The organism is Paraburkholderia sp. SARCC-3016, from assembly GCF_031119615.1.
Lineage (GTDB): Bacteria > Pseudomonadota > Gammaproteobacteria > Burkholderiales > Burkholderiaceae > Paraburkholderia.
Window position 1 is genome coordinate 172,745 of sequence record NZ_JAVHZD010000009.1, and the last position, 43,612, is coordinate 216,356.

Consider the following 43,612-nt stretch of genomic DNA (forward strand, 5'->3'; position numbering starts at 1 on the left):
TCTCGGGTTCGCCGACGTTTTGCCTTTCTGGTTCGGCGAATCCGACCGCGTGACGCCGGCGTTCATTCGCGATGCGGCTAGCGAGGCGCTCGCCGCCGGCGCGACGTTCTACACGCACAATCTCGGCATCGCGCCGCTGCGCGCGGCGCTTGCCGCCTATGTGAGCGGATTGCACGGGGCAACCGGGATCGACAACGTCGCGGTGACGAGCGCCGGCGTGAACGCGCTGATGCTGGCGGCGCAGCTTGTCGTCGGCGCGGGCGATCGCGTCGTCGAGGTAACGCCGTTGTGGCCGAATCTCGTCGAGATTCCGAAAATTCTCGGCGCGCATGTCGAAACGGTGGCGCTCGACTACGGTCCGCGCGGCTGGGCGCTCGACCTCGAGCGGCTGCTCGCCGCGTTGACGCCCGACACGAAGCTGCTCATGGTGAATTCGCCGAATAACCCGACCGGCTGGGTGATGACGCGCGACGAGCAGCGCGCGGTGCTCGACCACTGCCGCCGCCACGGCATCTGGATCATCGCCGATGAAGTCTACGAGCGCCTTTACTACGTGGACAACGCGGACGAGGTGGGCGGCGCGGCGGACGCGGGCCATGCCGGCGCGACCGGCGACGCACGCCGCATCGCGCCGTCGTTCCTCGATCTTGCGGCGCGCGACGAACGCGTGATCTGCGTCAACTCGTTCTCGAAGGCGTGGCTCATGACGGGCTGGCGCCTCGGCTGGATCGTCGCGCCCGCGTCGCTAATGGACGACCTCGGCAAGCTCGTCGAATACAACACGTCGTGCGCGCCCGCCTTCGTCCAGCAGGCCGGGCTCGTGGCCGTTCAGCAGGGCGAGGCGTTTACGCAGCGGCTGGTCGGTGAAATGAAGACGTCGCGCGACCATCTGGTGCAGGCGCTGTCGACGCTGCCAGGCGTCGACGTGAAGGCGCCGGCAGGTGCGATGTATCTGTTCTTCAAGCTGCCGGGGGCCGCGCAAGGCACCTCCGGCAGTCTTGAGTTGTGCAAGGCGCTCGTGCGCGATGCGCGTCTTGGCCTCGCGCCGGGCAGCGCGTTCGGGCCGGAAGGCGAGGGCTTCGTGCGCTGGTGTTATGCGTGCGATACGGCGCGGCTCGATGAAGGCGTCGCGCGCCTGCGACGGTTTCTCGACGCACGGCGCCCGGGGTAAGGGCGCGCGTCTTGCCCCGGGCGGGCGAGCGCGCCGTCTGCCGGTGTTCTGCGGTCGTGCCCCCGTCGCTTTACGCACCGAATCTTTTTGCGTAATATGGCAGCCAGTCACGCGATTCCTTTCCGGAATATCGCTGCTCCGTCGTCCGGCTGGGAATGGCCTGAATGCCTGTTTTGCCTCCCCCCGGTGCGTGCTCCCATCAATATGACCGATCAAAATCGGGCGAGCGCGTCTTCTGTTCCATATCGTCTGCTTGTCGTCTGTTTGATCCGGTTCTTTTGACCACAGGGTCTGACCTAGCTGCATGAATACCCAAGAGGCGAAGATCGTCCTCGAGACTGCATTGATCTGCGCGCAGGAGCCATTAAAGCTCGGTGAGTTGCGTAAGCTTTTTGCCGACAACGTGTCGGCAGATACGATTCGCACGCTGCTGGAAGACCTGAAGCAGGACTGGTCGGGGCGCGGCGTCGAACTGGTCGTGCTCGCAACGGGCTGGCGTTTTCAGAGCAAACCGGCAATGCGCACGTATCTCGATCGTCTGCATCCGGAAAAACCGCCGAAGTATTCGCGAGCGGTGCTCGAGACGTTGGCGATCATCGCTTACCGGCAGCCGGTCACGCGCGGCGATATCGAAGAAATTCGCGGCGTCACGGTGAATACGCAGGTCGTCAAGCAGCTCGAAGATCGCGGCTGGATCGAGGTGATCGGTCATCGCGACGTGCCGGGGCGTCCGGCGCTGTACGCGACCACGCGCCAGTTTCTCGACGACCTCGGGTTGAAAGCGCTCGACGAACTGCCGCCGCTCGACGACCCGTCGGCGCAAGCGAACGTCGATCTGCTCGCGCAGCATTCGATCGAGTTCACGGAGGGCGACGCGGCGGAGACGGCGGAGCAGTCTGCATCGGGCGACGCCGCGCCGGCCGGTGCGAACGCGGGCGAACCGGATGTAACGCCAGGCGAAGCGGAATCGCATGAAGCGGTGCAAGCCCGTTCCGAGGGCAGCGATGCCGGCTTGGACGCGAATGCAGGCGCAGCGCTCGGGGTCGAGGCCCGGCAGCATGACGATAGCGACGCAGGTTCGAGTGCGGCCACTGCTGCGCCGGCTGAAAGCGCCGCAAATGAAGTCGAAGCGCATGCAGCGGGCGATCGTATCGCGGACGAGCATGCGTCGCTGACCGAAGTGATGGATCAGATACCGCAAGCGCCGCAAAGCGCGGACGCGGCGGAGGCAGAGGACGCGGTGGAAGATGCGACACTCGCGTCCGCTGCGAGCAACGATGCCGACACCCCGACCAGCGACACGGCGAGCGACGGCATTGCTCACGATATGACGTCTGCGCCAACTGAAGCGCAAACGAACGGGCAGGAAGCGCAAGAAGATCAGAAACAGCACGAAGCCGGCCACGCGTCACCCGATGCGGACGGCGACGCGGCGCAGAAGGTAGGCGCCGCCGAGCGGAACGACGAACCGGACTCCGGCGCAGCCGAACACGAGGACGGCGCCGATCCGCACGTGCTTCACAACGAACTTCACGGTGAAGCTCGCAGCGAAGCCGAACACGCGGAGCACGTGAAACACACAACCGGGCCGCAATCGACTCAAGCGGCTCACGGCGGCGGTTTGCAAGACCGCCGGGACGCCGGCGTGCTGACGGACGACGAGCCCGAGTCACGCAGCGCCTGACGTAACAAACCTATGCCGCGCCCGCAATGGGCGCGCGACCTGACATTTTGAGGTTGTTTTGACAGACATCCACGATACCGATTCGCCCGAATCCGAGCGCGCGGTGCGCCCTGCGCCCGTCGATGACATGCGTACGGCGGCGGCCCCGGCGAATGCCGCGGAACGTGCCGGCGGCGCGCCCGCTGGTGGCCAAGGCGCGGCTGGCGCGCCCGGCGAGGCATCCGACGCGCAAGGCGATGAGCGGCCGCGCCGCGGCCTGCGCCGCGGACCGCGTAGCCTGATCGCACGCCGTCGCGCGGGCGCGAAGGGCAAGGCAGCCGGCGACGCCGCGACTGCGCAGCAACCGGTGCCGGCCGTACCCGAAGCGCCACCCGATGGCGAGGTCGTCGCCCAGGTGCGTATGCCGCGCAAGGACGCTGCCGCAAAAGGACAAGGCAACCGCCGAGCCGGCGGCAAACGTGATGGACAGCGCGAAGGGCAGCGCAATCAGGCACCGCGCGACGCTGCGCCGCGCGATGGCGCGCGCCAGCAGAACCGGCGCGGCGGCCAGAACGGTCCGCAAGGCGCGCCGGATGCAGGTACGGATGACGACCTGTTCTCCTATGTGACGTCGCCCGCATTCGATGCGGATAATTCGTCGAATGCGCCGAACGGTGGTACCGGTGGCGGTGTGCGCGCACCGATGCTGCGGCGCGGCCGGCCCGCGCAGCCAAAGCGCGTGCTCGCCCCCGACGACGATGCACCGAAGCTGCACAAGGTATTGGCCGAAGCGGGCATGGGCTCGCGCCGCGAAATGGAAGAGCTGATCGTCGCGGGCCGCGTGTCCGTCAACGGCGAACCGGCGCATATCGGCCAGCGCATCATGCCGACCGACCTCGTTCGCATCAACGGCAAGCCGGTCAAGCGCAAGCTGCAGAACAAACCGCCGCGTGTGCTGCTGTATCACAAGCCGACCGGCGAGATCGTCAGTCACGCGGACCCCGAAGGCCGCCCGTCGGTATTCGACAAGCTGCCGCCCATGAAGAGCGCGAAATGGCTCGCGGTCGGCCGCCTCGACTTCAATACCGAGGGCCTGCTGATGCTCACGACCTCGGGCGATCTGGCGAACCGCTTCATGCACCCGCGCTATAGCGTCGAGCGCGAATATGCGGTGCGGGTCGTCGGCGAACTCGCCGAGGGTATGCGCCAGAAACTGCTCGCCGGCGTCGAACTCGACGACGGTCCCGCCAACTTCCTGCGTATTCGCGATGGCGGCGGCGAGGGCACGAATCACTGGTACCACGTCGCGCTCGCCGAAGGGCGTAACCGCGAAGTGCGGCGGATGTTCGAAGCGGTCGGTCTGATGGTGAGCCGTCTGATCCGTACGCGGCACGGTCCGATTTCGCTGCCGCGCGGTCTGAAGCGCGGCCGCTGGGAAGAGCTCGAAGACAATCAGGTGCGCAGCCTGATGGCAGCCGTGGGTCTCAAGGCGCCGAGCGAAGAGAAAGGCGGCAAGGGCAGCCGCCATGCCGAGCAGGAGCGGCGTCAGCCCGATCCGATGCAAACCTCGATGGGCTTCATTCATCGCGAGCCCGTGCTGATGTCGCACGGACGTTTCGATCAGCAGCGCGGCGGCGGTGCCGGCGGCGGCCGGCGAGGCCAGTCGGGCGGCGGCGCGTTCAACGCACTGAACGCTGGATTGGGCGGCAACTTCGGCAATCGCAATGGCAATCGCACCGATGGTCGCACCGATAACAAGCGTGGCGGCCGCGGCGGACACGATGTCGACGGCAACCGTGCTCCGACGGGCGGCGGCAATCGCGCGCCTGGCGCGCAGGGTGGCGGAGGTCGGGCGGGTGGCGGCGGCAACCGCGCCATGGCCGGCAACCTGAACCGTCGCGGCAACGCCAGTGCAAATCGCGGCGGCAACGGCGGCGGCGGTCCGAACCCGAACGCAAATGGAAACCGCGCGCCGCGAGGTCGCACGCGCGGCCGCTAATCCGCGGCCGGGCCGGTCCAAGTACCCGCCACCGGTTCACAGCCGGTAAGCGACCGGCGCACTGCCGGCGCGGAGCGGCGCGATGCGCTGGCCCGACGTTTTGCAAGCGCCGGATCAACACGGATGGCCGGTTAGCTGCAAACCTTTGCCGGCCGCCATTCGCGCGGCTTTTTCAAGCGGCGCCGATCGGGTCGATTGCCGTCAGAACGAGCGCGGATGCGCTTTTGCGGTCGGCCGTGGTTTGCGTTTGTCCTGAAAAATGGCTACAATCACGAAGTCGCTGGGCATGCGGTCGGGAGTCTGGTTTCTGCGTACGGCTCAGGTGCGACCACCGGCAATAAGATGATGGGCGTTTCGCCCATTTTTTTTTGCCGCGCAAGTTCGCAAATCAATGCGTCCAACGGTGGTTTCGCACGCGGGCCGGCGGTATACGAAAGAAAGCGAAAGGCAACAGCGCGCTATTACGTGCAAAACGACATGCAATAACGCGCGAATAAGCGCGCCGGCCTGGCGCGGCCCGCTGCGGCGGTGTTCCTGTGGTGGTGTTCGACGGCAGCTTCGTGGCAACCCCCCGTGGCAACCCGGCAGGCGCGCCGCGCGAACATCTAGAGGGCACTTGTGCAACTGACGGAACTGATTGAAACGACGGTCGTAGGCCTTGGCTACGAACTCGTCGATCTCGAGCGCACCGGGCGCGGCATGCTGACCGTGTTTATCGACCAGCCTGCCGGCATCGCGATCGAAGATTGCGAAAAGGTCACGCGTCAGCTGCAGCACGTCCTGACGGTCGAGAACATCGACTACGAGCGGCTCGAAGTATCGTCGCCGGGTCTCGACCGGCCGCTCAAGAAACTGGCGGATTTCGAACGCTTCGCGGGCAGCGAGGCAGTGATCACGTTGAAAAAGCCATTGGACGGACGTAAATCGTACCGGGGCATCGTGCATGCTCCGCGGGGCGAGACGATCGGTCTTGAATTTGAAGGGAAGGAAGGCGCCGCGATGCTGGATTTCACGCTCGCGGATATCGATAAGGCACGCCTCGTTCCGAAAGTTGACTTTAGGAGCCGCAAACAATGAGTCGCGAAGTGTTGATGCTGGTGGATGCGCTGGCACGCGAGAAGAACGTCGACAAGGACGTCGTATTTGCCGCACTCGAAGCGGCACTCGCTTCGGCATCCAAGAAACTCTTCGACGAGGACGCGGACATTCGCGTCCATATCGACCGTGAAAGCGGCGAGCACGAAACGTTCCGGCGCTGGCGTGTGGTGCCGGACGAGGCGGGCCTGCAGGAGCCGGACCAGGAAATCCTGCTGTTCGAGGCGCGCGAGCAGAAACCCGATGCGGAGATCGACGACTTTCTGGAAGAGCCGGTGCCGTCGATCGAATTTGGGCGCATCGGCGCCCAGGCTGCGAAACAGGTCATTCTGCAGAAGGTTCGCGATGCCGAGCGCGAGCAGATCCTGAACGACTTCCTCGAGCGCGGCGAGAGCATCATGACCGGCACGGTCAAGCGTCTCGATAAAGGTAATTTCATCGTCGAATCGGGCCGCGTCGAAGCGCTGCTGCGCCGCGACCAGCTGATTCCGAAGGAAAACCTGCGCGTCGGCGACCGCGTGCGCGCGTATATCGCGAAGGTCGATCGCACGGCGCGCGGCCCGCAAATCGAGCTGTCGCGCACCGCGCCCGAATTCCTGATGAAGCTGTTCGAAATGGAAGTGCCCGAGATCGAACAGGGGCTGCTCGAGATCAAGGCCGCCGCACGCGACCCCGGCGTGCGGGCGAAGATCGGCGTGATCGCCTATGACAAGCGCATCGATCCGATCGGCACGTGCGTCGGCATTCGCGGCTCGCGTGTGCAGGCCGTGCGCAATGAGCTCGGTGGCGAAAACGTCGACATCGTGCTATGGTCGGAGGATCCCGCCCAGTTTGTGATCGGCGCGCTCGCGCCGGCAGCCGTCCAGTCGATTGTCGTCGACGAAGAAAAGCATTCGATGGACGTCGTCGTCGACGAAAACGAGCTGGCGGTCGCTATCGGCCGCAGCGGCCAGAACGTGCGTCTTGCCAGCGAATTGACCGGCTGGCAGATCAACATCATGACGCCGGACGAGTCTGCTCAAAAGCAGAATCAGGAACGCAGTGTCCTGCGCGACCTGTTCATGGCGCGTCTCGATGTCGACGAGGAAGTTGCCGACATCCTGATCGACGAAGGCTTCACGAGCCTCGAAGAGATTGCCTATGTGCCGCTCAACGAGATGCTCGAGATCGAAGCGTTCGACGAAGACACGGTGCACGAATTGCGTAACCGCGCCCGCGACGCGTTGCTGACCATGGCGATTGCGAACGAGGAGAAGGTCGAGGGCGTTGCGCTCGATCTGAAGAGCCTCGAGGGCATGGACGCCGATCTGCTCGCAAAGCTCGCCGAACATCAGGTGCAGACGCGCGACGATCTGGCAGAACTGGCAGTAGACGAGCTGGTCGAGATGACCGGCATGGAAGAGGACGCCGCCAAGGCGTTGATCATGAAGGCCCGTGAACACTGGTTTCAGTGACAGAGTGACATGACCATGAACCACTGACCTGAACGCGGCCGGCTTCGATGCGAGGCGTAGTTGAATCGCAATTCTTGAAATTGCGATTCAAGCCTGATCTGAAGTCTTATGGCCGCACGACCCGATGCTAACCGCAAGGAATCGGTCCTTGCACTAAGAGGAATGAATGGCGAGTAACAACGTAGCCCAATTTGCCGCGGAACTGAAAATGCCTGCAGGCGTGCTTCTCGAGCAGCTGCAGGCAGCGGGCGTCCAGAAAGCGAGTGAGGACGATGCTTTGTCGGAAACCGACAAGGCGCGTCTGCTCGACCACTTGCGCAAGTCGCACGGCTCTCAGGACGCCGACAAGCGCAAGATCACGCTCACGCGACGGCACACGTCGGAAATCAAGCAGTCCGACGCGACGGGTAAGGCTCGTACCATTCAGGTCGAAGTGCGCAAGAAGCGCACGTTCGTGCGCCGCGACGAGACGGCCGAGCAGAACGAACAGTCCGCGGCTCATGCAGCGGCTGCCGCCGAGGCCGAAGACCTCGAACTGCAGCGTCGCGAGGAAGAAGCGCGTCAGCAGGCTGAATTGCTCGAGAAGCAGGCTCAGGAACTGAAAGAGCGCCAGGAGCGGCTCGAGCGCGAAGAGGCCGAGCGCCAGGCGCGCGAGCACGCGGCCGAGGCCGAGCGCCAGCGCGCGGAAGAGGAAACCGCGAAGAAGCGTGCGGCCGCGATGGCCGAGGCGGCGGCGCGCGAACAGGCGGAAGCCGAGCGTGCCGCCGAACAGGAAGACGAGCGCGCCGCAGCGGAACGCGCGGCGCAGCGCGAAGCGGCGAAGAAGGCCGAGGACGCGGCACGCGCCGCATCCGAAAAGGCGCGTGCCGAGCAGGAAGAAATTTCGAAGCGCCGTGCGGCCGCCGAAGCCGAAGCGCGTGCGATTCGCGAAATGATGAACACGCCGCGCAAGGCGGCCCAGGCGAAGGCGCCGGAACCGGCGCCGCAGAAGCCCGCCGAGCAGCCGAAGGCGGCCGAGGCGAAGGGCACGCTGCATAAGCCGGCGCGTCCGGCCGGCGAAACAGCCGCGCGTCCGGCGGCGAAGAAGCCTGCGGCAGCAGCACCGGCATCGACCACGACGCCCTCGACGGCGCCTGCCGGCGACAAGAAACGCGGCCCGGGCGGCAAGCCCGGCGGCTGGCAGGACGACGCAGCCAAGCGCCGCGGCATCAAGACGCGTGGCGACACGAGCGGCGGCGTCGATCGCGGCTGGCGCGGCGGTCCGAAGGGACGCGGCAAGCATCAGGATGCAGGCACGACTTTCCAGGCGCCGACCGAACCGATCGTGCGCGAAGTGCACGTGCCGGAAACCATCACGGTCGCCGACCTCGCTCACAAGATGTCGGTGAAGGCGTCGGAAGTCATCAAGGTGATGATGAAGCTCGGCCAGATGGTCACGATCAACCAGATGCTCGATCAGGAAACCGCGATGATCGTCGTCGAGGAACTCGGCCACCATGCGGTGGCGGCGAAGCTCGACGATCCTGAGGCGATGCTGATCGAAGGCGAAGTCAGCGATGCGGAAGCATTGCCGCGTCCGCCGGTCGTCACGGTGATGGGTCACGTCGACCACGGCAAGACTTCGCTGCTCGACTACATTCGCCGCGCGAAAGTGGCGGCTGGCGAAGCGGGCGGCATTACGCAGCATATCGGCGCATACCACGTCGAAACGCCGCGCGGCGTCATCACGTTCCTCGATACGCCGGGTCACGAAGCGTTCACGGCGATGCGTGCGCGCGGTGCGAAGGCAACTGACATCGTCATTCTGGTCGTTGCGGCCGATGACGGCGTGATGCCGCAGACGAAGGAAGCGATCTCGCATGCAAAGGCGGGCGGTGTGCCGCTCGTCGTCGCGATCAACAAGATCGACAAGCCGGAAGCGAATCCCGATCGCGTGAAGCAGGAACTCGTCGCGGAGGGCGTCGTGCCGGAAGAGTACGGCGGCGATTCGCCGTTCGTGCCGGTGTCGGCGAAGACGGGCCAGGGCATTGACGATCTGCTCGAGAACGTGTTGCTGCAGGCAGAAGTGCTGGAACTGAAGGCGCCGGTCGAATCGCCTGCGAAGGGCCTCGTGATCGAAGCGAAGCTCGACAAGGGCAAGGGTCCGGTCGCGACGATCCTCGTGCAGTCCGGTACGCTGAACCGCGGCGACGTCGTGCTGGCGGGCAGCGCCTACGGCCGTGTGCGCGCGATGCTCGACGAAACGGGCAAGGCAACGAAGTCCGCGGGTCCATCGATCCCGGTGGAAATCCAGGGTCTGTCGGAAGTGCCGGCAGCCGGCGAAGAAGTGATCGTGATGCCGGACGACCGCAAGGCGCGCGAAATCGCGCTGTTCCGCCAGGGCAAGTTCCGCGACGTGAAGCTCGCGAAGCAGCAGGCCGCGAAGCTCGAGAACATGCTCGAGCAGATGGGCGAAGGCGAAGTGCAAAACCTGCCGCTTATTGTCAAGGCCGACGTGCAGGGTTCGCAGGAAGCACTCGTGCAGGCGCTGCTCAAGCTGTCGACCGACGAGGTGCGCGTGCAGATCGTGCACAGCGCGGTCGGGGGCATCAGCGAATCGGACGTCAACCTCGCGACGGCGTCGAAGGCGGTCATCGTCGGCTTCAATACGCGGGCCGATGCGCAGGCGCGCAAGCTGGCCGAGACGAACGGCGTCGACATCCGCTACTACAACATCATCTACGACGCAGTGGATGAGATCAAAGCGGCGATGTCGGGCATGCTCGCGCCGGAGAAGCGCGAAGTCATTACCGGCATGGTCGAGGTGCGTCAGGTGTTCAAGGTGCCGAAGGTCGGCACGGTGGCAGGTTGTATGGTCACGGACGGCATCGTCAAACGGACGTCGTCGGTGCGCGTGCTGCGCAACAACGTCGTCATTCACACCGGCGAGCTCGATTCGCTCAAACGCTTCAAGGACGACGTCCGCGAAGTGCGCCAGGGCTTCGAGTGCGGTATGTCGGTGAAGAACTTCAACGACATCGTCGAAGGCGACCAGTTCGAAGTCTTCGAAGTGACCGAAGTCGCGCGTACGCTGTAACCGGAGCGCCGCGCTACCGGGGCGGAGCGGGCGCAAAGCCGCTCCGCCCTTTGTTTTTATGCCTGACTGAACATGCCGAAAAAACGCACTTCCCCCAATCGCAATGTGCAGATCGCGGACCAGATTCAACGCGACCTGTCCGAATTGCTACGCGAGGTCAAAGACCCACGCATCGGAATCGTCACGATCCAGAGCGTCGAACTGACACCCGACTATGCGCACGCAAAGGTCTATTTCACGACGCTGACCGGCGACGCCGAAGAAACGCAGGTCGCGCTCAATCATGCGGCCGGCCATCTGCATAACCTGCTCTTCAAGCGTCTGCACATTCATACCGTGCCGACGCTGCACTTCCACTACGACAAGACGATCGAGCGCGCGGTACAGATGTCGCGGCTCATCGACGAAGCGAATGCGAATCGCGCGAAAGAAGACCCGGAAGCCTGACCTCTGCACGCGTTGGCCGATATGACGAATGCTTCTCCGACCGCACCGCAGCAGCGCGTGCGCGTGCCGCGCCGCGCGCTCGACGGCGTGCTGCTGCTCGACAAGCCGGTGGGACTGTCGAGTAACGACGCGCTGATTCGCGCGAAGCGACTTTATCAGGCGAAAAAGGCGGGCCATACGGGCACGCTCGATCCGCTTGCGTCGGGCTTGCTGCCGCTGTGCTTCGGCGAGGCCACGAAGTTCTCGCAGGATCTGCTCGAGGCCGACAAGACTTACGAAGCGACGATGCGCCTCGGCATCACAACGACTACCGGCGATGTCGAAGGCGAAGTGCTGCAGACGCGCGACGTGCATTGCAGCGAAGAGGGTGTTGCCGCGGCATTCGAGCGGTTTCGCGGAGAAATCGTGCAGATTCCGCCGATGTATTCGGCGCTGAAGCGCGACGGCAAGCCGTTGTACGAATACGCGCGTGCCGGGCAGACGGTCGAACGGGAAGGGCGCCGCGTGACGATTCACGCGCTCGAGCCCATCGCATGCGCGCTGCCCGATGTCGCGTTTCGCGTGACCTGCAGCAAAGGCACGTATGTGCGCACGCTGGCGGAAGATATCGGCGCGGCGCTTGGCTGCGGCGCGCATCTGATCGCGTTGAGACGCACCGGCGTCGGCGCGCTGACGCTCGAGCATGCGGTGACGCTCGACGCGCTGTCGGATGCGGCGCAAGGCGATGCGGCGCGGGGCGAACTCGATCGCTGGCTGCAGCCCGTCGACACGTTGCTCTCGACATTCCCCGCGGTGCATCTCGACGACGAAGCGGCACGCCGCTTCCTGCACGGCCAGCGGCTGCGTCTTGCCGATCTGTCGATCAGCGACGGCATAAGCACCACGGTGAGCAGCACGGTAAGCGGCGACCTGAGCCGTGAACCGTCATGCGCGCCGCGCGTGCGCGTCTATGCGGCAACAGAAGGGCGCCTGCTCGGTGTCGCAAAGGCGGCCGACGGCGTGCTCGCACCGGAACGGCTCATCGTCGCAGCGGCGGCTACTTCTTGATGTCGTCGGGGTTATACGTGACGTAAAGCTTCGTATAGCCCTTCGTGTCGAACGTGCCGATCCAGCCCTTCGGCAGGCTCACGGCCTCGCCGGCGTGAACGGCGACGACCGAGCCGTCCGCCGACGTAAACGTCGCGCCGCCCGAAATGAAGTAGAGAAACTCGTTGTACGGATAGCCCGGCGCTTTCGAAATGACCTCGTGCAGTGGCCCGGATTTATAAAGCCCCGTTTGATACCCGTTGTCTTTCGACGTGAACGTGACCACATCCGTTGTCGCGTTGCCGTCCTTGTTTTCATGCACGGCGTCTTTTCGCTGGAAGATCGCGCCGTTGATTTCCGGCTTCGTTACCTTGACCGGCTTCAGAACTTCCGTTTTTTCCTGCCCCTGCGAGGCAGCGGGAGCAAGCGCTGCGAGTGCCAGCGTGGCGCTCGCAGCGGCGAAAGCTTTCGTCCAGTGTTTTTTCATGATGAGTGACCTGCAAATGGCTGATCGGGGAGGGTGTCGGCGCCCGTCGTTCACGACGATGCAACGATGACGCGAATCTACCGCCTCGGTCCCATCGAGTCACTTTATCGATGACGTAAATTCGCCATGCAATGCGGCGATTCGCGTCTGCGCGCGTCACTGCCTCGTCGCGTCAATTTCAGTGCGCAGCGGAAGCTGCCGCGCCTGCATCGCCGCCGCCCGAACGCTCGGGCTTCGTGATCCAGATCAGCGCGATGAGCGCGATAAAGATGCCGGCTGAAATATAGAACAGGTCGTTGACACCGAGTTGCGCAGCTTGTTGCGTCGCCATCGAATTGAAAAGGCCGTACGCCTGTTCTCGGCTCAAGCCGAGCTGGTTCATCTGCTGGATCGACGCATCGAAGGTCGGGTTATACGGGTTGGCCTGCGCGGCGAGCCGCGTATGGTGCAGAATCGATCGATGGTCCCACGCGGTCTGGAAGATCGACGTGCCGATGCCGCCGCACATGATCCGCACGAAGTTCGACAGGCCCGACGCCGCCGGAATCCGGCTGCCGGGCAGGCCCGACAGCGTGATCGACACGAGCGGGATAAAGAAGCCCGCCATCGCAACGCCCTGGATCAAGGTCGGCACCGTCAGCGCGAACGTATCGACGCCGGTCGTATAGCGCGAGCGCATCCAGAAACACAGCGCGAACACGAGGAACGACGCGGTTGCGATATAGCGCGGATCGGTGCGCGGCAATACCTTGCCCGTCAGCGGCGACAACAGGATGGCGAACAACCCGACCGGCGCCATGATGATGCCCGCGTCGGTGGCCGTATAGCCGAGATCGGTTTGCAGCCATAGCGGCAGCAGCACGAGATTGCCGAAGTAGAGCCCGTAACCGATCGACAGCGCGACGGTGCCGCCCGTGAAGTTGCGCAGCTTGAAGAGCGACAGGTCGACCACGGGATGGTCGGCAGTCAATTCCCAAACCACAAAGAACGCAAACGCGATGATCGCCGTCAACGCGAGCACGACGATCGTCGTCGACGAAAACCAGTCGAGGTCCTTACCTTTGTCGAGCATGACCTGCAGCGATCCGACCCATGTGATCAGCAACGCGAGGCCGACGGTATCGATCGGCGCTTTCCTGATCACCGAATCGCGGTTGCGAAAGATCGCCCACGTGGCCGCCGCGGCGAGCGCGCCGACCGGAATGTTCACGTAGAAGATCCACGGCCACGAGATGTTGTCGGAGATCCAGCCGCCGAGAATCGGTCCCGCGACCGGCGCGATCAGCGTGGTCATCGCCCACATCGACAAGGCCATCGGCGCCTTCGCGCGCGGGTAACTTGCCAGCAGCAGCGTTTGCGACAGCGGGATCATCGGACCCGCGACCGCGCCCTGGAACACGCGCGACGCGAGCAGGAACGGCAGCGTCGGCGCGAGGCCGCACATCCACGACGAGATCACGAACAGCACGATCGACGCCATGAACAGGCGCACCTGACCGATGCGGTCGGTGAGCCAGCCCGTCAGCGGCACCGAGATCGCATTGGCGACTGCGAACGACGTGATGACCCACGTGCCCTGGTCGGACGAGACGCCGAGGTCGCCCGAAATCGACGGGATCGACACGTTGGCGATCGACGTATCCAGCACGTTCATGAACACCGCGAGCGACACCGCGATCGTGCCGATCACGAGTTGCGCGCCTTCGAGCGGCGGGTGAATGATCGGCGCTTGAGCCTGAGCCATTGAGCAGGAAGCCTCTGTGTTGTGTGGACTTGGGTCTGGCGTTGAAACGAAACGAGCCGTCTTACATCAGACTGGCCGCCGCCGCGCGTTTGCTCGTGCCGTGCGGCGCAGATGCCGCGGCGTTCTGCGATGCACTGCCGCTGCGCCCCGCGTTTTCCGCGATGATGCGCGCGATCTCCGCGTCGGCTTCGTCGCCGTACTTGTCGAAGACCTTCGTCTGATAGACAGTGTTCGGCGCATTGCCGAGCTGTCCGCCGTTGTCGTTCCGGATATCGACATCGACCTGCATCGACAGGCCGATACGCAACGGATGCTTTTCGAGCTGCTGCGGATCGAGTTCGATCCGCACGGGCAGACGCTGGACGACCTTGATCCAGTTGCCGGTCGCGTTCTGCGCGGGCAGCAGCGAGAACGCCGCGCCGGTGCCGGCCGAAAAGCCAACCACCGTGCCGCGATAGACGACCGACGAACCGTAAATGTCCGCCGTCAGTTCGACCGGCTGGCCGATGCGCATATGCCGGAGCTGACCTTCCTTGAAGTTGGCGTCGACCCACACGCCGTTGAGCGGCACGACCGCCATCAACGGCGTGCCCGGCGCTACGCGCTGGCCGACCTGCACCGAGCGCTTCGCGACGTAGCCAGTGACGGGCGCGGGCAGCGTGTTGCGCGCGTTGTTCAGATACGCATCGCGCACCTTGGCGGCGGCGGCCATCACGTTCGGGTGGTTGGTGATCGTCGTGTTCGATGTCAGCGCGCGGTTGGCCGCGAGTTGCTGCCTCGCGGCGTCGAGCGCTGCCTGCGCGCCGCGGACCGCGTCGCGCGCGTGCGAGATTTCTTCGGCCGAGACTGCGCCGGTCTGCGCGACGGTCAGACGGCGGCGCAGATCGTCCTGCGCGCGCGACAGATCCGACTCGCGCAGCGCCACTTGCGCCTGATACTGGTTGTCGTCCACATAGAGGCCGCGCACCTGGCGTACGACCTGGGCGAGATTCGCTTCGGCTTGCTGCAGCGCGACGCGCGCATCGGCCGGATCGAGCACGACGACCGGGTCGCCGACCTTGACGGTCTGCGTGTCGTCGGCGTTGACCGCGATGACGGTGCCGGTCACCTGCGGCGTGATCTGCACGACGTTGCCGTTGACGTAGGCATCGTCGGTCGTTTCATGAAAGCGCGCGACGAGGAAGTAGTACGCGCCGTAGCCGATCGCGGCAAGCAGGATGATGACGACAAGCACCGTCATCATCCGTTTGCGTTTGCCGCTGTTGTTCGAAGGGCGCGCATTCGGCGCGGGTTGTTGTTGAGGCGTGCTCATGATGTACTCCGTATTCTTCCGTGTCTCTTATGTGTTGCTTGCGTGTCGTGTGGTGTTCGATGCGCGGCGGGTGGAGCTGGTGCGCCGCAATCGGGCTTCCATGTACGGGCAACCCGTTGCGGGCAGGCTCAGTTCGCCATCTGCGCCGAAGCGGCGGCGGTCGTCGCGCTGTCGGTGCGCGCTTGCGCCTCGGTTGCGTCGCTGGCGGCGGCCGGCGAGTCAGGCGGTGCCGCGAGACCGACGGCCGTCGCGTCGAAGCCGCCGCCGAGCGCCTTCACGAGGCCGATCTGCAAATCGCGGCGGCGCATCTTCAGGTTCGTCACCGCCTGCTCGGCGGCGAGCCGGTTGTCGTCGGCGTTGAGCACCTGCAGTTGCGGCGACAGGCCTGCGCGGTAGCGGATCACCGCGAGCTGATACGCCTTCGTCGATGCATCGAGTGCGCGTTGCGCGTCGCCTTCCTGCTTGTCGATCGAACGGATCGATTTGATCTGGGTGGCGACGTCGTTCAGTGCGTTGACGAGCGTCTGGTTGTAGTTCGCGACGTCGAGGTCGAAGTCCGCATAGCGGCCCTTGAGCTGGGCGCGCAGTGCGCCCGCATCGAAGATCGGCAGATGAATCGCCGGCCCGGCCATCACCTGGCGGCTTGCCCAAAGAAAGAGGTCGCTCCAGCCGAACGCGTCGAAGCCGAAGGTGGCGGCGAGGTTCACGTCCGGGAAGAACTCCGCCTTCGCTTCCTTGACGTCTTGCAGCGCCGCTTCGACCTGCCAGCGCGCCGCGACGAGATCGGGACGGCGCGAGACGAGATCGGCCGGCAGGTTGCCGGGCAGAGCGACCGCGTCGCCGGCGTTCAGCACGGGTTGAGCGATCTGCAGACCGCGGTCCGGACCCTTGCCGAGCAGCGCGCCCAGCTGATAGCGCACGACGGTGATCTGGCCGTCGAGGTCGGTCAGCGACGACTGGCTCGTCGCGATGTTGCCGTTCGCGGTCTGCCGTTCGACGTTCGTGTCGAGCCCCGCGCCGACGCGGTCGTTCGTAATCGAACCGACAGTCTGACGGTTCTGGATCTCGCGCTGCGCGATGTCGCGCAGCGCATACAGCTGCGCGAGCCGGTTATACGTACTCGCGACCGACGCCGCGAGCGTCACGCGCACCTGCTGCATCTCGGCTTGAGCGGCTTTTTCCTTCGATACCGCGGCTTGCAGCTTCGCGCGGTTTTTGCCCCAGAGGTCGAGTTCCCAGGTCGCGTTCGCGATCACGCTATTCTCGCTGTCCCACTTGCCGCCGATCGGCGGAACGAAGAGGCCGTTCGGCGAATAGCGTTCCCGCGTCCACGTATAGCTGCCGGTGACCTGCGGGAATAGCGCCGAGCGCGAGCTTTCGATATACGACTGTGCCTTCTCGAGGCGTGCCTGCGCCTGCGCGACCGACGGGTTGCCGGCGAGCGCCTCGTCGATCAGCTTCGGCAGCTGCGGGTCGCCGAATTGATTGGCCCAGTCGAGCGACGGCCACGCACCGCCTTCGTCCGGCATGCTTTGCGTAGCCTCGTATTGCGCGGGCGCGGCAATCTGCTTGTCGCTGCTGATGCCGATGTAGTTCGCGCACCCCGACAGGGCGAGGGCCATTGCCGTCAGCGCGACCGACGCGGCGGAAACGGCAGCAGCCCGGCACGGCCGGCCGGGCGCGAACGAAAGGTACGACTTCATTTATCCGTCCCTTGCTTGTAATAAATATTGGTAATGGACACTGCAACTACTTTGCCGCGGCTTGGCCTCTCAATTGCTTGCCGTGTCACGGGTTATGCCGTTTGAATCGACGTTATTGGCGAGCACGCGCCTGAGCATGCTCTTGAGGAAGCCCACCTCCTCGGGCGTAAAACCGGACAGCAGTTTATCCAGCACGCTCGTAAAGATGGCCGGCAGCCTGGCCGCAATCGCACAGCCTTCCGCCGTAAGCGCCAGGCGCACGACGCGCCGGTCCTCGCTGCTGCGCACGCGGGTCAGAAGGCCGCGTTTTTCGAGGCGGTCGACCAGACGGGTGACCGCGCTCGCATCGATGCCGTACTCGCGCGCAAGCTCCGCGGCAAGCAGGCACTTGCCGCTCGCGACCATGAACAGAATGCTGGCTTGCGTGCTGGTAATGCCGAGCTCGGCCATCGCCTTTTGCGTGACCATGTTCGACATCGTCGATTTCACGCGGGAAATCAGGTAGCCGACACTTTCCGCGAGCTGATAGTCGCGAATCTCGGGTGGCGGCGTGGAAGACGGGTCCGTCATGTTTCTTATGCGACAGCAATGGTTGACTAGGCATGATTATAAGAACGCTTAATTGACATGGCAAGCGTTCTTACAGATTAGGTAAGGGTGTGTTGTTACACAAGCGGGCGACGCGCGAAGCTTGCGCGCCCTCAGTCCGCGGCGCGGGCAAAACCGCCGCGGTCGCGGCTTCGCACGGTGCCTATTGGGGAATACGAGGGTGATTGTGCTAAATGCGTCATCGGTCCGTGCTAGAATGTGCGGTTCCCGGAAGTGCGCCCACTTTGCGTTCTGAATGTGCCGAAGCCGTCTTCAGCACTCGCCGCCGGGCACTTCAATCGTCCTCAGGTTCCTATGTCCCGCGCTCTTCGCAATATCGCCATCATCGCCCACGTCGACCACGGCAAAACCACGCTCGTTGACCAGTTGCTCCGCCAGTCCGGCACCTTCCGCGAAAACCAGCAGATCGCGGAACGCGTGATGGATTCGAACGACATCGAAAAAGAGCGCGGCATCACCATTCTCGCGAAGAACTGCGCGGTCGAATACGAAGGCACGCACATCAACATCGTCGACACGCCGGGTCACGCCGACTTCGGCGGCGAAGTGGAGCGCGTGCTGTCGATGGTCGATTCCGTGCTGCTCCTCGTCGACGCCGTCGAAGGTCCGATGCCGCAAACGCGCTTCGTCACGAAGAAGGCGCTCGCGCTCGGCCTGAAGCCGATCGTCGTCGTGAACAAGGTCGACCGGCCGGGCGCGCGTATCGACTGGGTCATCAACCAGACGTTCGATCTGTTCGACAAGCTCGGCGCGACCGAAGAACAGCTCGATTTCCCGGTGGTCTATGCGTCGGGCCTGAACGGCTATGCAGGGCTCGATCCGAGCGTGCGCGAAGGCGATATGCGGCCGCTGTTCGAAGCGATTCTCGAGCACGTGCCGGTGCGCCCGGCAGATCCCGACGGTCCGCTGCAACTGCAGATCACGTCGCTCGATTACTCGACGTATGTCGGCCGGATCGGCGTTGGCCGGATCAATCGCGGCCGCATCAAGCCAGGCCAGGCGGTTGCGCTGCGCTTCGGGCCCGAAGGCGAGGTGCTGAACCGCAAGATCAACCAGGTGCTGTCGTTCTCGGGCCTCGAGCGCGTGCAGGTCGACGAAGCGCAGGCCGGCGACATCGTGCTGATCAACGGCATCGAAGACATCGGTATCGGCGCGACGATCTGCGCGCAGGACAAGCCCGAAGCGTTGCCGATGATCACCGTCGACGAGCCGACGCTCACAATGAACTTCCTCGTGAACTCGTCGCCGCTCGCGGGCAAGGAAGGCAAATTCGTCACGAGCCGCCAGATTCGCGACCGTCTGACGAAGGAGCTGAACCACAACGTCGCATTGCGCGTGCGCGATACCGGCGACGAAACGGTCTTCGAAGTGTCGGGCCGCGGCGAACTGCACCTCACTATCCTGATCGAGAACATGCGCCGCGAAGGGTTCGAGCTCGCCGTGTCGCGGCCGCGCGTCGTGCTGCAGGAAGTCGACGGCGTGAAGCAGGAGCCGTACGAGCTGCTGACCGTCGACGTCGAAGACGGTCATCAGGGCGGCGTGATGGAAGAACTCGGCCGCCGCAAGGGCGAAATGCTCGACATGGCGTCGGATGCCCGCGGCCGCACGCGTCTCGAATACCGCATTCCGGCGCGTGGTTTGATTGGTTTCCAGAGCGAATTCCTCACGCTCACGCGCGGCACGGGTCTGATGAGCCACGTGTTCGACGAATACGGCCCGATCAAGGAAGGTTCGGTCGGCGAGCGCCGCAATGGCGTGCTGATTTCGCAGGACGACGGCGCGGCCGTCGCCTACGCGTTGTGGAAGCTGCAGGATCGCGGCCGCATGTTCGTGAAGCCGGGCGATCCGCTGTACGAAGGCATGATCATCGGCATCCACAGCCGCGATAACGACCTCGTCGTGAACCCGATCAAGGGCAAGCAATTGACGAACGTCCGTGCCTCGGGCACCGACGAAGCGGTGCGCCTCGTCCCGCCGATCCAGATGTCGCTCGAATACGCAGTCGAATTCATCGACGACGACGAACTGGTCGAAGTGACACCGGTTTCGATCCGCCTGCGCAAGCGCCATCTGAAGGAGCACGAGCGTCGCCGCGCGAGCCGCGAAGCTGCGGTCGACTGACCTTGCTGCGCCTTTTCCGCGTGAAGGCGCTACCGCGTCGTCGCCGGGCGCTTTTGCAGTTGCCGGATCACAGAACCGCCCTGATTTTCGGGCGGTTTTTTTATTTCGGCCGCCCTGATATATCAATGGAAGCGGATGCAACCGTTGCGATTTTGCACAAAGTGTTCTGTGCGATTTGAGGCGTGACCGGAAGCGCAATCGGAAGCGCGATTCGAATCGGCGAGGCGGCGATATTGCGGCAGGCAAGCGCGCCAGCAAGCCCGCAGATATATCGCAGCGATCGCGCGAGCACCCCGCGAGCCCTTTTCCAACGGGCGTTCGGGGCCTTTGCAACCCGGCATTCGGGATGGTTATGTGCTATTCTCCGCGGATGCAAGTTTTAGGTCCTTCCAAGCAAGACTTGATTCGCGCAATCCGCTAAACGGTCAGGCCGTGTCGCGGAAGGTTCAACAACCCGCTATTTCTCGAGAAACTCGACGAAAGGTGAGCGTAAACATGATGAAGCAATTCCAGCTGAACTCGTATCTGTTCGGCGGCAATGCTCCGTACGTAGAAGAACTGTACGAAGCGTATCTCGACAATCCGGCGTCAGTGCCCGAGAACTGGCGCAGCTATTTCGACGCGTTGCAGAACACTCCTGCATCGGATGGCACCAGTGCCAACGACGTGGCCCACGGCCCGATCGTCGAATCGTTTGCCCAGCGCGCGAAAGCGAATGCTTTCCTGCCGCGCGTCGCAGGCGGTGCAGAAGAATCCACTGCCCGCAAACAGGTTTTTGTCCAGTCCCTCATCGACGCATACCGCTTCCTTGGCTCGCAATGGGCCAATCTCGATCCGCTGAAGCGCCGCGAACGTCCCCCGATCCCTGAACTCGAACCCGCGTTCTACGACTTCACCGAAGCCGACATGGACCAGGTGTTCAACGCGAACGCGCTGTACTTCGGCTTCGAGCAGGCATCGCTGCGCGACATTGTGAAGAATCTGCGCGACACGTATTGCGGCACGATCGGCGCCGAGTACATGTACATCAGCGATCCCGAGCAGAAGCGCTGGTGGAAGGAACGGCTCGAATCGATCCGCTCGACGCCGAACTTCTCGAACGAGAAGAAGAAGCACATCCTGAACCGCCTGACCGCGGCCGAAGGTCTCGAGCGCTTCCTGCATACGAAGTACGTCGGCCAGAAGCGCTTCTCGCTCGAAGGCGGCGAAAGCTTCATCGCATCGATGGACGAGGTCGTGCGTCACGGCGGCGCAAAGGGCGTGCAGGAAATCGTCATCGGCATGGCGCACCGGGGCCGTCTGAATGTGCTCGTGAACACGCTCGGCAAGATGCCGGCCGACCTGTTCGCCGAATTCGAAGGCAAGCACGTCGACGATCTGCCGGCCGGCGACGTGAAGTACCACAAGGGCTTCTCGTCGGATGTCGCGACCGAAGGCGGCCCGGTTCACCTGTCGCTCGCGTTCAACCCGTCGCACCTCGAAATCGTCAACCCGGTTGTCGAGGGTTCGGCGAAGGCCCGTATGGACCGTCGCGGCGACGACGTCGGCCTGCAGGTGCTGCCGGTGCAGATCCACGGCGACGCGGCCTTCGCCGGCCAGGGCGTCGTGATGGAAACGCTGAACCTCGCGCAGACGCGCGGTTACGGCACGCACGGCACGCTGCATATCGTCATCAACAACCAGATCGGCTTTACGACGTCGGATCCGCGCGACTCGCGCTCCACGCTGTATTGCACGGACGTGGTCAAGATGATCGAGGCGCCGGTGCTGCACGTGAACGGCGACGATCCGGAAGCGGTCGTGCTCGCCACGCAGCTGGCCATCGACTACCGCATGCAGTTCCACAAGGATGTCGTGGTCGACATCATCTGCTTCCGCAAGCTTGGCCACAACGAGCAGGACACGCCGGCGGTCACGCAGCCGCTGATGTACAAGACGATCGCCAGGCACCCGGGCACGCGCGCGCTGTACGCGGAAAAGCTCGTGCAGCAGGGCGTCATCACCGCGGAACAGGGCGACGAGTTCGTCAAGGCCTACCGCAAGGCGATGGACGAAGGCCATCACACGATCGACCCGGTGCTCTCGAACTACAAGAGCAAGTACGCGGTCGACTGGGTGCCGTTCCTGAACCGCAAATGGACCGACGCCGCCGACACGGCCGTGCCGCTCGCGGAACTGAAGCGCCTCGCCGAACGCATCACGACGATTCCGGAAAGCTTCAAGCTGCACCCGCTCGTCGAGCGCGTGATCAACGACCGTCGTGCGATGGGCCGCGGCGAAGCGCCGCTCGACTGGGGCATGGGCGAGCACCTCGCGTTCGCGTCGCTCGTCGCATCGGGCTACGCCGTGCGTCTGACGGGCCAGGATTCGGGCCGCGGCACGTTCACGCACCGTCACGCGGTGCTGCACGACCAGAACCGCGAGCGCTGGAACGACGGCACGTACGTGCCGCTGCAGAACGTCGCGGACGGTCAGGCGAAGTTCACGGTAATCGACTCCGTGCTGTCCGAAGAAGCGGTGCTCGGTTTCGAGTACGGCTACTCGACCGCCGAACCGAACACGTTCGTCGCATGGGAAGGCCAGTTCGGGGACTTCGTGAACGGCGCGCAGGTCGTGATCGACCAGTTCATCTCGTCGGGCGAAGTGAAGTGGGGCCGCGTCTCGGGCCTGACCATGCTGCTGCCGCACGGCTATGAAGGCCAGGGTCCGGAGCATTCGTCGTCGCGCATCGAGCGTTTCCTGCAACTGTGCGCGGACCACAACATGCAAGTGGTCCAGCCGACCACGCCGGCGCAGATTTTCCATCTGATGCGCCGCCAGATGATCCGCCTGTTCCGCAAGCCGCTGATCGTCTTCACGCCGAAGTCGCTGCTGCGTCACAAGGAAGCCGTGTCGGACCTGTCGGAACTCGCGAAGGGTTCGTTCCAGACGGTCATCGGCGAGGTCGACGATTCGATCGATCCGAAGAAGGTCAAGCGCGTGCTCGCGTGTTCGGGCCGCGTGTACTTCGACCTCGTCGCGCATCGCCGCGAAGCGAAGTCGACCGACGTCGCGATCATCCGGGTCGAACAGCTTTATCCGTTTGCGCACAAGCAGTTCGAAGCGGAAATGAAGAAGTACGACAACGCGACCGAGGTGGTCTGGGTGCAGGACGAGCCGCAGAATCAGGGCCCGTGGTTCTACATCGAGCACCACCTGAAGGAAGGCATGAAGGAAGGCCAGAAGCTCGCGTACAGCGGCCGCCCGGCATCGGCATCGCCAGCCGTCGGCTACTACGCGAAGCACTACGAGCAGCAGAAGGCGCTCGTCGAAGGCGCTTTCGGCCGTCTGAAGGGCGCAGCAATCGTTAAATAACGGCAACGCGAACCGGGAAAGCGCAAGCGCGCTTTCCCGCGGCGCATTTCGCAGTGCGCACGCGGTTCGCTTCCCTTAGCGACAGAACGACGTCTCCAGAACAGAGCCTCAGAACACGCGCGAGTCATGCGACGAGTCATTCGCTCAGTCATTCGCTCAGTCACGCAGTGAATCACGCGGTTAGTCAAATACGCTCATACAGAGTCCCAGGAAAATCACATGTCTATTGTTGAAGTCAAGGTTCCCCAGCTTTCCGAGTCGGTGTCCGAAGCCACGATGCTGCAGTGGAAGAAGAAGCCGGGTGAAGCGGTGACGCAGGACGAAATCCTTATTGAAATCGAGACCGATAAAGTCGTGCTCGAAGTGCCGGCGCCGTCCGCCGGCGTGCTCGCGCAGGTCATCAAGCACGACGGCGACATCGTCGTCGCCGACGAAGTGATCGCCAAGATCGACACCGAAGGCAAGGCAGGCGCCGCAGCCGTCGAAGCCGAAGTGAAGCCCGCGCCGCAAGTCGAAGCCGCTCCGGCCCAGGCGGCACAGGCAGCGCCCGCCGCGGCGAACGCGAATGCAGCGTCGTCGCCGGCTGCCACGAAGCTGATGGCCGAGAAGAACCTGTCGGCCGGCGACGTCGCCGGCACGGGCCGCGATGGCCGTATCACGAAGCAGGACGTGGTCGGCGCAGCGGCGGCGGGTTCGGCATCCCCGGCCCCGAAGGCCGCGCCGGCACCGGCTGCCGCACCGAAGGCTGCGCGTCCGTCGCTGCCCGACGTCAAGGCGCCGGGTGCGGATCAATGGCTGCAGGATCGTCCGGAGCAGCGTGTGCCGATGTCGCGCCTGCGCGCGCGTATCGCCGAGCGTCTGCTCGAGTCGCAGCAAACGAACGCGATCCTCACGACGTTCAACGAAGTGAACATGGCTCCGGTCATGGATCTGCGCAACAAGTACAAGGACCGCTTCGAGAAGGAACACGGCGTGAAGCTCGGCTTCATGTCGTTCTTCGTGAAGGCGGCCGTCCATGCGCTGAAGAAATTCCCGCTCGTGAACGCGTCGATCGACGGTAACGACATCGTCTATCACGGCTACTTCGACATCGGTATCGCCGTCGGCTCGCCGCGCGGCCTCGTCGTGCCGATCCTGCGCAACGCAGACCAGATGAGCCTCGCCGACATCGAAAAGAAGATCGCCGAATTCGGCCAGAAGGCGAAGGACGGCAAGCTGTCGATCGAAGAAATGACGGGCGGCACGTTCTCGATCTCGAACGGCGGCGTGTTCGGTTCGATGCTGTCGACGCCGATCATCAACCCGCCGCAGTCGGCCATTCTGGGCGTGCATGCGACGAAGGAGCGGCCGGTTGTCGAGAACGGCCAGATCGTGATCCGTCCGATCAACTACCTCGCGCTGTCGTACGATCACCGGATCATCGACGGGCGTGAAGCGGTGCTGTCGCTCGTCGCAATGAAGGATGCGCTCGAAGATCCGGCGCGCCTGCTGCTCGACCTGTAAGCCGCCGTACAGCGCCTCGCGCTTGCCTCGGTCGTAGCGAGGCAACGCGCATGTCGTTCACAGTACGCAGTCAGTACCGGAGTGTCGCGCGCCACGAAGCGTGGCTGCGCGGCGCCTTCCCCTCCAAAGGATTGTCATGTCCAAAGAATTTGACGTCGTCGTGATCGGTGCCGGTCCCGGCGGCTATATCGCCGCGATCCGCGCCGCGCAACTCGGCAAGAGCGTCGCCTGTATCGAAAAGTGGAAGAACCCGGCCGGCGCGCTGAAGCTCGGCGGCACGTGTCTGAACGTCGGCTGCATCCCGTCGAAGGCGCTGCTCGCCTCGTCGGAAGAATTCGAGAACGCGTCGCACCATCTCGCGGACCACGGCATCAGCGTGGAAAACGTCAAGGTCGACATCGCGAAGATGCTGTCGCGCAAGGAAAGCATCGTCGAGAAGATGACGAAGGGCATCGAGTTCCTGTTCCGCAAGAACAAGATCACGTGGCTCAAGGGCCACGGCAAGTTCACGGGCAAGAGCGACGCCGGCGTGCAGATCGAAGTCAGCGGCGAAGGCGAAACCGAGACCGTCGTCGCGAAGAACGTGATCATCGCGACGGGTTCGAAGGCGCGCCATCTGCCGAACGTGCCGGTCGACAACAGGATCGTTGCCGATAACGAAGGCGCGCTGTCGTTCACCGAAGTGCCGAAGAAGCTCGCCGTGATCGGCGCGGGCGTGATCGGACTCGAACTCGGCTCGGTGTGGCGGCGTCTGGGCGCCGACGTGACGGTGCTCGAAGCGCTGCCCGAGTTCCTCGGTGCGGCCGACCAGGCGCTCGCGAAGGAAGCCGCGAAGCAGTTCAGGAAGCAGGGCCTCGACATTCACGTCGGCGTGAAGGTGGGCGAAGTGAAGACCACTGCGAACAGCGTGTCGATCGCTTACACGGACAAGGACGGCAACGCGCAGACGCTCGACGCCGACCGCCTGATCGTGTCGATCGGCCGCGTGCCGAATACCGACAATCTCGGTCTCGAGGCGATCGGCCTGAAGGCGAACGAGCGCGGTTTTATCGACGTCGACGATCACTGTGCGACGAGCGTGCCGAACGTCTACGCGATTGGCGATGTCGTGCGCGGTCCGATGCTCGCGCACAAGGCCGAAGACGAAGGCGTGCTGGTCGCCGAAATCATCGACGGGCAGAAGCCGCATATCGACTACAACTGCATTCCGTGGGTGATCTACACCGAGCCGGAAATCGCATGGGTCGGCAAGACCGAGCAGCAGTTGAAGGCCGAAGGCCGCGAGATCAAGACGGGCCAGTTCCCGTTCATGGCGAATGGTCGTGCGCTCGGCATCAATCGAGCCGATGGTTTCGTCAAGATGATCGCCGACGCGAAGACCGACGAGCTGCTCGGCGTGCATATCATTTCGGCGAATGCGTCCGATCTGATCGCGGAAGCCGTGGTGGCGATGGAGTTCAAGGCCGCGTCGGAAGATATCGGCCGCATTTGCCATCCGCATCCGTCGCTGTCCGAGGTGATGCGTGAAGCGGCGCTCGCCGTCGACAAGCGCGCGCTGAACATGTAAGTCCGAAGAGCCCGATTCCTCGCATTGGGTATCACGACGAAGGCGGGCAGGGTGCGAACCCTCCCGCCTTCGTCTTATCTGCTGTGCAAGTGCGCCGATCGCACAAGTCACATGAGCTACACAAGCCGCACAAGATGAACGTCACCGAATACTACGAAAACGAACTGCAGACTCGGGGTTATCAGTCCGACCCGGCGCAACGCGCGGCAGTCGATCGTCTGCAGCGATGCTATGAAGAGTGGGTGGCGTACAAGGCGCGCCGGCCGAATGCGTTCATGAAGCTGATCATGCATCCGGACTTGCCGCGCGGCGTCTACATGTGGGGTGGCGTGGGCCGCGGCAAGAGCTTCCTGATGGACAGCTTCTATATGATCGTGCCGCTCACGCGCAAGACACGCCTGCACTTCCACGAATTCATGCGCGAAGTGCATCGCGAACTCGACGAGCTGAAAGGACAGGCCGATCCGCTCGACGAGCTCGCACGCCGGATCGCGAAGCGCTACCGGCTCATCTGCTTCGACGAATTCCACGTGTCGGACATTGCCGATGCGATGATTCTGTACCGGCTGCTCGACCGGCTGTTTACGAACGGCGTGCAGTTCGTGATGACGTCCAACTACGACCCCGATACGCTGTATCCGGACGGTTTGCACCGCGACCGCATGCTGCCCGCGATCGAGCTCATCAAGAGCAAGCTCGATGTGATCAATGTCGATGCGGGTGTCGATTACCGTCAGCGCACGCTGTCGCAGGTCGAGGTCTATCACACGCCGCTTGGCGCCGCCGCCGACAGGGCATTGCGCGATGCCTACGCGCGGCTCGCCGCAGTGCCCGACGAAAGTCCGCTGCTGCATATCGAAAAGCGCGAGCTGAAGGCGCTGCGCCGCGCGGACGGCGTCGTCTGGTTCGACTTCGCGACGCTGTGCGGCGGTCCGCGCTCGCAGAACGACTATCTGGAGCTCGCGTCGCGCTTTCATGCGGTGATCCTTTCCGACGTGCCGCAAATGACGCCGCGCATGCAATCGGAAGCGCGCCGCTTCACGTGGCTCATCGACGTGTTCTACGACCACAAGGTGAAACTGCTGATGTCGGCAGCGGTCCCGCCCGAACAGCTCTACGTGGAAGGGCCGATGGCGAACGAGTTCGCGCGGACCGTGTCGCGCATCGTCGAAATGCAATCGAAGGAATATCTGGATACGCCACGGCGCACCGTCGACACATCGCTTACGTAGTGATGGAATTGAACCGAACGAGATAACGCGCGGCGCGTTGCGCCGAACGGCATAGGGACGCGTCGCATTTTCAAGATTCGGATTGTTCTGATATTCGGTGTGTGGGTCAGTCGATATCGTCGTCGGGTATCGACGAAGGAGGATACCTTGACCCCATACCGTGATTTAACCGATGAGGAGTGGCTGCGCGTCGCGCCGCTGCTTCCTGAACTACGGCCGCGTTCCGAACTGCGCGGCCGGCCTCTTGCCAACACCCGGGCCGTGCTCAACGGCGTGCTGTGGGTGATGTACAGCGGCGCTACGTGGTCCGCCATGCCGCGCAAATACCCGTCGTATCAAACCTGCCATCGCCGCTTCAAGGCGTGGCATCAGTCCGGCGTGCTCAAGCGCATGCTCGAGCAACTGTTCGGCGCGGCGGGCACGGACCTGTGCAACTCGATCGAAGCGCGCATGCGCGTCCATGTCGCGGGTCAGGCGGACGAACTATCCGTTGCCGCAGCGCCTGTCGAGTACGCACAAGCGCCGTCCAGCGCGCCGGTGTATGGGTATGGCGGCTCGCTCAAGCGTGCGGCGTAACGGATGCGCTACGCCAGGCAGTCAGTCGAACGAGGCGAATCGCGCAAAGCGCGTTTCCTTTGAAGAAGCAGCCGGCCGGCAGGTCCATACCGCCGGCCGTTTTTCATACGCGAAGGCATCACGTGCCGGTCGCTCATTCCTCACGAATCCACGTCTGCGACCGGCCGAGCAGCGAGATGCCGATATAGCCGCGCACGATAAGCTTCTGCCCGCCGTCTTCGGTGTGCATCTTGCATCGGTAGACCTTGCCGTTGTCGGGGTCGAGGATCTGCCCGCCGTCCCAGCCGTCGCCGTCCTTTTTCATATCGTTGATGATCGTCATCCCGATGATCGGCTGATCCTTGCGCGCGTCGGTACACGCGGTGCACCGGCGGCCGGGCGGCTCGTTCGGGTTGAGCCCCTTGATCACCTTGCCGGTTAGCGTGCCGTTCTCGTCCTGCGCGATCTGCACGATTGCCTTGGGCTGATGCGTATGATCGTCGACGGTCTGCCACATGCCGACGGGGCTGCTGCCTTGTGCAAATGCAGCAGCGGCGCTTGCGAACAGCACACCGGCCAGGGTCGCGTTGCACAGTGCGCGACCGAAGAATTGCGTCATTGTTGTGCTCCTTGTTCGTATCGTCGCGAAGGCGAGACGCGTCGGTCATTTCCCGGTCATCTCGGCCGGATGCATTGTGAATCACATTCGCGGGAGGCTTCTTTCGGCGTTTCGTTTGTGCGCTTGCTTCTGCGCGTGCAGCGTGCCGCGCGAACCGGCTTCGCTGCGGGCCGGTACGGTCGATGTCGCAGAATATGTTAGAGGACGCGCGCTGTCTGATAGGAAGTCTTCTAATCGCCGGCGCGTGACGCCGGCGCTATTCGGTTCGAGCGATACAAAAAGGCCGCATCAAACCGCAACTGACGGACGGATGACCGACGTGTGTCTCCGACGCGCGGACGCCCGATCGATGGGCATGCCGCAATGCGAGTGATGATGCCCTGGTAGTGCGAAGCATCGACCGTCGCCTTGACGACGTCGTGGTCATCGTTCGGCACTGCACCGACTGCGACGACGTTCGAGCATCGTCGCGCCTCTTTGGCATAGAGACGAGACGTGCGACTGCTGACGCGGTGACGCCAGCCCGTTTTCGCGATTGCCTGCGGGCCCCGAGCGGCTGGGACGATCGAAAGAGATGCCGGTGCCAGTATCGAACCGCTCATGCTCGCCAGAGAGTGCGAGCGTGGTCGTGACATCGCGAGGCGGCTACCTCGCGACAACCCTGCACGCCGTGGATTGCGTCGACGACATGCGCCGGGCGGCCGATCTGCCGTTATCGGCCGGCAGATGCGGCCGTGGTCCCCGGTTCCCGGCAACGTCAACGAACTTCACAACGCGATGGCTCGGATCGGCGTGACGTGCCGCTAGCCCGCGCGTGGAATGCGGTGCGCTGCAGCGTCTTCTGACGCTTGCGCGCAACGGTCGGCAGGCACCCGACGCGGTACCGCTGAGGTGCCGATCGACCGCGGCAAGCGCGATATCAACGAGCGAAACCGCGTGCGGGCAGCGTCGAACGCGAACCGCTGCCGGCGCCAGTTAGCGGCGCGACACCTCGGCGTTCGTTCCAAAGGGCGGGGAAGAAGATGAGGAAGTATCAAATTTTCGACGATGAACCCGAAACGCGAGAAACTGAGTAATAATGAGACGATTGGGTGAAAACAAAAAACTGTTCAAAGCAGGAATTACATGGACCAGAAGTCGAAAGCCCGGCAGATCGTGCTGTCGGTATTGATCGCGACCGGGGGAATGCAGGCCGCCTTTGCGCAGGAAGCGGTGTCGGACAGTGCCGCGAGCGGGGTGGCCGTGGAAACGACAGCGGCGGCGCAGCCCGATACGCTGGCGGCTTCGTCCGTCACATCGGGCCAAACGATTGCGCTGACGCCGGACGAGGCAAAGCAGTCTGCTACAGGCAATGTGGCAGAACTGCAACAGATGATCCACGGCCCCAACCTGACCGAAATGCGCACGACGTACAACGGCAGTTATGGCGCGAGCCTGATGTTCTACGGCAAGGAGGTGACGTACTACGTCGCGCTCTTCCAGAAGAAAAACTTCTGGCGTGTGATCAAGACCTCCGACGATCAGCGCGCCGAGATGATCTATCGCGACTTCGTGCGCCAGACCGCGCAACTGTCCGAAGTCGAAATCCGGCGCACGAAGCTCGAAGCGCAAAAGGCGTTCACCGATCACCTGATCGAATTGTCGCAGGACCGCGCGAACCGGTTGCAGGCCGATCTGTCGATCGCGCGCCAGCAGCAGACGATCGTGAACAGCCAGCAGGCGCAGAACCGCGCCGAAGCGAGCGCGTTGCAGCAACAGAAGACGCAGGCACAAGCCCAACTGCGCGATGCGCAGCGCCAGGTGCGCGAACTGCAGCGCCAGCTGGACAGCGGTCTGCCGATTCGTTGATCGAACGCGCCATAGTAGTGCGCGTGCTGAACGCGCTGCGCTACGGCGTGCTGCCTGGATCTGCGCTGCGATTGCGCCGGGCGGTCCAGCACCGCCTCGGGCGTGTAGCGCTTGGCTGAGGCTATAGGCCCGGTTGGTCCGCTTATCGGTGCTTCGGCCGCGTGCCGTGTTGCGCAGGCTGTTTCGCCGCCCCCGCCTCCGGCTTAGCCGGAGAATGGTTCGGTTCTTCGGGATCGACGGCAATCGGATCGCTGGCCGGAAAGGTTTCCGCAAGTGCCTCGTCGAGGCGCCGCTCGACGCTGAGCTCGGCCGGTTGAGATTTCGGCTTCGACGTGGACATATCGCTCTCCGCTCGGACGTTGTCGAACAACCAGAATAGCGCAAAGCCACAATCGACAACACTCGACCGAACGGCATAAGGTCAATCTCAATCTTGCGCGGTCACGGTCATGGCCAACGTCGCGGTTCGACCGCTGCTGCATTTCAATAAGCGTCGCATGAACGCCGCTGCAATCGCGTGCCCCGCGGGCCGCGCGGCGATCAATGGAATTTTCAGCGCGGGATTTCGTTTTAGCTCCACCGCGCGACAACGGCCGCCTTTTGCGAACCGTCTGGCCGAGACACATCGAGCCGTCCGCGGACACAACGACGAGGTGAGCCATGATGGAGACGGACGGGTCCGACCGAACACCGCGCTGGAATGCGTCACATGTGGTGGACGCGGAACTCGAGCATCTGGAGTGGGCGACGCGGCAACCCATGCTTGACATGTTCGACGCCCAGTACTGGCGCCGCCGCGTGCTGGCGGTTCAGGGAAGTTACCAGCTTACGCACCAGCAAGGGATGCGCATCGAGCGGATGCTCAAGCGCCTCGCCGGACCGGGCGGCTAGGCGCGCTTTGCGGTTATTCGTTGTTGTTGTTGCCCGAGCCGCCGTGATTGTTGCCGTGGTTGTTGTTGCCGTGGTTATTGCCGTGCCCGTGGTTGTCGCCCGAGCCCGCGCCGAACAGACGCCGGCGGCGCGTGACGACGACCGGTGCGTCGGAACCCGAGCGTTCAGATGACGCCGGCGCGCCGCCTCCATACGACTCGCGCGGTTCGCGCGAGTCGCGCGGCGAATCGCGATGCGACCCGTGCGAGCCATGCGGTCCGCGCGACGAATGCTCGCCATGCGACGGCCGGCCGGTACGAGGCCCCGGACGCGTGCCCGTGTCGAGCTGGATGGTCGAAATGGCACGCTTGTAGATGCCCTGCAGCCCGACAGGCGTGCGCAGCATCACGAGGTACTGATCGAACGACTCGATGCATCCCGTCAGACGGATACCGTTGACGAGATAAATTTCGACGCGCTTTCTTTCTTTGCGCGCGGCGTTCATGAAGTCGTTTTGCGGGTGCGATTCTGCGGAAGGCATGGACGATTGTGTGTGGAAGTGCGGTTGTTCGCCGGGATTCTACATGGGTCGGCGCATACGCGTACTAATCGACGAACTTGTCGACCACTATAACGGCTTGCGCGCGCATAAGCATCCGTTAAATACGATGTGTAACGTTGCGTTACGAATCTTTGCATTCGACGTCGTCACGCGCCGCCCGGCGAGCGCGCCAGATCCGAAAAGGACATCGCTGGAACCGATTTGGCATAACTTTAAAAAACGGCGGGTCGGGACGGAATAAATCGCGCGGAACTCTCGTTTTGTTCAGGTGCAGTCCATCTTTCACGTTCCACGAATATCCGTTCCCCGTTCACGAGGCCGTCCGGCCCGTACCCAAAGGAGAGGCTCATATGAAGTTGACTCGACTCGTCAGTACCCTTTGCATGCTCGTCGCGCTCGGCGCGGCGGCGCTTGTGACAACCGGCTGCAGCGATATGGGCAGCGGCGGCGCGAGCGGCGGCAGCGGCTCCAGTTCTTCCGGCGGATATTGATCCGCAGATGACGCGCGGTTTGCCAGCCGGGTGAGTTTCGAAGCAGAGGTCGTATCCTGGCTCCCGCAGCTACGTCGATACGCGCGCACGCTGACGGGAGATCACGCTTGGGCGGACGATCTGGTTCAGGATACGGCCGAGCGCGCGCTCGCCCGCTGGAAGGCGTTCCGGCCGAACAGCAACCTGCGCGCGTGGCTGCTCACGATTCTCCGGCATCTCTATATCGACCAGCTGCGCATGCGCCGCGAGGTGGCCGTCGACGAGGAAAGCGCGCCGTGGCGCAACCTCGAGGCGCCGCGCGGCGAAGTCGACGGACTGATATTGCGCGACGTGCAACGCGCGCTTTACAGTCTTTCGGTCGAGCAGCGCGAAGTGGTGCTGCTCGTCTGCGTCGAGGAGTTCAGCTATCAGGAAACGTCGATCGCGCTCGGCGTGCCGGTTGGAACGGTGATGTCCCGACTGTCGCGCGCACGCGAGCAGATGAGACTGATGCTGACCGAAGGTCCTGATCGGCCAGACTCGCAGGAAAAGCCGCACAAGTCCCCGTCGCTGAAAGTGGTGAGAAATTCTTCATGAACAACGACGCCCGCCATCCCGAATCCTCGCCCGACCTGCGCATGCTGTCGGCGTTCGTCGACAACGAACTCAGCGAGAACGACACGGCCGCGGTGCGAGAGCATCTCGAACGCGACGAGCAGGCGGCCGCGCAGGTCGCCGCATGGCGCGCGCAGAAGCAGGCGTTGCGCGCATTGTGCGGGGCGACGACGCGCGACGACACGCAATTCGTGGTCCTGCGGTCGCGTTCGTCGTGGTGGCAGCGCGCAGGCATCGCCGCGTGCTGGCTCGTCGCCGGCGCGGGACTCGCGCTCGGCGCGGCGCCGCTCGTGCCGCGACTCGTAGGCGGCGACACGATGTCGTTCGCACGGCGCGCCGATATCGCGTATGCGGTCTATACGCCGGAGCGCCGTCATCCGGTCGAAGTCGCCGCGGTCGAGGAAGAGCATCTGATTGCGTGGCTGTCGAAGCGTCTGAACCGGCAGCTCTCGGTACCGTCGCTTCAGGAATACGGCTACTCGCTGGTCGGCGGGCGCCTTCTGCCCGGCGAAGCGGGGCCCGCCGCGCAATTCATGTACGAGAACCAGACCGGTGCGCGCCTCACGCTTTACGTGACCGGCGTGCCGAAAGACGAAACGGCATTCCGTCTGTTTCGCGACGGCAATCGCCGCACCTTCTATTGGGTCAACGATGGAATGGGCTATGCGCTGTCCGGTCCGATCGCGGAGGGCAAACTGCGCACGATTGCGATCGACGTCTGCAGCGCGCTCGGCGGCCGGCCGGAAGCGTGGCAATAGCACGCGAGCCTGCACGGCCGTGCCTCGATGTCAGCCCGGGCGCGGATCGTTCGCTGAGCCCGTACCGCGAATCGCGGATTCCGCCATTGCGCTTTCCCGGTGACACACGACCGGAGCGTTTGGAAATACCAGGTAACGAACCGACTGCTCCGCGCCCGCAATGCGGCGGAATAGCTATATGCATCGTGTCGTTTATAGAAGTGCAGGCCTGCTGTCCCGGCGCATCGACGCGTCGGCGGGGCGGGCCACGCAGGCGAATCGACAGGGCCTACACGGCGACGGCACGCGTTCGTGCCGCGGTGCCGCACCGTCGAGACGGGATAAACGATGCGCGATATTTTCGGACTTGCAGCAGGGGTTTTTGTTTGTGTGGGCTGTGCGATGAGCGGGCAGGCAGCGATGGCCCAGGAGTCCGGGCCGCCGATGTTCGGCGCGCCTCCGGGCGCGCAACGCAACATGCCGCCCAACGATTCGCAGACGGACGGCGACCAGCGGGCGCAAGGCTACGGGCAAAGCGGCGATGATCCGCAGAACACGAGCAGCGCGCCCAACGCGCCCGCCGCGCCCAACGCGCAGCAATACGCCCAGCAATTCGCCGAGCCGGCCCAGCAGGCGGAACAAGCGGAACAAGCGGAACAGGAACAGGCAAGACAGGAGTGCCGCGACGTCAGCGGTAATGCGCAGATCGACGGCAAGCAGCAGCAGTTCAGCGGACTTGCGTGCCGGCAGCCTGACGGCACATGGCGAATCGAGGAATCGGATGACGACGCGGGCGACAACGGTGGTGCTGCATATCCGGCACCCGGCATGGCGCCCGACGGGGCAACTGAAGCGGCGTCGCCCGACGCGCCCCCGTACGATCCATACTATGCGTATGGCTATCCGTACCCGTACCCCTATCCGTACGATCCGTTCTGGGGGGCGCCGTTCCTGTTCGGCGTCGGCGCATCGTTCGTCTTCGTCGACCGGTTTCATCACTTCCATCACATCGATCATGTTCGTTTCGGATATCCGCACGGTTTCGCGCATGGCGGGTTTCACCGCGGATTCCACGGTGGCGGCTTCCATGGAGGCGGATTCCACGGTGGCGGCTTCCATGGAGGCGGGTTCCACGGCGGAGGAGGCGGTTTCCATGGCCGCTAGCGTGGCTGCGGCGCATGGATCGCCGGGAGTGCGCGTATGACGTCGCCCGCGATCCGCATCCTGCCGCCCGACGTCAGCGCCGCTCAGTTCGAGCGCGCGCTTGCCGCATGGCAATCGATCGTCGGCGACGGGCATGTGCTCGACGGCGCCGCGCTCACGCCCTATCTCGATCCGTTCGCGCCAGGACCGGCCGGCGCGGCGTTTGTGCCATCGGCGGCATTGCTGCCGTCATCGGTCGACGAGATCCGGGCGGTGTTGCGTGTCGCGAACGAGTACCGCATTCCGCTATGGACGGTATCGACGGGCCGCAACTATGCGTACGGCGGCGCGGCGCCGCGACTTGCCGGTTCGGTGGTGGTCGACTTGCAGCGCATGAACCGCGTGCTCGCGGTTGACGAAACACTCGCGTATGCGCTCGTCGAGCCTGGCGTCAGCTATTTCGATCTGTACAACTACCTGCGCGAACACGGCTACAAGCTGTGGGTCGATCCACCCGCTGCCGGCTGGGGCAGCGTGATCGGCAACACGCTCGAGCGCGGCTTCGGCTATACCGCCTACGGCGATCACGCGGCAAACCAGTGCGGCATGGAAGTGGTGCTCGCGAACGGCGACGTCGTGCGCACCGGCATGGGCGGTATCGAGATCGGTACGTCATGGCAGGTGTACCGGCCGGGCTACGGTCCGTCGTTCGATGCGATGTTCATGCAGTCGAATTACGGCGTCGTCACGAAGATGGGCGTCTGGCTGATGCCCGCGCCGCCCGCGTATCTGCTCGGCGAAATCCAGTTTCACGACGAGCGCGATCTCGAGGCGATCGTCGATATCCTGCGGCCGCTGCGTCTTGACGGCACGATCACGAACCACGCGGTGATCGAAGGCGGCCTGCGGCGCGCGGCCGGTCTCTCGCCGCGTGCGCAGTGGTACGACGGCGACGGTGCGATGCCCGACAGCGCCATCGACGCGATGCTGAAAAAGCTCGACGTCGGCCGCTGGAATCTGCATTACGCGCTATACGGCACGGACGAACTGATCGACGCGCGCAACCGGATCGTGCAGCGTGCGTTTGCGCGCGTGCCGCGCGCGTCGACGTTCGCGAAGCAATACGCGGGCGATGCGCAGCCTGCCGGCGGCGGCGATCGCAACATGGCCGGCATCCCCGCGATGACCGCGTTCAGGATGCTCGACTGGCGCGGCGGCACCGGCGCGCATATCGACTTCTCGCCGATCTGCCCGGCCGTGGGCCGCGATGCGTTCCGACAGTACATGATGGTGAAAGGGCGCGCTGCGTCGTTCGGTTTCGACTACTACGGCGGTTTCACGGCCGGCGGGCGGCACTTGCACCACATCTTCGCCGCCATTTTCAATCGCGACGACGCCATGCAAAGCGAACGGGCCGGAGATCTGCTGCGCGCGGTGATGAGCGACGTCCGCGCGGCCGGCTACGGCGAATACCGGTCGCATCTGATGCATATGGATTACGCGGCCGCGCAGTACAGCTTCAATGACGGCGCATTGCTGCGCCTGTCCGAGACCGTGAAGGACGCACTCGACCCCGCGGGCATTCTGTCGCCGGGCAAGCAGGGCATCTGGCCGCGCGCGTTGCGCGACAAGCGGGGCTATACATGAACGCCTCGGGCGGGCGCCGCTATCGTCATGCCGTGGGATAGGCGATGGACCGGCGTACCTTCATCGCGACCGGCACGTGGTACTCGAGCGCCGCATGGCTGCCGGCATGGCTCGCCGCGGAAACAGCCGAAGCACGGGCCGCTGCTTCTCACGATGCCGCACGGCGAGGCACGACGCTCGCGCGCACCGCACGGACTTTCGCGCTGTTCGATGCCTCGCTCGCACAGGCCGATGCATTCGCCGAGCATGCGGCGCGGCTCGCCATTCCCGTCTTCGAGACCGGCGACGACATCGGTGCGCTCTGGCATACGGCGCTTGCGGCAAGCATGGCGCGCGCACCGTCGCCAATGCTGATCGGCTTCACACGCGCGTCGGACTTTTTCGTGCTGACGCGTCTCGCGCTGCGCCCCGGCCGCCTCGTTGCACGCGCAACGGAATCGAGCCGGCCGCACGCCAATGCACCGGTTTCGTTCGTCATTTCCTTATGAGGGGGGCGGCCGTGCGTGCATCAAAACTTGTACGCGGGATTCTTCGGATCGAAGGTTTCGTCGTCGAAGGTTTTCGGCGTGATCGTCTGGAATACGATGCGTTCGAAGATGCGCCCGTCGTTGTCGTAGGATTCGACGGTGCGAAAGTACGGGTGCCGTAGATCGAGGCCGAGCGTCTCGCGCTTCGCGTAGAACTCGGGCATGCCGGCGCTCGTTTCGTAGGTGAATGCGACCACGCGCACGCCGTCGAGCGTCTTCACTTCGATGCGCTCCGGCCGCGTAATGCCGGCCTGTGCGTATTTCTCGCCTTCGGACAGGAACTGCTTCGCGATGTACTCGGTGCCGAGATCGCGAACCTGATGGTTCGATTGCGTGCGCGCGAGCGCGCCGTTTAGCGATGCCCATACCGGGATAATGTTCAGGAAGCCGCCGAGATGACCGTACATCTCGTCGCTGCGCCGCGTTTCGTCATAGATGATTTCCTGACCGGCGTGCGGGCCGCCGGACAGCCATTTCGCGTAGATGCGGATCGGGTCGCGCGTCACGCGCACCACCATACGATCGGGCCGGCTCGGCCATATGCCTCGAATGCGCTCCTGGCGGATCATCGTGAACTCGTATGACGGGTAGCCGTTCGGGCCGTCCTTGATGTAGCGCGGCACCGTCAACGGATCGAGCGACTGGAACAGCGCGGTGAGACTGGCATCGTCGAGTTTTTCGAGCAGGCCGCTTTGCGCCGCCTGGCGCAGCCATCGCACCTGTTCGGCGGGTTTGAGCCTGCCTGCCTCGCCAGGCGGAATGGTCGGCGGGCTGACTTCCGGTTTCGCGCCGCTCGCGGCAACCGCGGGGTCCGACGCGTTCGACGCGTTCGATGCGGCCGGTGCGCTGGATGAGCCCTTCGTGTCGGCCGCGCTGCCCGGCAATGCCGTCGATGCAGCGGACAAACCAGCGGATGAACCAGCGGACGACGGTGCGGGCGCGGGCGACGGGTTAGCCGCCGGCGTCTCGCCTGGCTGCTGCTCCTGCTGCGCGAGCGCGGCGGTTGTCATATGCAGGGTTGCCGCGCAGGCGAGCCAACGCAGCGCGCGCATTACCGGTGCGCGGCGAGTCGGATTCGTCGACGGCGGGTGCGGCATGAGTGGACTCCCACAGAAACCGGAAACGGCTGAACCGATGACGGCCGTTGGTGCCGCACATATCTTGCATCAGGCAGGTTTTTGCTTCGCGAGTTCCTGGGCGCGCAGTTCGCGTCGCAGAATCTTGCCGACATTCGTTTGCGGCAGCTCGTCACGAAACTCGACGAGCTTCGGCACCTTGTAGCCAGTCAGATTCTTTCTGCAATGCTCGATCACTTGCGCTTCGGTCAGCGCGGGATTGCGCGCCACGATAAAGACCTTGACCCTCTCGCCTTGCGCCGCGTCGGGCACGCCGATCGCGGCGACTTCGCGCACGTCCGGATGCATGGCGATCACGTCTTCGATTTCATTCGGATAAACATTGAAGCCCGACACGAGAATCATGTCCTTCTTACGGTCGATCAGGCGGATATAGCCGTGCCCGTTCATCACGCCGATGTCGCCCGTTGCGAGCCACCCGGCGTCGTCGAGCACCTTCGCCGTCTCCTCCGGACGATTCCAGTAGCCTTTCATGACTTGCGGACCTTTCACGCACAACTCACCGGGCTCATCTATACCAGCCCAACTGCCGTCCTCCTTGCGAAAACGCACGACCGTCGATGGCGCGGGCAATCCGATCGAGCCGTCGAAGTCGCGCAGATGCTTGAGGTCGACCGGATTCATCGTGACGATCGGCGAGCATTCGGTGAGGCCGTAGCCTTCGATAACCGGTTTTCCGGTCACCGCCTTGAAGCGCTCGGCTACGGCTTTCTGCATCGCCATGCCGCCTGCCATCGCGAGCTTGAGCTTCGAGAAGTCGCGCCTGCAGAATTCTTCGTTGTCGAGAAACGCGTTGTAGAGCGTATTGACGGCGGTGATGCCGGTGAACGTTTCATGACGGATGACCTTCATCACGCGCTTCGTGTCGCGCGGATTGGCGATCAGGATATTGCGCCCGCCGAGCAGCATGAAGATCATCGCGTTCAGCGTCAGCGAGTAAATGTGATAAAGCGGTAAGGGCGTCAGCACCGTTTCGACATCGCCGGCCAGCTCGCTTTCGGACCACGCTTTGGCCTGCAGCACGTTCGCGACGATGTTGCGATGCGTGAGCATCGCGCCTTTTGCGACGCCGGTGGTGCCGCCCGTGTATTGCAGAAACGCGACGTCGGTCTGGTTGACCGTAACGGGCGCCGGCGCGCGGCGCGTGCCGATCGCAAGCGCCTCGCGCATGCGTATCGCCTGCGGCAAGCGATATGCGGGCACCATCTTCTTCAGATGCCGGATCAACGCATTGATGCAGCGGCCTTTGAGGTTGAGCCCGTCGGCCAGCAGGTCGCCGAGCGCGGTGACGACGATGTTTTGCACACGCGTGCCGGGCAGCGCGTCCTCGAGCGTCTTCGCGAAGTTCTCGAACACGACGATGGTCTGCGCGCCGCTGTCCTTCAACTGATGCGCGAGCTCGCGCACCGTGTAGAGCGGATTCACGTTGACGACGACGGCGCCCGCTTTCAGGATGCCGAACAGCGCGACCGGATACTGGAACGTGTTCGGCAACATGATCGCGACGCGTTCGCCCGGCTTCACGCCGATGCCCTGCAGCCAGCTCGCGAACGCGTTGGCCTTGCGCGCGAGGTCGCCGTACGTGAGGTTCGAACCGACGCTCACGTACGCGACCCGGTCCCGATACTTCTGCGTGCATTCGTCGAAGAGATGCACGATCGAGGCGAACTGCGCGACGTCAATTTCGTGCGGCACAGCGGGCGCATACGACGCGTACCAGATGCCATCGGTATTGGGCGCCGGCTGCGGGGCCGCATGCGAAACGCGTACTTCGGCGGCGCATGCCGGTAGCGACTGCGGCGATGGGCTCATGGTCGTCTCCATTCCATTCTTGTCCTTTGGACTGTTCTTGTCTGTTCTACAGACAGTATGGCTGCCGTTTGAACGGTGCGTGGCTGTTTTCGATGTGCGCCATGTGTGGCTGACGAAGGATACGGACGATCACGGCGAACCCGCAAGCGATCGGCGTCGGGGAAGTCTTCTAACAGGCGGTCTTTGCACATCGACCAGATCGACGGCGCGGCGCACGCGCGTATAGCGCGGCGGCAATGAAAAAGCCGCGCCGATCGGATCGGCGCGGCTTTCGCGGCCTTCGCGGTTTGAAGCGTTTTGCGGTGCGGCGGCGGTTATGACGTGGCTGCCGCGACCGCCTCGGCAGATTTAGTCATATCGATGCCGCGCCGCTCGCGGCTAAAGAGGATCAGTACCGCGATGATGACCGCCACCGTGCCCGCGACGATGGCCATGGCGAGCCCGTAGTTGTTGTTGTGCGACACGGCGAACGACGCCTGCATCGTCGCGTTGACTGACGCAAGCAGGTTGCCGAGCTGGTAGACGAGGCCGGGGAAGGTCGCGCGAATCTCGTCAGGCGAGATTTCGTTCAGGTGCACTGGAATCACGCCCCACGCGCCTTGCACGGAGATCTGCATCAGGAATGCGCCGATCGCGAGCATGACCGGCGTCGACGAAAACGCCCACAGCGGCAGCACCGGCAGTGCAATCAGTGCCGCGATGCAGATCGCGCGGCGGCGGCCGATGCGCTCGGAGATCGAACCGAACAGCAGACCGCCGACGATCGCGCCGATGTTCAGCACGATGGCGATCAGCGAAACGGTGTGCGGATCGAAATGATGCTGCTCGCGCAGGAAGGTCGGGTACAGATCCTGAGTGCCGTGCGAGAAGAAGTTGAACGCGGTCATCAGGATGATCGCGTAGATCGACAGCACCCAGTTGCGCTTGAGCGTGACGAGCAGGCCCGGGCGCGCTTTCTTCTCCATTGCGACCCATGCCGGCGACTCGTTCACGCTCGAGCGCACGTAGAGCACGAGCAGCGCCGGGATGACGCCGACGAAGAACATGCCGCGCCAGCCGATGTACTGATAAAGCACGCCGAATACGATCGAGGCGAGCAGATAGCCGCTCGGATAGCCGGCCTGCAGGAGCCCCGACACGATGCCGCGCGACTTCGCGGGCACTGTTTCCATCGTCAGCGCGGAACCGACGCCCCATTCGCCGCCCATTGCGATACCGAACAGCGCGCGCAGTACGATCAGCGTCGTCAGGTTCGGCGAGAAGCCGGACAGCAGTTCGAGCAGCGAATAGATGGCGATATTGACCATCAGTGTCGGACGGCGGCCGTACTTGTCGGCGAGCCGGCCGAAGATCAATGCGCCGAGCGGGCGCATCGCGAGCGTCAGCGTAATCGCAAACGCGACTTCCGGGATTTTTGTATTAAATTCGGCGGCGATATCTTTCAGAATAAAAACCATCAGAAAGAAATCGAATGCGTCGAGCGTCCAGCCGAGATAGGCGGCGATCGTGACGTTTCTCTGTTCGCGGGTCCATGCCATCGAGTTTGTTCTCCTCTTGCGATCTTGCTTTCGAGTGTTGAGCATTGCTGCGTGACGCGCGCATTCCCCGTGGCGCGGCCGCGGGACGAGTGTACGCCGACCGTTAAGCGGCTGCATGTAAATGCGCGCGATTCAGTGGTATTCCCTGGGAATCAGCATGCCGTGAATTGTCGGATGGCTGTTTTATTAATGTAATAAATGAATTTTATTCGATGGATTTTAGTAAGTTTTAAGTAATTTATCTGGGGCCGATCGAGTTCGGGGTTTCAGCGTTTTCACGCGAATTCGACTGAAGAAGGTCGCGGGACGCAGCGGTACGGAGGCGGATGCGCGTTCGCTGCCCTCGGGAAGCAAACTATTCTTTCATTTTTTGCAATAAAACGATAAAATAATGACACTTTGGCCCAAAGAACGTCTCCGCTCCTACCTTCGTCCGAATTCATGCTTCGCCAATTCGGCGAGCGGCTGCGCCTCGCGCGTTTGCGTCGCAGGCTGACGGCAAAGCAGGTGGCCGAGCGTGCGGGTATGACGGCCGTCACGCTGCGTAACCTCGAACGCGGCTCTTCCGGCGTCACGATCGGCGCGTATCTGGCGGTTATGCAGGTGCTCGGTGTCGAGGCGGATCTCGACCTGTTGGCGAGAGACGATCTCGTCGGCCGCGAACTTCAGGATGCCGCGCTTTCGCCGTACAAGGCTGGGCCGGCGCGTTCCTCACGGTTGCCGCGTTCGCCTCGCGAGGCGTTGGGCGAAGCGACGCCCATCGACGACAACCCGCAGCCCGTATCCGCGCATAGCGGGACAGACTGGGCCACGCACAGCGGCTTTGTGAGCGCCGACGATCTCGCTTCGCTGCTTGCTCCGGACAATTCGGCGAAGCGGAGCAAGCAGCGGTGAGCGAGACGCCGATCGAGGTTTTTGCCGACTGGAGCGGCTTGGCGGAGCCTATGCTGATGGGCCGCTTGTGCACGCGCCGCACGGCGGCTCGCGAGGTGTTCGATTTCGAATTCGATCGGACCTTTCTCGCCCGTCCTGCATTTGCGAATCTGAGGCTCGACCCGAGGCTGCATCTGTTCGAGGGCCGTCAGTATCCGCCGCAGGGGCACGAGACGTTCGGTGCATTCGCCGACGCAAGCCCGAATCGCTGGGGGCGTCTGTTGATGCGCCGGCGTCTCGAGCGAGCGCAACGCGCGGGGCTCGCCGACCGGAGCGAGCGCCTTTACGAGTCCGACTATCTGCTCGGCGTCCACGATGCCTACCGCGTCGGCGCATTGCGCTTTCGCCGGGGCGATGACGCCGCGTTTCTGGACGACCGGCATGATGTGGCCGCGCCGCCGTTCGTGCAGTTGCGCGCGCTCGAAGCCGCAAGCCTCGCGCTCGAGCGCGACGAGGACAACACGGCTCGCGCGGCGGACGAATGGCTGCGCATGCTGATCGCGCCCGGCGGTTCGTTGGGCGGCGCGCGGCCGAAGGCAAGCGTGGTCGACCCGCAAGGGCATCTATGGATTGCCAAATTTCCGAGCGTGCGCGACGAGCATAACGTCGGCGCATGGGAGATGGTGGCCCATGCGCTCGCCAGGGCATGCGGCCTCGACGTGCCCGATGCGTTGGTGCGGCGCTTTGGCAGTTCGCATCATACGTTTCTCGTCAAGCGGTTCGATCGAACGGAGGCGGGGCGGCGATTGCATTTCGCGTCCGCTATGAATCTGACCGGGCATCGGGACGGCGACGACGCGTCGACAGGCGCGAGCTACCTCGAAATCGCCCGCGTGCTGATGACCGATGGCGCGCAAACCGATCGCGATTTGCGGCAGTTGTGGTCGCGCATCGTCTTCAATCTTCTGGTTTCGAATACCGACGATCACCTGCGCAATCATGGTTTTTTGCTTGTGCCTGGAAAGAAGTCGGAGGCCAAGCGGTCTTAGGAAGACAAAACATTCTACCAACTCCTTGGCTCACAGAACGACATGGCT

At 63.7% G+C, this 43,612-nt stretch carries 35 protein-coding genes (1 of these 35 only partly in view); 24 read left to right on the forward strand and 11 right to left on the reverse strand.

Annotated features, from left to right (window positions below):
• From QYH69_RS11605 to truB, 8 genes are all read left to right on the forward strand, one after another.
• Positions 1–1,171: the 3' portion of a pyridoxal phosphate-dependent aminotransferase gene (locus tag QYH69_RS11605; RefSeq protein WP_308832035.1), read on the forward strand. It extends 95 nt beyond the left edge of the window; only the last 1,171 of its 1,266 coding nucleotides appear in the window; its start codon lies off the left edge, out of view; its stop codon occupies positions 1,169–1,171.
• Between the two features lie 304 nt (positions 1,172–1,475).
• Positions 1,476–2,855, forward strand: a complete 1,380-nt coding sequence (gene scpB, locus QYH69_RS11610; protein ID WP_308831996.1) for an SMC-Scp complex subunit ScpB — start codon at positions 1,476–1,478, stop codon at positions 2,853–2,855.
• Between the two features lie 58 nt (positions 2,856–2,913).
• Positions 2,914–4,833: a 23S rRNA pseudouridine(2605) synthase RluB gene (gene rluB / locus QYH69_RS11615; RefSeq protein WP_308831997.1), complete on the forward strand. Its 1,920-nt coding sequence runs from the start codon at positions 2,914–2,916 to the stop codon at positions 4,831–4,833.
• Between the two features lie 618 nt (positions 4,834–5,451).
• The gene (gene rimP / locus QYH69_RS11620; protein WP_075157437.1) at positions 5,452–5,910 is read left to right on the forward strand and encodes a ribosome maturation factor RimP; all 459 of its coding nucleotides are present in this window, start codon (positions 5,452–5,454) and stop codon (positions 5,908–5,910) included.
• Entirely contained in the window at positions 5,907–7,382 is a 1,476-nt protein-coding gene (gene nusA, locus QYH69_RS11625; RefSeq protein WP_075157436.1) for a transcription termination factor NusA, read from the forward strand. The genes rimP and nusA overlap by 4 nt, the downstream gene beginning before the upstream one ends.
• A gap of 166 nt (positions 7,383–7,548) precedes the next feature.
• Entirely contained in the window at positions 7,549–10,458 is a 2,910-nt protein-coding gene (infB, locus tag QYH69_RS11630) for a translation initiation factor IF-2 (protein ID WP_308831998.1), read from the forward strand.
• A 72-nt stretch (positions 10,459–10,530) separates the two neighbouring features.
• Positions 10,531–10,905: a 30S ribosome-binding factor RbfA gene (gene rbfA, locus QYH69_RS11635; RefSeq protein ID WP_308831999.1), complete on the forward strand. Its 375-nt coding sequence runs from the start codon at positions 10,531–10,533 to the stop codon at positions 10,903–10,905.
• A 21-nt stretch (positions 10,906–10,926) separates the two neighbouring features.
• The gene (truB, locus tag QYH69_RS11640; RefSeq protein ID WP_308832000.1) at positions 10,927–11,952 is read left to right on the forward strand and encodes a tRNA pseudouridine(55) synthase TruB; all 1,026 of its coding nucleotides are present in this window, start codon (positions 10,927–10,929) and stop codon (positions 11,950–11,952) included.
• On the opposite strand, the gene QYH69_RS11645 is transcribed toward truB, so the two are convergent.
• From QYH69_RS11645 to QYH69_RS11665, 5 genes are all read right to left on the reverse strand, one after another.
• A complete protein-coding gene (locus QYH69_RS11645) occupies positions 11,942–12,418 on the reverse strand; it encodes a cupin domain-containing protein (protein ID WP_308832001.1) in 477 nt (158 codons plus the stop codon). The two genes, truB and QYH69_RS11645, sit on opposite strands and share 11 nt — an antisense overlap.
• Positions 12,419–12,596: 178 nt before the next feature.
• On the reverse strand, positions 12,597–14,162 hold the full coding sequence (locus tag QYH69_RS11650; protein ID WP_308832002.1) for a DHA2 family efflux MFS transporter permease subunit: 1,566 nt from the start codon (positions 14,160–14,162) through the stop codon (positions 12,597–12,599).
• 61 nt (positions 14,163–14,223) lie between these two features.
• On the reverse strand, positions 14,224–15,474 hold the full coding sequence (locus QYH69_RS11655; protein ID WP_308832003.1) for an HlyD family secretion protein: 1,251 nt from the start codon (positions 15,472–15,474) through the stop codon (positions 14,224–14,226).
• Between the two features lie 128 nt (positions 15,475–15,602).
• A complete protein-coding gene (locus QYH69_RS11660) occupies positions 15,603–17,177 on the reverse strand; it encodes an efflux transporter outer membrane subunit (RefSeq protein ID WP_308832004.1) in 1,575 nt (524 codons plus the stop codon).
• Positions 17,178–17,246: 69 nt separating this feature from the next.
• Entirely contained in the window at positions 17,247–17,747 is a 501-nt protein-coding gene (locus QYH69_RS11665; RefSeq protein ID WP_308832005.1) for a MarR family winged helix-turn-helix transcriptional regulator, read from the reverse strand.
• Positions 17,748–18,080: 333 nt separating this feature from the next.
• On the opposite strand from QYH69_RS11665, the gene typA reads away from it, so the two are divergent.
• The 6 genes from typA to QYH69_RS11695 all read left to right on the forward strand — a co-directional run bounded on the left by typA (position 18,081) and on the right by QYH69_RS11695 (position 28,139).
• Positions 18,081–19,907 (forward strand): translational GTPase TypA, encoded by a 1,827-nt coding sequence (gene typA / locus QYH69_RS11670; protein WP_308832006.1) that lies wholly within the window; start codon positions 18,081–18,083, stop codon positions 19,905–19,907.
• Positions 19,908–20,402: 495 nt separating this feature from the next.
• The gene (locus tag QYH69_RS11675) at positions 20,403–23,261 is read left to right on the forward strand and encodes a 2-oxoglutarate dehydrogenase E1 component (RefSeq protein WP_308832007.1); all 2,859 of its coding nucleotides are present in this window, start codon (positions 20,403–20,405) and stop codon (positions 23,259–23,261) included.
• A 219-nt stretch (positions 23,262–23,480) separates the two neighbouring features.
• Positions 23,481–24,764 carry a 2-oxoglutarate dehydrogenase complex dihydrolipoyllysine-residue succinyltransferase gene (gene odhB, locus QYH69_RS11680; RefSeq protein WP_308832008.1) on the forward strand — a complete coding sequence of 428 codons (1,284 nt, stop codon included), beginning with the start codon at positions 23,481–23,483 and terminating at the stop codon, positions 24,762–24,764.
• 136 nt (positions 24,765–24,900) lie between these two features.
• Positions 24,901–26,331, forward strand: a complete 1,431-nt coding sequence (gene lpdA, locus QYH69_RS11685) for a dihydrolipoyl dehydrogenase (protein ID WP_308832009.1) — start codon at positions 24,901–24,903, stop codon at positions 26,329–26,331.
• Between the two features lie 134 nt (positions 26,332–26,465).
• Positions 26,466–27,563: a cell division protein ZapE gene (gene zapE, locus QYH69_RS11690; protein WP_308832010.1), complete on the forward strand. Its 1,098-nt coding sequence runs from the start codon at positions 26,466–26,468 to the stop codon at positions 27,561–27,563.
• A 147-nt stretch (positions 27,564–27,710) separates the two neighbouring features.
• Positions 27,711–28,139 (forward strand): transposase, encoded by a 429-nt coding sequence (locus tag QYH69_RS11695; RefSeq protein WP_308832011.1) that lies wholly within the window; start codon positions 27,711–27,713, stop codon positions 28,137–28,139.
• Positions 28,140–28,272: 133 nt separating this feature from the next.
• Here the strand turns inward: QYH69_RS11695 and QYH69_RS11700 are convergent, their stop codons facing one another.
• Positions 28,273–28,737, reverse strand: a complete 465-nt coding sequence (locus QYH69_RS11700) for a DUF2147 domain-containing protein (RefSeq protein WP_308832012.1) — start codon at positions 28,735–28,737, stop codon at positions 28,273–28,275.
• A 1,125-nt stretch (positions 28,738–29,862) separates the two neighbouring features.
• Between QYH69_RS11700 and QYH69_RS11705 the strand changes: the two genes are divergently transcribed.
• Positions 29,863–30,585 (forward strand): DUF2968 domain-containing protein, encoded by a 723-nt coding sequence (locus QYH69_RS11705; protein ID WP_308832013.1) that lies wholly within the window; start codon positions 29,863–29,865, stop codon positions 30,583–30,585.
• Positions 30,586–30,727: 142 nt separating this feature from the next.
• Here QYH69_RS11705 and QYH69_RS11710 read toward each other — a convergent pair whose 3' ends face one another.
• Positions 30,728–30,925: a hypothetical protein gene (locus QYH69_RS11710; protein WP_308832014.1), complete on the reverse strand. Its 198-nt coding sequence runs from the start codon at positions 30,923–30,925 to the stop codon at positions 30,728–30,730.
• A gap of 320 nt (positions 30,926–31,245) precedes the next feature.
• On the opposite strand from QYH69_RS11710, the gene QYH69_RS11715 reads away from it, so the two are divergent.
• Positions 31,246–31,476, forward strand: coding sequence for a hypothetical protein (locus QYH69_RS11715; protein ID WP_374992390.1), 231 nt, complete (start codon positions 31,246–31,248; stop codon positions 31,474–31,476).
• 13 nt (positions 31,477–31,489) lie between these two features.
• On the opposite strand, the gene hfq is transcribed toward QYH69_RS11715, so the two are convergent.
• Complete coding sequence (gene hfq, locus QYH69_RS11720) at positions 31,490–31,996, reverse strand: RNA chaperone Hfq (protein WP_308832015.1); 507 nt, start codon at positions 31,994–31,996, stop codon at positions 31,490–31,492.
• A 371-nt stretch (positions 31,997–32,367) separates the two neighbouring features.
• Between hfq and QYH69_RS11725 the strand changes: the two genes are divergently transcribed.
• The 6 genes from QYH69_RS11725 to QYH69_RS11750 all read left to right on the forward strand — a co-directional run bounded on the left by QYH69_RS11725 (position 32,368) and on the right by QYH69_RS11750 (position 37,117).
• The gene (locus QYH69_RS11725; RefSeq protein WP_156883825.1) at positions 32,368–32,508 is read left to right on the forward strand and encodes a hypothetical protein; all 141 of its coding nucleotides are present in this window, start codon (positions 32,368–32,370) and stop codon (positions 32,506–32,508) included.
• Positions 32,509–32,538: 30 nt separating this feature from the next.
• Entirely contained in the window at positions 32,539–33,084 is a 546-nt protein-coding gene (locus QYH69_RS11730) for an RNA polymerase sigma factor (protein ID WP_308832016.1), read from the forward strand.
• A complete protein-coding gene (locus QYH69_RS11735; protein ID WP_308832017.1) occupies positions 33,081–33,860 on the forward strand; it encodes an anti-sigma factor in 780 nt (259 codons plus the stop codon). The genes QYH69_RS11730 and QYH69_RS11735 overlap by 4 nt, the downstream gene beginning before the upstream one ends.
• 381 nt (positions 33,861–34,241) lie before the next feature.
• Positions 34,242–35,003 carry a hypothetical protein gene (locus QYH69_RS11740; protein WP_308832018.1) on the forward strand — a complete coding sequence of 254 codons (762 nt, stop codon included), beginning with the start codon at positions 34,242–34,244 and terminating at the stop codon, positions 35,001–35,003.
• A gap of 36 nt (positions 35,004–35,039) precedes the next feature.
• Complete coding sequence (locus QYH69_RS11745; protein ID WP_308832019.1) at positions 35,040–36,629, forward strand: FAD-binding oxidoreductase; 1,590 nt, start codon at positions 35,040–35,042, stop codon at positions 36,627–36,629.
• Positions 36,630–36,673: 44 nt separating this feature from the next.
• Positions 36,674–37,117 (forward strand): hypothetical protein, encoded by a 444-nt coding sequence (locus QYH69_RS11750; protein WP_308832020.1) that lies wholly within the window; start codon positions 36,674–36,676, stop codon positions 37,115–37,117.
• Positions 37,118–37,137: 20 nt separating this feature from the next.
• On the opposite strand, the gene QYH69_RS11755 is transcribed toward QYH69_RS11750, so the two are convergent.
• The 3 genes from QYH69_RS11755 to QYH69_RS11765 all read right to left on the reverse strand — a co-directional run bounded on the left by QYH69_RS11755 (position 37,138) and on the right by QYH69_RS11765 (position 41,642).
• Positions 37,138–38,253 (reverse strand): DUF1571 domain-containing protein, encoded by a 1,116-nt coding sequence (locus tag QYH69_RS11755; RefSeq protein ID WP_308832021.1) that lies wholly within the window; start codon positions 38,251–38,253, stop codon positions 37,138–37,140.
• Between the two features lie 69 nt (positions 38,254–38,322).
• A complete protein-coding gene (locus QYH69_RS11760; protein WP_308832022.1) occupies positions 38,323–40,104 on the reverse strand; it encodes an AMP-binding protein in 1,782 nt (593 codons plus the stop codon).
• 314 nt (positions 40,105–40,418) lie between these two features.
• Positions 40,419–41,642, reverse strand: a complete 1,224-nt coding sequence (locus QYH69_RS11765) for an MFS transporter (RefSeq protein WP_308832023.1) — start codon at positions 41,640–41,642, stop codon at positions 40,419–40,421.
• A 441-nt stretch (positions 41,643–42,083) separates the two neighbouring features.
• Between QYH69_RS11765 and QYH69_RS11770 the strand changes: the two genes are divergently transcribed.
• A complete protein-coding gene (locus QYH69_RS11770; protein ID WP_308832024.1) occupies positions 42,084–42,536 on the forward strand; it encodes a helix-turn-helix transcriptional regulator in 453 nt (150 codons plus the stop codon).
• The gene (locus QYH69_RS11775; RefSeq protein WP_308832025.1) at positions 42,533–43,564 is read left to right on the forward strand and encodes a HipA domain-containing protein; all 1,032 of its coding nucleotides are present in this window, start codon (positions 42,533–42,535) and stop codon (positions 43,562–43,564) included. Before QYH69_RS11770 ends, QYH69_RS11775 begins: the two co-directional genes overlap by 4 nt.
• Positions 43,565–43,612: the final 48 nt, after the last annotated feature.

Coding starts and splice junctions, on each gene's coding strand:
- scpB (WP_308831996.1), top strand. CDS start 1,476: ATGAATACCCAAGAGGCGAAGATCGTCCTCGAGACTGCATTGATCTGC.
- QYH69_RS11675 (WP_308832007.1), top strand. CDS start 20,403: ATGATGAAGCAATTCCAGCTGAACTCGTATCTGTTCGGCGGCAATGCT.
- QYH69_RS11705 (WP_308832013.1), top strand. CDS start 29,863: ATGGACCAGAAGTCGAAAGCCCGGCAGATCGTGCTGTCGGTATTGATC.
- QYH69_RS11645 (WP_308832001.1), bottom strand. CDS start 12,418: ATGAAAAAACACTGGACGAAAGCTTTCGCCGCTGCGAGCGCCACGCTG.
- nusA (WP_075157436.1), top strand. CDS start 5,907: ATGAGTCGCGAAGTGTTGATGCTGGTGGATGCGCTGGCACGCGAGAAG.
- QYH69_RS11710 (WP_308832014.1), bottom strand. CDS start 30,925: ATGTCCACGTCGAAGCCGAAATCTCAACCGGCCGAGCTCAGCGTCGAG.
- zapE (WP_308832010.1), top strand. CDS start 26,466: ATGAACGTCACCGAATACTACGAAAACGAACTGCAGACTCGGGGTTAT.
- infB (WP_308831998.1), top strand. CDS start 7,549: ATGGCGAGTAACAACGTAGCCCAATTTGCCGCGGAACTGAAAATGCCT.
- QYH69_RS11770 (WP_308832024.1), top strand. CDS start 42,084: ATGCTTCGCCAATTCGGCGAGCGGCTGCGCCTCGCGCGTTTGCGTCGC.
- QYH69_RS11760 (WP_308832022.1), bottom strand. CDS start 40,104: ATGAGCCCATCGCCGCAGTCGCTACCGGCATGCGCCGCCGAAGTACGC.
- QYH69_RS11750 (WP_308832020.1), top strand. CDS start 36,674: ATGGACCGGCGTACCTTCATCGCGACCGGCACGTGGTACTCGAGCGCC.
- QYH69_RS11700 (WP_308832012.1), bottom strand. CDS start 28,737: ATGACGCAATTCTTCGGTCGCGCACTGTGCAACGCGACCCTGGCCGGT.
- QYH69_RS11655 (WP_308832003.1), bottom strand. CDS start 15,474: ATGAGCACGCCTCAACAACAACCCGCGCCGAATGCGCGCCCTTCGAAC.
- QYH69_RS11735 (WP_308832017.1), top strand. CDS start 33,081: ATGAACAACGACGCCCGCCATCCCGAATCCTCGCCCGACCTGCGCATG.
- lpdA (WP_308832009.1), top strand. CDS start 24,901: ATGTCCAAAGAATTTGACGTCGTCGTGATCGGTGCCGGTCCCGGCGGC.
- QYH69_RS11660 (WP_308832004.1), bottom strand. CDS start 17,177: ATGAAGTCGTACCTTTCGTTCGCGCCCGGCCGGCCGTGCCGGGCTGCT.
- QYH69_RS11725 (WP_156883825.1), top strand. CDS start 32,368: ATGAAGTTGACTCGACTCGTCAGTACCCTTTGCATGCTCGTCGCGCTC.
- QYH69_RS11745 (WP_308832019.1), top strand. CDS start 35,040: ATGACGTCGCCCGCGATCCGCATCCTGCCGCCCGACGTCAGCGCCGCT.
- rbfA (WP_308831999.1), top strand. CDS start 10,531: ATGCCGAAAAAACGCACTTCCCCCAATCGCAATGTGCAGATCGCGGAC.
- QYH69_RS11755 (WP_308832021.1), bottom strand. CDS start 38,253: ATGCCGCACCCGCCGTCGACGAATCCGACTCGCCGCGCACCGGTAATG.
- typA (WP_308832006.1), top strand. CDS start 18,081: ATGTCCCGCGCTCTTCGCAATATCGCCATCATCGCCCACGTCGACCAC.
- QYH69_RS11715 (WP_374992390.1), top strand. CDS start 31,246: ATGATGGAGACGGACGGGTCCGACCGAACACCGCGCTGGAATGCGTCA.
- truB (WP_308832000.1), top strand. CDS start 10,927: ATGACGAATGCTTCTCCGACCGCACCGCAGCAGCGCGTGCGCGTGCCG.
- hfq (WP_308832015.1), bottom strand. CDS start 31,996: ATGCCTTCCGCAGAATCGCACCCGCAAAACGACTTCATGAACGCCGCG.
- QYH69_RS11765 (WP_308832023.1), bottom strand. CDS start 41,642: ATGGCATGGACCCGCGAACAGAGAAACGTCACGATCGCCGCCTATCTC.
- odhB (WP_308832008.1), top strand. CDS start 23,481: ATGTCTATTGTTGAAGTCAAGGTTCCCCAGCTTTCCGAGTCGGTGTCC.
- QYH69_RS11650 (WP_308832002.1), bottom strand. CDS start 14,162: ATGGCTCAGGCTCAAGCGCCGATCATTCACCCGCCGCTCGAAGGCGCG.
- QYH69_RS11665 (WP_308832005.1), bottom strand. CDS start 17,747: ATGACGGACCCGTCTTCCACGCCGCCACCCGAGATTCGCGACTATCAG.
- QYH69_RS11740 (WP_308832018.1), top strand. CDS start 34,242: ATGAGCGGGCAGGCAGCGATGGCCCAGGAGTCCGGGCCGCCGATGTTC.